Source organism: uncultured Shewanella sp., from assembly GCF_947501225.1.
In the GTDB taxonomy this organism is placed as follows: domain Bacteria; phylum Pseudomonadota; class Gammaproteobacteria; order Enterobacterales; family Shewanellaceae; genus Shewanella.
The window spans coordinates 57,672-115,342 of sequence record NZ_CANMUW010000012.1; the positions used below are offsets into that span (position 1 = coordinate 57,672).

The following is a 57,671-nucleotide window of genomic DNA, read 5'->3' on the forward strand; positions in this document are numbered from 1 at the left end:
GCCTTAGAAAACAGGTAACCTAAGGCTAAGGTCAGCACTATGGTTAACATCAAGGCGGTGATGGCGGCATTAACAAACCTGTCTATCAGAGTCGCAAGTTGGTCGGTTCGCGTGGCGATCAAAACCGGCCCATAGCGGGTCATGACCAGGCCTCCCGTCAGTATATGTAACTTATCCGGGCCACCGGTCAATATCGGAAATTCACGGGTTTGAGGCAGCATAGGCATATCGTCGGGCATCATACTGAGTGCACCAACCAGGTCGAATGAATTGCGCCATACAACCAGAGCGGTTTTGGGATCGGCGGTCTTAATCTGCCTGCCGAAGCTTCTTCGATCTAATGTCAGTGCCATCTGCTGATAACGGGCCTTTTCGGCCGCAAGATGCTGATCTGTCTGTAGCTCCTGCTCATTTATCAGTTGTCGGTACATGCCAAAGAGCAAGGTACCTATGATTAAGGTAACGAGAGCCGAGAAGATGATCGTAATGCGCCAGGCACTACTCTGATATGGCTTAATTCCCTTGGCGGAGGCGATAACCTGCACCTCTAACGGTTTCAATCAACTCACCGAAGCCTAACTCTTCAAACTTACGTCTTAGCTTAGCGATATGAACGTCAATCACATTGGTACGGGGATCGAAGTGATAATCCCAAACGGCTTCAAATAGCAGAGTGCGGCTGATAACCTGGTTCGGGTGCTCCATCAGATACTTTAACAGCTGAAACTCTTTAGGTTGCAACATCAGCTCGGTGCCGTCTAAGGTGACTTTGCGGGTGAGCAGTTCCATCACCAGATTTCCCACGGCCAACTCGGTATCGGCAGGTTGAGAAAAACCTCTCTGCATCAATTTTTCAGCGCGTACGAGCAGCTCAGAGAAGGCAAAGGGCTTAGTCATATAATCATCACCACCCGCTCGCAAGCCTTTCACCCGCTCATCTACATGGCTGAGAGCCGAAAGGATCAATACCGGCGTCTGACTGCCTGTGGCTCTGAGAGCGGCCAGCAGCTTTAATCCATCGAGTTGCGGCAACATACGGTCTAAAATAATCAGATCATATTTCATGCTCGTCGCAAGAAGCAGCCCCTGATGCCCATCACTCGCGGTTTCAATGTTATGCCCCTGCTCTATAAAACCTTTAACCACATATTCGATGGTGGTTGCATCATCTTCTACAAGTAAAATCTTCATACAGATAACCTAGTTCCATTTAAGCATTGGTAGGGGGCGCTCAGTTTTTATATCAAACGCTAACTTGCTCTTACCATCTTCATCTATGAGTTTTAGCTCCAGATAACTGATATTAAGGTCATGATCTAACTGGGCTTCCACAATATGAGCCTGACTGTCTGACATAGCCTGTTTAACCAGATTACTGAAGGTTAACGACTTGTCTTCCATCATACTCACCGCCTTGAGTTCATCCTTGTCATCGGTTTCAAGTGACTCCACCTGCTGGTGGATCAGGCGACCATCTTTCGCTCTGAACTCAAACTCGGTGATAGTCTCGGCATTGGTGTCTATGACACTAACCTCATAGATTAACTCCCCCTTCTCTACATCAATCTCAAACTCGCTTATGACACCGGGGTACGCTTTCTCGACTTGTAGCATGATCATTTGCGGAGAGATGTTTTGTTCATCCGATAGCAGCTGTAATACCGAGGTCTCAGCCAGACAAGCGGCAGAAAAACCGGTACTTGAAAAAAGAACTAAACCAACCAGCCAACGAGCCATCGCTCCTCCGTTTTAATTTATACGCGGTCAATCTTATATCAATAAAGAAAAAACCGTTACCATTCAGATAACTCAACTGTTACCTTGCAGCATCCGGTCATACACAGTCTCGATGGTTTCAGGACCAAAGGCAACAGTTGATGAACCGCTTAATTTATGATGTCGATACTGTCGATCTCTATCTCAATCCCCTGCCATTCATCATCGACTTCACCCCGGAGCGTGACAGTGGTGTCACCGGAAACTTCGATATCCCGCCAGAGTGCATCATCGATCTCGACCTCCACATCGCCGGTCGCATCCCTGAAAAGGTACTTTTCATCGCCTAAGCTTTTCACCAGGTGCCCGGTCAGCTCTACCGGCGTATCATCTTTCGCTTCCCCGGCTTGTGCCGCCGTTTTGGCATGCGGGTTAACACCGGGACCATTATAGGCAGCAAACGCAGGCAGAGTTAATACACAAGATAAAATGATAGAGCCGGTTAATTTTTTAGACATTGTACTTTCTCCTTCTGGGTTAAAGCTAATTCTAAGCCGCTAACGGTAAAGGAGAGATGGAAACCAGATTAACGTTTGATCATAAATGGGGTTCCAGGATATGAATGAGCTCAGATTTGAGCGCCACCGTCGTGTCGACCCCTTGTGCCAGCTCCAGCTTCACCGCCAGGTGCAGTGGTACTTCGGCGTTTATCTGATGACGAACCCCTTTCACACTCGCAACAATTCTGACAGTTTCCCCCATAGTCAGCATCGAATCTATGGTGATATCTAACTTATTAAAGCTCCGGCATAGTCTGCCCTGCTTAATCGAGTTAAATCTGATGCCGTGATTCGGAATCACCCAACGAACCTTAGTTCCGATATCTAAGCTATCGAAATAGGTACTTGCGATAAGGTGATCACCAAACTTGAGCCAGGTGATCTGCCGCTCCTCCTCCTGAGCAATCACATGAGCATCGAAGAGGTTACGTAGCCCCATCTGCTTAGCAACCGCCTCATTGCGGGGACGAGCCAGCACCTCATGGGGCACTCCCTGCTGCAACATCTTACCCTGACTGATTAAAATCATGTTATCGGCAAGCAGTAGTGCCTCATTTAGGTCGTGGGTCACCATAACGACCGGAATAGAGAGTTGCTCTTTCAGCCTGGCCAACTCGAGATAGAGACGTTCACGGGTCTCCCTGTCCACGGCAGAAAAAGGCTCATCCAACAAGAGTACCGATGGCTCCCTGGCAAGTGCTCTTGCCAGGGCAACTCTCTGCCGCTGTCCTCCAGACAGGTTGGCGGGTAATCGATCCGGCAGGCCATGAAGGTTGACCCTTTCCAACCACTCTTCTGCACGGGCTACCCGTTCCTGTTTTGGAATATGATCTAATGCGGCGACCACATTTTCCAGCGCGGTCAGGTTAGGAAACAGGCCAAAGTGCTGTGGCACATAGCCCAGATGGCGCTGCTGAGGGCTCAGGTTAACCTTGGCATCACCTTTAAACCAGGACTTATCTCCGCAACGGATCTCACCGGACTCAGGCTGATTTAAGCCGGCAATCATTCGAAGCAGGGTCGATTTCCCGCCACCGGAAGGTCCGACAACTGCCATGACCTCACCGGCCTTACAGGTAAACTCGGCGTCGAGCCTGATATGCCTCTGCTGCTTGATACGACAAAAAAGATCACCGACGTCTTGAGACATGCGCCGCTCCCATACGTCTGGATAAACTGGTGGTAAATGCCAACACAGTGACCGCAAAAATGAGTAACACCAATGACATCTGTCCGGCACTGGCAAAGTCAAATGCCTGTACACTGTCATAGATGGAGATGGCAATGGTCTTAGTCTCACCGGCGATATTCCCGCCCATCATCAGAACGACACCGAACTCGCCTAATACATGTGAGAAACAGAGCACTAGAGCGGTCAATACACCGGGCCATACCATAGGCAGCTCTATCTTGAAGAGCACCTTCATTCGGCTCATTCCGCAACATGCCGCTGCGTCACGAACCTCTTCGGGTACCGCTTCGAAGGCGCGCTGTATCGGTTGGACCGCAAAAGGTATGTTGACTAAGACAGAGGCAACCACTAAACCCGAGAAGTGAAACACCAGTTGGTGCCCCAACAGCTCCTCCAACATCTGTCCGAGCCAGGATTGACTACCCAGCCCCACCAGCAGGTAGTATCCGATCACCGTAGGGGGCAACACTAACGGCACCATGATCAAAGCTTCGACCCAGGACTTGCCGGTAAAGTGATGATATGCCAGATAGCGGCTAAGCATGATGGCGAAGGGGATCAAGATAAGTACTGTGATACTACTGAGCTTAATCGATAACCAGAGCGCTTCCCAATCCATCTGTTATTTACCCGGCTCAGTTAAAACCCGGGGATCCGGCAGGCCAAATCCAAACTCGATAAATATCTGCCGGGCGCTGTCGGTTTGAAGGTAAGCGTAGAAAGCCTTAGCCGTAGCACCGGCTTTATCGGTCAGCACCATACGCTGATGCAGAGGGGCATGGAGTTCGGCGGGAAGTGCCTGATAGTGCCCCATCCTTTGAAATTGCGGGGCCATGGCTAAGGAGAGCGCGACAATGCCACCTTGCGTCGAGCCACTGACGGCAAACTGAGCCGCCTGTGAGACATTCTCACCATAGATGAGCTTGGGCTCTATCGATTCCCACAGTCCCATCCCCTGCAGCAGCTCCCTTGCCCGCTCACCATACGGCGCATGTTCGGGGTTAGCTATGGCGAAGCGTTGCAGTTTACCCGCGCTCAACATCGACTTAAGACCGTTGAGATCCGAGTCCAACTCGAGTGGAGAGCTTTTCGGAGCCGCAATGGCTAATCGGCCGACCGCATAGAGCACCCCATCATCGATGGCGGCTCCCGAGCTGGCTAACTGATGAATATATTTCTCATCGGCCGACATAAACAGCTGAAAGGGAGCACCATGTTTAATCTGCGCCACAAAATTGCCCGAGGATCCATAAGAGATCCTTACCCTTTCACCCGTCTCTTCGGTGAAGCGTTTGGCGATTTCATCGAGAGCAAACTTGATGTTAGATGCCGCAGCAATCGCCGGTACATCGCTCGCAGCCTGCGCATTCAGGCTTGAAAACAAAACTAAAACGCTGATACAAAGCGCAAACAGCCCTTTAAACTTCCTCATTATTCCCTTCCCGAATATGCTAAGCCCGACCTCTTACTTATCCCACATCTTAGCCGCCTGCTCATCGGCATCTTTAGCTTCGACCCAGTTCTTACCACTCTCGCCGGCTTCTAACTTCCAGAAGGGAGCCTTGGTCTTAAGAAAATCTATCAGGAACTCACAGGCAGCAAATGCGGCTTTACGGTGAGCACTGGTCACGCCGATAAATACAATCTGCTCACCCAGGGCCATAGTACCGACACGATGAATGATGGTCACATTATTCAACGGCCAACGCTCGCGAGCTTCAACGGCAATCTGGTTTAAGACCGCTTCGGTCATGCCCGGGTAGTGCTCCAGCGTCAGGTCGGTGACCACACTGCCATCATTAAAGTCCCTGACCTTACCAACAAAGGTGACTACGGCTCCATCGCCGTTATCATCGGCAATCAGGGCGTACTCTTGGGGCACACTAAAATCTTCGGTCTGTACCAGAACCTTATTCATAGTCGCAGACATGCTCACCCTCCGGTAACAGGCGGGAAGAAAGCCACTTCGTCACCATCTTGTATCGGAGTATCCCAGCTGCTGATGGTTTGATTTACGGCCACAAGCAGTTTGTCAGAGGCTAACACCCGCCCCCACTTCTCATCTTTAGCGGCCAGTGACGCGCGAAGAGTCTCGGCAGAGCTGAGCTCATCAGTCGCTTCAACCTGAAGAGCGCTTTCACCCAATAACTCTCTAACCTGTGCAAAAAATAATACGTTTATCATAACTAATCTCTATACCTTAAAATGACCAGACTTACCGCCACGCTTCTCTAACAGACGAGTCTGTGAGATCACCATATCTTTCTGAACTGCTTTACACATATCGTAGATGGTCAAGGCCGCTACCGAAGCTGCTGTTAGCGCCTCCATCTCGACCCCCGTCTTACCCGACAGCTTACATAAGCTGGTGATACGCACCCGGTTAAACTCAGGCTGAGCCTCCAGTTCGACCTCAACCTTAGTCAACATCAAAGGGTGGCATAATGGAATAAGATCCGAGGTCTTCTTTGCCGCCTGAATACCAGCGATACGAGCCGTTGCAAACACATCACCCTTGTGATGACTGCCGCTCATTATCATCTCCAGCGTATCCGCAGCCATTTCGATAAAGGCTTCGGCTCTGGCTTCTCTCTCGGTTACCGCTTTTTCGGTCACATCAACCATGTGGGCATTGCCATCGGCGTTGATATGAGTAAATTCATTCGACATCTGTTCTGACCTTTTACATTAACGCAATTCAAATAGAAAACTCACCCGGTATTACTGCTTAGCAATACTGAGGCTACGACTTAACCAGATATTTTTTTCACATGCATCACAAAGTTACAGGGTCTATGTGTTGCATCCAACTGTTCTTTAATGATTTTTGTCCACCCGGTGCGACACGCCCCGGTTGAGCCTGGCAGGCAAAAGATAGCAGTTTGGTTAGCAAAGCCACCCAGCGCCCTCGACTGTACGGTCGATGTGCCTAATTCGGTATAGGTGACATGACGAAATAACTCACCAAACCCCTCTATCTCTCTGTCGAAAAGAGGCTTTACCGCTTCCGGTGTGTTATCACGCTCGGTAAAACCCGTTCCACCGGTTGTGATAATAACCTGCACCTCATCGGATGCTATCCATTGAGATAACACCGAGCGTATCTTGTACTTATCATCTTTAATCAACTTACGCTCGACAAGCTTATGACCGGCTTCGAGCAGATTATCTTCCAGAAACTGTCCGGAAGTATCCTGGCTTAAGTCACGAGAATCAGACAAGGTGAGTACAGCTATGTTTAATGGTACAAATTGGGTATTGATGCAGTGTCCCATAAATAGTTCTCTTAAACTGTAGTTGATAGTAACCCGATGTTTAACCACGAAATTATAATCGTAACCGGCATAATAAATTTGATGCGGGTCATGCAATGATTAACTATAACCAGCTGTGCAACATAGGGTCATATAATAGGCAGGCAAATATCTGGATATAAGCCTGCCTCTCTTATCGACTAACCGCCGATAGACGCTAAATGTTGAGTCACACCTGTTATGCCATCGTGGAGGAAGTGAGTCTCTTTCTTCTGTATGAGCTGTCCATGGAGGCGCTCTACGAGTTCAACCCTTTGACTCTCATGTTGAAGCAGGTCTCTGAGATCGACACCATTTTCAGTAAAGAGGCAGAGATGAAGTTTTCCGTTTGCAGAAACCCGTAAGCGGTTACAGCTGGCACAGAAGTTTTTCTCATAGGGCATGATCAGGCCGATGCGGCCCTTGTGATCCTCATGACTGAAATTCTGAGCCGGGCCATCATCGACAGCAGGCTGGTCATAGGTCCACCCCTGCTCTATGAGTTGCGATTTGATATCGGCACCGGCCAGATGGTGCGCCTGAAAGTAGTCATGTCCCAGACCCGTTTCCATCAACTCTATGAAACGCAGATCTATCGGTGTGTGCTTTATCCAGTGCAGAAAACGGGGCAGATCTTTATCATTCAAGCCTTTGAGCAGTACGGCATTGATCTTCACCCGCTCGAAACCCGCCTCGAGTGCAGCATCAATCCCACGCATCACCTCATCGAACTTATTTTCACCAGTGATCTGATAAAACATCTTAGGATCGAGACTGTCGACCGAGACATTGATCCGTCTCAACCCGGCGTCATACCACTCTTTAGCATGCTTCTCTAAACGATAGCCATTGGTTGTCGTTGCAATGGTCTTAATCTTATCGTTGTCGGCAACAGCCCGAATGATATCGGTAAAGTCTTTTCGAAGGGTAGGTTCGCCACCTGTGATACGGATCTTCTGAGTACCGACCTGAGAAAAGGCGGCGATCAAATTCTCTATTTCGCTTAACGCCAGAAATTTAGAGCGTCCGTCTGGACGATAACCGTCAGGAAGGCAGTATGTGCATTTGAAATTACAAACGTCAGTAACAGACATCCGTAAATAGTGAAATCTTCGACCAAATTTGTCTTGTAGTTGAGACATGATCACCTTTCCAAGTAAGGGGAGGTGAGAGCATTTCTGTTCACACCCCGGTGGCGTTATTGCCACGGCTTAGCGTCCATATCTGTTGACGTAGGACAAAAAGCTCGGAGAACCGTCAGGGGCTAATTATAGTCCTATTTAAAATTCAATCCATAGCGGAAATGCTGCAATCCTTGTTCGAGATCAATCAGGCGTTAACATTTTGTGACACCCCTCACATACATAATTAGTATCAAACAGGCAGGAATCACTGTTTAAACTCTGTGCCATTGTTCATTTTTGCGGTATGGTGGAGATAATGATTAAAACACCCGTTTAACGGGGAGAAGTGACCGACTAGAGGTGAAGTGATGGAACGCGAATCGATGGAGTTCGATGTCGTCATCGTTGGAGCCGGCCCTGCGGGACTGGCTACAGCGTGTCGACTAATGCAGGTATCGAAAGACAGTGGCCAGGAACTAACTGTCTGTGTAGTAGAAAAAGGCTCGGAGGTTGGAGCCCATATACTCTCCGGAGCGGTTTTTGAACCTAAGGTGCTGGATGAACTGTTCCCTGACTGGCATGAAAAGGGAGCACCACTTCACACCGCGGTAAAGTCAGATGAACTTCATATGTTGAGCTCTGCCACTGACTCGCGTGCCATGCCCGACTCACTCCTGCCCAAGACAATGCATAATGAGGGGAACTACATTATCAGCGTAGGCAACCTGGCTCGCTGGCTCGCCGAACGCGCCGAAGAACTTGGCGTCGAAATATTTCCGGGCTTCCCCGCAAGTGAACTGCTCTTCAATGAAGATGACAGTGTAAAGGGGATCTTGATTGGTGATATGGGTATCGGGGCCGACGGAAAAGCTAAAGATAGCTTTGAACCCGGCATGGAGCTTCACGCTAAATATACTGTCTTCAGTGAGGGTTGCCGTGGCCACTTAGGCAAACAACTCATAGAGAAATATCACTTAGATAACGGTAAGACGCCCCAGCACTATGGCTTGGGTTTCAAAGAGATCTGGAAGGTCCCAAGTGAACAACATCAGCAGGGTAAGGTGGTTCATACCGGCGGCTGGCCATTAACCGATGGCGCCTCAGGTGGCGGTTATCTCTATCATCTTGAAGATAATCAGATCGCAGTGGGCCTTATCGTCGATCTTAATTATCAAAACCCGCACCTGAGTCCTTTCGACGAGTTCCAGCGTTATAAGACCCACCCGGTCATCTCGCAATACTTAACCGGGGGCGAACGCCTGAGCTACGGTGCACGGGCGATCACCAAGGGGGGCTTAAACTCACTGCCCAAGATGAGCTTCCCCGGTGGTCTGATTATTGGTTGTAATGCCGGTACCCTCAATTTTGCCAAGATCAAAGGTACACATACGGCCATGAAGAGCGGAATGCTGGCAGCTGAAACTATCGCACAGGCACATCTTGCCGGGGTCGAAGGCGGTAAAGACCTTGACTGTTTCAATGACAGATTTACGGAGAGTTGGTTACAGGATGAATTATATAGGTCTCGTAACTTCGGGCCGGCGATGCACAAGTTCGGTACCTACCTGGGTGGCGCCTTCAACTATATTGATCAGAACTGGTTCGGTGGCAAGTTCCCTATCACCCTGAGGGACGAGAAGCCCGATCACGCTCAGATGGCAGATGTAAACAGCTATAGTAAAATCGATTATCCCAAACCCGACGGTAAGCTGAGCTTCGATAAACTCTCCTCTGTATACCTTTCGAACACCTTCCACGAAGAGGACCAGCTATGTCACCTTCGACTCAAGGATGCGCGTATCCCTATCGATGTAAATCTGGTGAAGTTTGATGAACCCGCTCAGCGCTATTGTCCTGCCGGGGTTTATGAAGTTATCGAAGAGGAAGGTGAAAGCAAATTCATGATCAATGCTCAGAACTGCATTCACTGTAAAACATGCGATATAAAAGATCCCAGCCAAAATATCACCTGGGTGACTCCCGAAGGCGGCGGTGGACCAAACTACCCCAACATGTAGTTTATAAAGCAAAATACGCGCTCCCTTGAGCGCGTATTTTTTTAACATGTATAAAAATCAGCCATTGCATTCGAGTCAAAAAATAATCATAATCCACTTCTCTAATAAAAGCGTTACAAAACAAGCAAGCGCTAATTTTTCTTTCAGAAAAAAAGTCAACTATCCTACTAAACTAATAGCTGAGGCATTCAATAAGAGTGTTCACTATTATCTGTCTCTTTACCCAAACGCAGGCTCCATCACTTTGGTAACCGAACTCCAGTCGGTTCAAGAATAAGCGGATTGCAAACTATGAACTTTAATATGCTCACAATTAAACAGAAGATATTACTTACGGTGACGCTCGCCGTGCTGTTATCTACCATTCTTGTAGGAGTCCTTAGCCAACGCAGTGCAAAGGACGTTGTCGAGCAGCGGATGCTGAATTCAGAGATGCCAAGCATGTTGCAGCAGATCCGCAACAAGGTCGAACTGGATATTTCAACCTTAATGAATGCCGCCGAGCAGCTTGCAAACAGCCGCATGCTCATTCAATGGCTGGAGGATGGCCGCCCGGTCGAGAGTGAGGAGCTGGTCACCAATCAGCTTAAAGATATCACAGGGCAGTACCATTTAGCCCAAGCCTCGTTCGCCGACAGGGAGACCGCCGCCTATTACACCCAGAATGGTTTCTTACGTGAGCTCACTCCATCTCAGGACGGCTGGTTTTTCGATTATAAAAACAGCGGCACAGAGCGCATGCTCAATGTCTTTACCGAGGCCAATGGCGATGTGAAGCTGTTTATCAACTATCAGCAGCCTAATGGCCGAGGATTAGTCGGCTTGGCAAAGTCTCTCGATGATATGGTAAGACTGCTCGCCTCCTTTAAGATTGAACAGACCGGCTTCGTTTATCTCGTCGATGCAAAGGGGCAGGTAAAATTACACCAGGATACGGCTCAAATTGGTAATGCCGACCTCAACAGCCTCTACCAAGGTAACACCAATAGCCTGCTCAATCGAAGTGACTTCAGCCTTTTAAAAACCGAGATCGATGGAGAGGCGATGCTGGTTGCCAGTAGCTATATCCCCTCGATGGACTGGTACCTTATCGCACAGGTCCCTGAGGGAGAGATGTTTGCCCTGCTCGAAGAGTCTGCATATCAGATCTTAATATGGACCATACTCATTGCTGTGGGCTTCATTGTCTTGGCCACCTTTGTTGCCGGTTCCGTCAGTCGTCCCATCTCAGTCGTAGCCTCCATGCTACAGGACATAGGTGAAGGTGAAGGCGATCTGCGCCAGCGTTTGCCCGTCGAAGGTAACGACGAGCTGACTCAACTGGCGAAAGGGTTCAACAGCTTCATCAGTAAAATTCAGGGTTCTATCATCGAAGTCACTGAAACCAGTGAACAGTTGAGCCTGTCGGCTAAAGATGTCGCCAGCCAGGCTGAGCAGACCCTCTCCGATAGCCAGCTACAGAAAGACCAGACCATGATGGTAGTTACCGCGATCAATGAGATGGGAGCAACCGTTAACGAAATCGCCGGTAACGCAGCTCAGGCAGCGGATACGGCAAGAAGTGCCGACACCGAGTCCAACACCGGGCAGGGTGTCGTTACACGCGCCCGCGATACCATCAACCAACTGTCCAGCGATGTGGAGCAGGTCGGTGAGGTCATCGAGTCTCTGGCGACTCATACTAAATCGATCGGGGGAATTTTAGATGTTATCCGCGCCGTATCAGAGCAAACCAACCTACTCGCACTGAATGCCGCCATTGAGGCCGCGCGAGCCGGTGAAGCGGGACGTGGATTCGCCGTCGTCGCCGATGAGGTGCGCAACCTTGCCTCGCGTACGGCCGAATCGACCGATGAAGTACAGATAATGATAGATAAGCTACAGTCTGAGGCCGGCAGAGCCGTCGATGCCATGACTCAGAGCCGCTCCCGCTCTATCGAAGGTGTCACTGCTGTCGATGAGGCGAGTCAGTCACTATCAGGGATCAGTGAGCGGATAGGCCATATCACAGATATGAATATCCAGGTGGCAGCTGCAACCGAAGAGCAGTCAACCGTGGTCGAAGATATCAACCGTAACGTCACCGAGATCAGCGAGATCACCCAGAGAACGGCCAACACCTCCCAGGCTGCGGCTCAGGCGAGTCAGTCACTTAATCAGCTCGCCAACCGCCTTGACACCTTAGTGGCCGGATTTAAGGTATAATACCAATCAGTATAAAGATGTGATCGCTCAGCGAGAGTTTAGCGTTTCTGAGGCAAGGCAACGAGTAAAGAGCATAGTATTCTAGGTTTAAGCTCGTTAACACAGCATCAGATGCGCTAAAACTTGCCTTTTAGGAGCTTTTTGGGCTGCCTACTTCTTCGTTGAATAACTTCAAAAGGGAGCACCATTACATCAGTTATCCGCCTCGAATTAGTTTGCCCAAAATAGCTCTGAGTAGATCACTTTCTTATGCTGATTGGTATAACGGCGGAAAGAGCAAAGATGACGCGATGCTAGAAGATGGCCTTCGCCCTAATCGACACTCACGTTATTCTTGCTCTATAAAAACCATAGACTAGTTTGCTAACTTTCCGGGGGCAACCCCCGGCCCCCCCGAACAGAAGGAGGCCTGTTCCTGAAGCTAGTTCCCCTGCGGACCGAACAGGCGCATCTGCCAGCCCTCAATTTTTAGAGTTTCCAACCTTCTTTGTAAGCTATCTACCCAGGAGGTGGCAAGGCCCTCACAGGAAGCCAACCTGTCATAGGCTCGCGCATCAAACTCGGGAGAAAAATAGATAGCCATCGCCTCCCTGACACTGATATCGGTTCTGCGTTCGAGCAGTGAGACGCCATCATGATGCGATATATGTCCGGGCTTAAGTACACGATAGAACCAGCCACACAGGCCGCTGGTTTGCATCGCATAAGCAAACTCCCTATGGCCAAACTGATGATTTAACTTGAAGCAGGGCGACCTGGGTTGAGTCACCTGTAACTCAACATCACCGATGGCTATGACGTCACCGATATTAACCCGGTTCTCATCTAAACCTACGCTGCTGATGTTCTCTCCCATGGCCGGAGCATCTTTAAACTGACTCATCATATCCCAGCGACGGTACTGTCCATAATGCTCCCTGGGAAAATGGTGCAACACACGATCCACTCCACCGTGATGACGGGTATCGGCCTGAGCATCACCTGATACACAGTCTAACCCGACATCTAACCCGGTAACGGCCCTCTTCTGATCTATACCTGTGGGAATACCTGATTCTAGACGGGTTTCACTGCCCAGATACAGTCCGGATAATCGGTTTACGAGTACACCTTTCGACATCTAACTCTCCATTATTAAATCGTCTCACCCAAGCCCAACTCCTAACATAACACGGACATATCCATACAAAGTGAGTCTGTTTCCTGTTTAAGCAAATAAAGATAATGCCACCAACGTAAATAACTCACTTACTCAAGGCCAGACTATGAACTTTATTTGCCGCATGGCGACCTGCACACTCGTAATTTTATCCGTTTCCGGCTGCGCTACCTCCTACGATACACAAAAGTCATTCTGGAGTTTTGGCAAAGGCTTCGATATCACCCAGATCGCCGAAGATAGCTGGCAGATTGGGTTTGTCGGCAACGCGCAAACCGATCGTGCACTCGCCAGGAAGTATATGCTGCGAAAGGCAGCAGAATTAGCAGATGGAGCCAACTACCCGTACTTTGTACTCAGCGGTGAACAAAACAACAAAGACACAGTCGCCAGTAGTGGAATCGGCTTCAAGCGCGATGACTGGCTGTATAGCCTGGGGAATATTGAAAATGAAACCTCTGTGATTGTCGAAGTAACCGGGTTACACGATAAAACGGAAAGAGGTTCCAGGGTTTACGATACACGTTACATCCTGAATAAGATTAAATTCGATAGCTGATAGCTGTCGGGCACTTTGTTTTGGTACAGAACGCCCATTTTACTGACAATAATTCTGTCGGATATCGACGAGGAGTGCTAAATTTGCCAAAGATATCGCAGCAACAACCGGAAGAGATGAACAAGATTACCGCCGTACTCGTTGAAGACGATGAGAAGATCAGCGAGTTGCTCTCATGCTACTTAGAGAAACAACAAATTCGGGTTACCTGTGTCAACGACGGTGCCGATGCCGTCGCCACCATCCTGGATAAACAACCGGATATTGTCATTCTCGATCTCATGCTGCCGAATGTGGATGGATTCACTATCTGTCGTCAAATTCAACCACAATACAATGGCAAACTCCTCTTTCTTACCGCCAGTGAAGACGATATGGATCAGGTCGCTGCACTGGAGATGGGGGCCGATGACTTTGTGGTGAAGCCTGTGCAGCCCAGGGTATTGCTGGCAAGACTGCGCATGCTGCTCAGACGCAATACAGACACCCCCAGACCAGAATCCAAAGAGCTCACTTTTGGTGAACTCTATCTGGATAACCAGCGTAAACAATGCTCTCTGGCCCAACAAGATGTCAAACTCACCAGCAGTGAGTTTGACCTGCTTTGGTTGCTGGCAACCCATGCCGACGAGGTGTTATCCCGTGACTTCTTAGTCAAGACGATTCGCGGCATCGAATACGATGGCATAGATCGCACCATAGACAATAAGATAGTGGTACTTCGCAAGAAACTCGGCGATAACCCGGCGCTGCCAAGAAAAATTATCACGGTACGGGCCAAAGGCTACCTGTTTGTACCGGACCGCTGGTAAGTAAAAAAACTCACTGGAAAACTGATGAAGCGACTGTTTCTACTCTCTTATGGAACCATCTTAGTCACCTTTTTTATCGCCATGATCGCGATGGATCAATTTGAGCTTTTCTCTACCGATAAGCTTGAAGACATTGCGTTTGGTAATGAGATATCGGCAACAGCTGGCCTGCTGACTGAGATAGCCGAGAATCAGGGGCAAGCTCAAGCCGAACGTTCATTTAAAATGTTCGCAGATAAGATGCACTTAACTTTAGATATCTATGAATCAAGCAGTTCAGAGATCAGTGATGAGATTAAGGCCAGCCTCTCAGAAAGAGATTTTTTTATCGAAGATAGCGAAGAGGATATTGCCTATCTGCGCTTTGGTGATAAACAAAAGATCTATCTGATTGCTGACGATATGAGCTCTCCATTTATGCAGCAGATACGTAATAAGGAGTGGCTGATTCTGGTCGAGATCTGTACCGCACTCGCTATCATCACCTTTATCGTACTCTTCTTGTTAGCCCGGAGGTTACGTCGATTGGAAAAAACCTATATCGCCTTCGCCGATGGCGACTTTACAGCGAGGGCATCGACAAAGATGTTCCATAACGTGGGTAAGCTAAATAACACTTTCAATATTATGGCCGACCGAATTTCACAACTGATCAGCAGCAACCGAAACCTGACCAACGCGGTTGCGCACGAGTTCAGGACTCCCATTTTTCGCATTCAATGTAATCTGGATATGCTGGATGATTCTAAGGTGCGGCCCGATCAGATGCCTCACCTTGAAGGTATTCAATCGGACCTCAATGAGCTCAACAGCATGGTCGAAGAGCTGCTGCGCTTCTCTAAGCTGGAGCGTCTTGATACCAGCCTGGTACTGGAACCTACCGATATAGGGAGCCTGCTCGAGAAGCAGCTAAACCATCTTCAATTTGAAACAGAGATAAGACTCACACTGGATATCCGGGATAACTGCATCGCCCCCGTGTCGATCAGAGCACTGCAACGTGCACTGGGAAATGTCATACGCAATGGCTATAAGTACGCCGACTCTGAGGTTAGGATATCGCTGCAGCCAAGTCCGGAGGAGCTACATATTGCCATCGAAAATGATGGCCCGCCTATCCCGGTTAAGGAGAGGGAAACCATCTTTGACCCCTTCGTTCGCCTGGACAAGTCCAGAGACAGGCAGAGTGGCGGGCACGGGCTGGGGCTGGCGATCACCAAGCAGATCATAAAACAGCATAAGGGCAGCATCTACATCACCGATAGTAAGATGGGCGGAGCCTGTTTTAATATTAAGCTGCCGTTATAGCCAACTTAACATAGGTGAAATCCAGCTTTTAACAGCTATGCCTGCATAGCTGCAACGACAAGGGTATACAGAGCCATACATCTTGGTTCTGGCTCAGCTTTCATATCCTCAGCATAATGAGATCTCACTGCAGGAGGCAATATGAAATCCACTCTTCTTACCACTATGCTGCTCATCGCTTCGCTCAGCAACAAGGAGGCACAGGCACCGCAAATTGCCCTGCAGATGGTTGCGCCCGATGGCACAGCTAACAACCTCGAAGAGTATCGTCGCCACCGACAGGCCTTACTCCTTCACTTCAAGGGCCATAGCTATCCCATTCAACTTGTCGCGACTACCGATAGTTCACTCATTGTCAGCTATGAAGAGGGGGTCGCGGTTATAGGATTCAACCTTGCCAAGGGGCAGCCGATGAGCCGGTTAACCATCTATGAAGGGCAATTTGATAGCAGAATATTGGCCTCTGAAAAATTTGAGCTGAAAGCAATAGAGGCCGCCGAGAAAATATATGCCTCATCCGATATTTCCATCGCTCAAGATCAGGCTAATCTGGTCTATATCGGTAAATTAAGGCAGGAGCCTGACTCAAAAGCCATCCCGGCCAGAGTGGCTATCAACGAAACGCTGATGAGAACAGCCCTTCCCCGGTTTCATATGGAAATCGATTAGATGCCTATTGTCATAAAATGGGTCAGACTAAACCCAATCAGTTGGAAAGCACCACCCGATCCCGCCCCTGCTCTTTTGCCTGATAAAGCGCGACATCCGCACGATTTATCAGTTCGTTAGGCCTCTCGCTGTGGTTGTACTCCGCCACGCCTAAGCTTACAGTCACACAGATCTCATGCTCATTGACCCTGATCTTTCGCGTGGCAATCTTGCCTCTTATCCGCTCAGCAACATCAACGGCGTGACTTAATTCGAGGTTTGGCAGCAGTAGCAAAAACTCCTCCCCTCCCCAGCGGCAAACGGCATCTTTCTCTCTTAACTGGTTTTTCAATATGCTGCTCACCGTTTTAATCACTAAATCACCAACATTATGTCCATAGGTGTCATTCACATCTTTAAACAGATCGATATCGAGTAAAATTATCGAAATGGGAGCCTCGTTGTCACCGGCCTCGGCCATCGCCTTTGAAAAATACTCTTCAAATACCTGACGATTGGCGACGCCGGTCAGCTTGTCAGTGGAAGCCATAAACTCCAGCTTTCTCTGGTATCTCCCCAACGTTAGATTAGCAATCAGTAAGATACCAATGGTCACGATGAAGCTGATAGACAAGTTTGCCCAAAAGGTGGTCAATAACCTCTGCTCACTATCGACCTCCTCCTGCTCTACCATTAGGTACCACTTGAACTCAGGAACTAAACGGCTGTTGAGGTAGACCATTTTTCCATTTCGCATATAGGAGAGTGATGCACTGGGACTGGTCAAAATTCGCGTCGCAAGCTTATCCAGACCCGGTGTATCCTGTATTGTCTCATCACCGGAAAACTCTGCACCATACAGCGTGACATGGCCCTCACGATCGATAAAATAGACGCGCCTGTTGTACCTTTCCTGATAGCGTTCGATCAACTTTTTTACCCGCTCGACGGCTAACCCCACTCCGGTTATGCCAATAAACCTGCCCTCGAAATCGAAGACCTTATAGTTCACATAGACTACGGTTCGATTAAGGTTACTCGTATCTGGATCGATATTGATTTCATAAAGCTCAGACTTAGGCAACGAGCGTACCCGAAAATACCAGGCATCTTCGGGATCGATATCTTTTATCTGTTTTAGTATTCCCGATGAGTGATAGTAGTTTCTGGATTTTTCAGAGACAAAAAAGCTGGTCACGGTATCGTATTTATCCTGGATCTCCCTGAGGTAGTGGATCAACTTCTCGGGATCCTGTTCATCATTAATTGTCCAGTCACGCACGAAGGTATCTTGCGCCATCAACGAAGAGATAAAGATGGGTTGCAACAGATCCTGCTGGATCTCCGAGTAGATGTTGTCGCTGGTCAGGGGGAGGGTATTTTCTTCAATCTGCTCACTTAAGGAGTTGCGTGCCACCTGATAACTGATCCCGCTGGTCGCAATAAAGGCACCAAAGAGCAGAATGGAGAGGAGCCAGACAAATTTTCTCTTATCATTCCAAATTGTCTTACCCATTATTATTCTCGCTTACCTTTCACATGGCATCTCGGCCGCAAAAGCTATATAGAAAATCTGTTGCATCGAGTTTAAGCATAGTCGTAAATAATTAATGGCATGGAAAAAACAGACTAATCAGGTAAAAAAATGCCCCGTAGAGAAACGGGGCAAGCAGATGAAAAACAGCTAAAAACTATGAAAGAACAGCACCAGGAGAACCCATGCCCCAGAGAATAGAGGCCGGATGTCACAGCCGAATGACAAAAAAATGATAGATTTATGACACGCTCTCAACCATTAAGGTATTTCTTCAGTGCACTTCCGGGAATAGAGCTAGGTGTCGCAACGGCAAACGCTGCCCAGGCCGCCCCCTCTTTCATAGAGTCGATAACGGACATACCGGATGTTAATCCGTGAATGAGACCGGAAGCATAAGCATCTCCGGCGCCGGTAGTATCGACGACCTCCGCATGCACCGCACTAACCCTTTGACAACCATTCTCACTGTACAGGTACGCACCATCTACGCCATCGGTGACAATAAAATATTTCAGAGACTCTCCGGCGATACTCAGACCATACTCCCAATCGGCAAGCTCGCTTCGTCCCTGCATATCGGTTTTAGATGCGATCAAAATATGACAGGGTCTTGGGCGTTCATCCTTAGCCAACTGCGCCAGAACCAGACAGTGATCCAACGCCGTTTTAGCCCAACTCACCGAGCCTTCTGCGGATGAGTTAAAATAAACTGCATCCCAATGCTCCCATACCGGGGGAGCCGGCAGCTCAAATATTGGTCTTCTGGGGCGGATGATGGTGCGCTCACCATCGGGAGTCATCACCAGTAACATCTCACAGGTACTCTCCTCATGCCGCTGAATAAGGTGACAATCAATCCCCTGAGTACTGGCTTCAGCCAGTAACCAATCACCAATCTTGTCACGACCAACCTGGCTCACCAGTGCAACTCTGTGTTTAGCCCAGACCAGACCCAGCCCGGTATTGGCACCACCTCCACCTAACCTCTGTCCCCCATCTTGATAGTGAAATCGGCCCCCCATCTGCAGAGGTTTATCAAGCTGAAGGATTCGGTCACAATTCAAGTTAGCAACCAGAAGGATATTCGCCATAAAGGTTCCGGAAAATTAATAACATCTGATGATGGTAAAGGAATACAGACGAGACGCATATTCCAAAATGGTAGAAAAGCGGGTCAGCACCAATGTTTACTACATATGACCCTCTGTCACCTTCCACTTAGGGCGCAGAAGCAAGGGCAAGCTAACCGGGCAATGCAAACGCCTTGTAACACTCAAGGCATAAGAATATACATGCCTTCACTGGCCGGACGGCTAAGCTTGAAACCAAACTTAGTATATAGCTCAGGTACATCAGCCATCAGGGTAATATATGCTCCGGTGGGGGCCTCCCTCTCCAGATAACCCATGATCGACTGCATGATCTTACGCCCTAAGCCCCGGCCCTGATATGCGGGATCGACGGCGACATCGACAATCTCAAAATTTAAGGCTCCATCGCCAACGACACGACCCATTCCTACTACCTGCCGCTCAAGCAGAAGCTGAACACCAAACAAACTACGCGGTAATCCCTCTCTTGCGGCCTCTATGGGACGTGGCGTTAACCCTGAGATCAACCTCAACCGGGTAAAGTCTTCCGCAGAAACCACCTGCTCAATGATCCTCACGTTAACGCCACTCATCAGGAGTCTTGCCCCTTCCACTCGGAAGCCAGGATGGCGTACTGAAATTCGCTGCCCCAGGCGCCTTTGAAGAAGACATTCTCAATGAAATGTGCTTCCCGTCGAAGCCCCACCCGTTCGAGCAACAACCAGGAAGGTACATTCTCGCAATCTGTAGTTGCAATCACCCTGTGAGGTTTCAACTCGCTGAAGAGGTATGTCAATAACCCCAACACAGCCTCCGATGCATAGCCCTGTCCCTGAAAGTCCGGGGCAAAGGTAAAACCGATCTCAATCTGCCGGCCATCGATGAAATGTACCGCAAGATCTCCCAACATCTGCTGAGAACCCTGCTCCGCTTTAGTCACGATGGCCAATTGAAACCAGTGACCCACAGTTGCAAAGGGGACCTTGTTCATCTCTTCATAAAGCGCCAGCGCATCCCGATAACAGTATTCACTCCAACTCTGGTAACGCGCCACCTCTGGCAGGGCACGATATGCGGCAAAAGCCTCAAGATCATCGGGTTCGAACTCTCTACAGATGATGCGTTCAGTCTGGAACAGTGGTTTCATTTTCAACTCCAAAATGTCATTCAGGAATGGGAATACTCAGCAGCCCGGCACAAGGATACAAAACAGAAAATATGGTTAGAGGCTCACCTGCTTAATGACCTATCCATGCTTCTCTCTAAGGATAGATACACAGCTCAAGCTCCCAAGCTACCTGAAAACAAAATATAAGCAACATGGCCCACGACCGAAAGCCGCGAAGTTAAAGAGATCAGCCAACGCTGATGTCACTGCCAACACTGACGAAAAAAGTCGATGAATGCCCTTACCTTAACGGGAAGGTAGGAGAGTTTCTGATAATAGCCCCACATAGCATAATGCCGACTTACGGCTTGCGCCATGATTGGAATCAGACGCCCACTGTCCAACTCTCTTTGAACTATCATCTGTGGAATATATGCAATACCGGCTCCCTGAAGGGCCGCCTCAACAATCACTTCAGTATTGTCGCTCACCAGAGCACCGGTGACCTCTACACTTTCACCACTGGCAAACTGCCATAGGTAAGGTTTACTCTCCTTGCCATAGCAGAGGCAGAGGTGTTGCTGCAACTGTGCAAGGGTATCGGGCATACCATGGTTAGCGATATATTCAGGGGAAGCAAACAGGCTGTTGTGATAACTGCACAGGGGGACGCCAACAAGGGTTCCCGAGTCGAAGCCCTCGATCTGCCTCGCCAGCGAGATATCGGCAGTGCGAAGCGGTAGCTCATCATAGTTAACCGATTGCAATATTAAGTTAATCTCTGGGTATTTAGCTTTAAACCCGGCCAGCATCGGAACCAGTACCCGGCTCAAAACAGGCGCCGGTGCGGCTATGGTGAGAGTGCCGGCGGGCGACGCCCCTAAGGTAACCGTCTCATCCAGCAGGGCCTGCCACTGGCTATTTATCTGTCGAACCTCCTGATAAAAATGCTCACCGGCTTCAGTAACGCTTAGGCTACGAGTCGACCGCTTAAGCAGTTGAACTCCCAGACTCGATTCCAGCTCGGCCAGGCGTTTACTCACAGCCGATGGGCTGACATCCATGGCTCTGGCCACCGACACCATAGAGCCCATCTCAACCACGCGTTTGAACATCTGCGCTTTCTCAAACGGCCCCATATTATTTCCTTTTAAGAAACTAACAATTCACTAAATGGTAGATTATCCATAAAACAATAACAATTAGACTCATTCCCAACACAATATCAATAGCACCGATAGATGAGGGCAATAAATGATGTACATAATTGAAACCGTAAGTTGGACGGCGAAGGCCGGTGTGAAACCATCCGAGATGGTAGATGCGGTAGAGCGGATGGTATCCGACTTAGAAAAAGTTCCGGGATTCAGGTATCAATCACTTTCATTGAAAGAGAGTACTGCAAAAAACCAGGAGGAGCCTGGCGCTCCCGATCAGTGGCTTCAACTCTATTACTGGGATAGTGTCGAGACGGCTCACAACTCCAACGCATTGATGGCGCCAACGACTTCGCTCAACCATCTTATCAGCCTGATAGAGCCGGATACCATAGCCATCGATGTGTTCACCCCGCAACAGCAATCGTCGCAACTCTCGCTGAGTTAACCATATACTCAATCAAGCAGAGTCTTGCCAGAGTCAGATACGCACACTCATAACAAAAAAGGTTGAAGTGAAACTTCAACCTTTCAGTTCAGATCCTTTTAATTCAGGAGGTGTAGTGCTACATGTCACAAGGCTTAAGTGGCTTACGCAACTGAGCGCGCACATTATCCATACCCGAGTAGAACTCTTTCATCATCAAAAGTCCCATCATCTTACCGTTATCTGTGACGATCAGATTATCGGGATCGGCCGGGTCATTCTTAATCGCGCCGATCACCTTCATCGAGGTCATCTCTTTAAACAGCGCCGTGTCTAAGTTTACGCCGAAGGTCTCGCGGAAATACTTACGGGAGAGACGACCGGAGAACATGCCCAGCAGGAAGCGATATTGCATCACATCTTTCTTGCTGTAGTTCTTCTGCTGCTCGACACCCATCTTTCCTGCGGCAATATTTTCCTGATACTTTCGCAGCGAAAAGTTATTCACATAGAGGGTGTCATCCAGGAAGCTGAATGAGCCGGAACCAACACCTAAGTACTCATCATAATCGATGACATACTCATCGAAGCCTTCGTTGTTCGCCTTACCGAATGCCCAGGCGGAAAGCTGGTTATACTGTCCATTCAGGCTATTGAGGATCTGTCGATACTGGCGTGCCATATCACCTTGAGGGGCAGCCAGTTTCCCCTTCACACTCTTACGGGTCTGGTGAGTGATCATCAAGGGATAGGTCGTGATCTGACGAGGGTCGAGTTTCGATGCCATATCCAGGTCATATTGAATCACCTCATCGGTTTGTCCGCGGAAACCAAAGATCAGATCCACGTTAATGATCGGAAACAACTCCTTCGCCGCCATAATCTTATCGAAGGTCTGCTGACCCGAACCAAACTTCTCGATACGGTCGGTCATGGCCAGAATATCATCGTTAAAGCTCTGAACGCCGATAGACATGCGGTCCACTAACCCTTCGAGCTGTTTAAATTCAGGGCTATCCAGATGTTGAGGATCCGATTCACAGGAGACCTCTTTAATGTTTGGAAACAGCGTCTTGGCATGCTCAATGGTACGGGCTAGCTCATCTTCAAGTACAGTTGTCGTGCCACCGCCTATATACATAGACTCGAAGTCATAACCCAGCGACTTAACCATATCCATCTCTTTTCTGAGCGAGATGAAATAGGCACGCGCCTTATCCTCTTTGAAGATAAAGCGATGAAAAGTACAGAATGAGCAGAGGGTATGACAGAAAGGAATATGGGCATAGAGCATATACTTCTTGCCTTCAACCGGTGCCGGCATCATGTCTGCAGACTGGGTATCCAGTCGTAGGTTCTTATCCACATAGAACTGCATCACCCGCTCCATAGAGCTCAGCATCCAGTTGGGCACAGTGATATCAGCCTCATAAGGTTTAATGATTTCACAACTGGCCGTTTGAATAATTGAAGACATAAAGATTCCTACCTGAGCCATCTGCGACAGCGTCAGAAAATTGAAGAAGAACGCTCTAAATTTACGAATGATATCCGGTAAACAAAAACACCACTTTGAGGCTTAAAAGTATCATTTGAGCAGTTTCCAAAACGTGAACTGGTTATAAGTTACTGCCACCTAACAAGGAAATCTACAGAATTTTGTTAAGCAAGTCATGTTTTAACGATCAATGAAACTGAGAGCTTGAAAACTATCCTGGCTTAAAATATTGGCGGCAAAAACAGCCCCTGTACGGGGAGGTGCTTCCCCTAGTGACAAGGGCTGCAAGCCTGTAGCTGATACAAAAACACCCCGTCAGTTACCCTGCGAGGTGTTTTACTTACTGCTCAGCTCATAGCTAAAGCCTACTCTTTATACTTAAGCGTTCCGTTTTCTTTGATCTCATCGAACCAAAGATTATGGTGCTGGCTTGCCCAGGTCTCATCACAGTATCCGGAGACCATACATTCCATACCACCTTCAGACATAACCGTTGCCATAAAGATATGGACGATTGAGAAAGCGGTAATGATGATGGCACTGACAGAGTGAAGCACAAGCGCAATCAGACTCAGTGTACGGCTAGGCTCGAACAAGTTCGGGAATAGCAGCAACATGCCAGACGCTGAGATAACCAGACCGAATATTGCGAAGGCCCAGAACCAGAGTTTTTCACCGGCGTTAGCAAAGCCGGCATCCGGGTGCTTGCCCTTGAATGGACCGAAGTTGATGTAACCACCAACCACCATCATCCATTTAAGGTCATACATCTTAGGTAACTGGTTTTTAGCCCAAAGCGTCGACATCAGTGCCCAACCCAACATGAATGGGATAGCCATGAAGTCATGCACCTGCTTAGCGCCATAGACAAAACCTGCCCACAAGCCTTCACCAATGTATGGCTGGAGGAAGAAACGTCCCGCAAGCAGTGTCAGACCGGTCAGAATCAATAACAGGCAAGGAATCGCACCTAACCAGTGAATCGATACATCAAATTTAGACCAGCGATAAACCAACTTGCCTGAGAAACCGCCGTGAAGTTTAGAGATACCATTCACTTTGATAAACAGGACGAAGATGATGATCATACCAAATAACGCAGCCGCTAATGCCGGCGCTAACAGATCGCTACGAAGCTCTAACACTCGCAGGTCATAGGTATTGATCGGTTGATTGTGGAACTCACCGTGAGAGGTAGTTACACCTGTAGCACCCGCTTTTAACTGAGACCAGATCTGGCCGTCTGTTGCGACAGGCTGCTCTGCTCCCTGTGAAGAGCCAGCTTGAGCCAGGCCGATAGCACTGAAGATCAGTACTAAGGCTAAGCCAATCTGTTTGAACCAATTGTTCATATTACATCCTTATCTTCCACACCATGTCTCCATGGTGTGGATTTATGGGCTGAATACAGACTAGGGATTAACCCCAGATTGCATTTTTAGAGCCACGGTATGCAACACGCTCACGGAAGATTGACGAGATAATCTCAGCATCACCCGCAAGTAACGACTTAGTCGCACACAGCTCAGCACACATTGGAAGCTTACCTTCAGCGATACGGTTTGAACCGTACTTCTGACGCTCTGCATCTGAATGGTTCTCTTCAGGACCACCGGCACAGAAAGTACACTTATCCATCTTGCCACGGCTGCCGAATGCGCCCTTCTTAGGGAACTGAGGCGCACCGAACGGGCATGCGTACAGGCAGTATCCACAACCGATACAGGTATCTTTGTTGTGTAGCGTTAAACCATCTTCAGTCTTGTAGAAACAGTTTGCCGGGCAAACGGCCTGACAAGGCGCATCGGTACAGTGCATACACGCCACTGAGATAGATGCTTCACCGGGTTGACCATCATTGATAGTCACCACGCGGCGACGCTGAATGCCCCATTCCAGAGCTGAGTCGTTTTCGTTCTTACAAGCGGTGACACAACCATTACACTCGATGCAGCGCTTGGTATCACACAAAAATTTCATTGTAGCCATAATGGCATTTCTCCTAGCTTATCTGCACTTACGCTTTTTCAATCTGACAAAGCGACGACTTGGTTTCCTGCATCTGAGTCACAGGGTCATAACCATAAGTCAATGCAGTGTTCGCTGACTCACCAATAACATAAGGCACCGTACCTTCCGGATAGTTTGGTGCAAGGCTTTCACCGTGCATCTCACCCGCGAAGTGATATGGCATCCAGGTAACACCTGGCTTAACACGAGGTGTTACCATCGCCTTAATCTTGATCCGGCCACCTTCGGCGCCTTCCAACCACACAGTGTCACCATCGCGAATAGCGCGATCGGCGGCATCGGCCGGGTTGATCTCAACAAACATCTCTTGTTGAAGCTCTGCAAGCCAAGGGTTAGAACGAGACTCTTCACCACCACCTTCATACTCAACCAGACGACCCGAGGTCAATGCCAGCGGATACTGAGCTGTCGTGTCTTTCTCCTGGATCGACTTGTACAGCGTCGGCAGACGGTGAACTTGCATGTCATCATAAGTTGGATACTTAGATACAAGATCACGGCGTGTCGTGTAAAGCGGCTCACGGTGAACCGGAACTTGATCCGGGAAGGTCCAAACGATACAACGCGCCTTAGCGTTACCATAAGGGATACAACCGTGCTTCATAGCGACACGCTGAATACCACCGGAAAGGTCGGTCTTCCAGTTCTTGCCATCGGCTTCGGCTTTCTCGGTTGCAGTCAGATCATCCCACCAGCCAAGTTGCTTAAGCATCTCAGAGGTGAATTCAGGGTAACCGTCCTGGATCTCAGCACCTTTAGAGAAGCTGCCTTCGGCAAGCAGGTTCTTACCTTTATACTCAACACCGTAACGGGCACGGAAGTTACCACCGCCCTCAAGCACATGCTTGTGTGTGTTATAAAGGATCTGAGTACCCGGGTGCTTCTGCTCCGGTGTCCCCCAACAAGGCCAAGGCAGACCGTAAGTATCACCCTTCGCAGGACCGCCTTCCGCTTCAAGCGTCTTGTTGCTGAAGGTACCCCAGTTTTGAGTGTGCAGTTTCAGACGCTCAGGGCTTTGACCCGACATACCGATGGTCCACATACCGCGGTTGATCTCGCGAGTAATGTCTTCGATTACCAGAATGTCATTGGCATCTTTAGCGATACGCTTAGTGTATTCGTCGGCGAAGCCAAGCTTCTGAGACAGACGGTACATGATCTCAAGGTCAGTCTTAGACTCGAACAGAGGCTCGATAACCTTTTCACGCCACTGTTGGCTACGACCCGAGTTAGATACTGAACCTTCAGTCTCGAACTGAGTTGCCGCAGGAAGCAGGTAAACGCCGTTTTGACGACGGTGCATTACACCCGCCATAGTTGGGAATGGATCCACAACAACCACAGTATCCATCTTGTCCAGTGCGTCACGAACTTCACGTTGACGAGTCTCGGTGTTCACCGATTGTCCCCAGAAGAACGCCATGCGAACACGATCTTTCTGCGCCAGCTTCTCAGGTGTTTCTAACACACCATCATGCCAGCGGGAACATGGAATACCAGGCGTGTTCATAGGAATGCGGCCAAGGTATGAGTTCTGGTCGAAACGACCCTTCACCCAATCAAAGTCAAGATCCCATACGTGAGACCAGTGCTTCCATGAACCGGTCTTAAGACCGTAGTAGCCAGGCAGTGTATCGAATAGCAGACCTAAATCGGTTGCACCCTGTACGTTATCGTGGCCACGGAAGATGTTAGTACCACCACCCTTAACACCCATGTTACCCAGCGCAAGCTGAAGGATACAGTAGGCACGAGTGTTAGCGTTACCAACGTGGTGCTGAGTACCACCCATACACCAAACTACGGTGCCGGGACGATTTTCAGCCATAAGCTTAGCCGCTTGATAGACTTGCTCTTCGCTTACGCCGGTAACATGCTCAACTTCTTTTGGTGGGAACTTCTTCACTTCTTCGCGAATAGTGTCCATCTCGAACACACGCTCTTTGATGAACGTCTTGTCTTCCCAACCATTTTCGAAGATATGCCAAAGCATACCGTAGATGAACGGAATATCGGTACCCGGACGCAGTGCACAGTGAAGATCAGAGTGAGCTGCAGTACGAGAGAAACGGGGATCGACAACGATAACCTTAGCGTTGTTCTTCTCTTTCGCCAACAAGATATGCTGCATAGCAACAGGATGCGCTTCGGCCGGGTTTGACCCGATGAAGAAGATTGCATTTGCATTCTGAATATCGTTGAAAGAGTTGGTTTGCGCACCGTAGCCCCAAGTGTTAGCAACACCGGCTACCGTGGTAGAGTGACAGATACGTGCTGAGTGGTCGACGTTGTTTGTGCCCCACATAGCCGCAAATTTACGATACATGTAGCAGCCTTCGTTCGAGAACTTAGCACTACCCATAAAGTAAAGTGAATCAGGACCTGACTCTTTACGGATATTCAGCATCTGGTCACCGACTTCGTTGAAAGCCTGCTCCCAGGAGAGTTTCTTCCACTTGCCATCGACAAGCTTCATTGGGTACTTAAGACGCTTCTCGCCGTGACCATGTTCACGCAGTGCAGCACCCTTAGCACAGTGTCCGCCGCTGTTGAACGGGTGATCGAATGCTGGCTCCTGGCCTGTCCAAACGCCATTTTGTACTTCGGCATATAGACCACAACCTACGGCACACGCACTACATACGGTACGCTTGATCTCGATTGGTGCATTGTGAGGAATATCTTTGGCTTCAGCACGACGCATCATGCCTGTACCCAAAAGTGAAGCTGCCGCAATACCACCGGTAGTGATACCTGCATGCTTCATAAACTGACGACGGCTGATCCCTAAAGATTTTTTCTCTACTTTAGGTGCCTCGTTGGATTTGCGAGTTAATTGCATCGCTCGAATTCTCCTAATTTAGCTACGCAAGCTATTGTAATAACTGCGGATATGGGCAGTTTCATGGTAGCCATCGGCACGCTTAGTGCTTACATTGCTTTCTGTTGCTTGAGCGGCACTTACACCAGTTGCAGCAAGGGCGACGCTCGCCGTACCACCAACCGTTAGCGCTTTCAGCAAAGATCTGCGATTCAGATCAGGCTGTTGCTTCTTCATTATGTCTCCGGGTATCAAGGGGAACTCCCCTGTTTGTTATATTTGGGTGCATTTGACTGAGATGGACAAAATAGACAAGCTCCCCCTGAAGTTAAGAAAAAGTAACAACCACTTAAGGACTCTTGTTTATGTTGAGCAACCAGCAAAACACGAGCGCAATATAGAACAAAAAGTGAAGAGAAAAACTTGATCTGACTCCGGTTAGATATATCAAAGAATCTAAAACCGACCTAAAGTGTTAACTCAATCATGCTTTGGAAATCCGTTCATTTTTTTTGCATAATCCTGCAATAAAATCCAGACTACACTTGTTGCAGACTTGTACGCCAAGATGTTAATAATTAATAGGAATAGCAATTACAAATGGTTTTCAACATCTGAATTTCGAGGGGAGAACCGTAACGAAATATGACTAAATATTTAACATAAAAACTGCAAATCTGAAGGTTAAATGGAGGGTTTTCAGGTACGAGGTGCGAAATGCGAGATGCGAGATGCGAGATGCGAGATGCGAGATGCGAGATGCGAGATGCGAGATGCGAGATGCGAGCTGATGATAAAAAAGAATAACAAGCAACAACAGCCTCTATAAAAGATATCGGCTAAGGCTTTGCGCTTTCTTACGGCTTATGACTAACAGCTTATGACTAGCTGCAGCTTGAAACATTCGCGGCTAAAGCCGCTCCTACACCAGCGAGCAGACACAACCCCCTTCCTTCTACTTCCATGTAGATCAGGGATAGCTCTCCTCGATAAGAGTATCTGACCTCCAGGGACGGAGGGAATGGCAAATATTGTAGGGAACAATATTGCCCATGGACTGTGGCATAAGTGTTCTGACTACCAAGGAGGGCGGAAATACCAATACATGTATGGAACATTTATGGCCGGACACAAATCCCTTCCTTCTACTTCCATGTAGATCAGGGATAAGTATATCCATATACAAAAACGCCCCGGCTTATTCGGCCGAGGCGCTTTTTACTTATGACTTACAGCTTAAGACTTATAGCTCGTAGCTCGAAACTAAAAACTAGTCTTTGTACTCTAAAGTACCGTTAGCCTTGATCTCGTCATACCAAAGGTTGTGGTGTTGCACCGCCCAGTTCTCATCACAGTAACCGGACTTCATACACTCCATACCGCCTTCACTCAATACTGTCGCCATCCAGATATGAACGATAGTAAATGCGATGATGATGATGGCACTGATCGCATGAATTAACAGGGCTGCAAATGATGCTTCACGAGGAAGATCTAAGCCGGGCAGAACTAACATCATGCCCGATACACTGATAAACAGACCGAACACGGTCAGTGTCCAGAACCACATCTTTTCACCCGCATTAGCGAAACCGCTATCGGGATGCTTACCCTTGAACGGGCCGAAGTTTATGTAACCACCAACAACCAGGAACCACTTAAGGTCATACATCTTAAATGTCTGCAGAGGCATCCATTTAACGACACATAAGATCCAGGATATGATAAACACAGGGCCCACATAATCATGGATAGCCTTACTACCATAGATCAGTCCGGCCCACACTCCTTCACCCACGTAAGGTTGCAGAATATGTTTACCCAGCATGATGTTGATACCGGTGAATATCAGCCCCAGACATGAGATAGCTAATACCCAGTGGATCCACAGATCGGCCTTAGACCAACGCAATACCATCTTGCCTGAGTACCCCTTACTTAACTTAGAGGGACCATTAACAAAATAGAAAACGATGAAAGCACCAAATACGCCTAATACCGCCAGGCCCATAGCAGGAGTGAGATATTTATTCTTTATCTCAGTTCCCTCAATGGCCGATACGTTTATCAGCACGCCACTTTCAACGCCCTGCTTGGTGGTATAGCCTGAGTCGCCGGATTGCACAGCGCGCCATAGGTCGGCATCGTTGGTATTAGCCATCTGCTGACTGGTCTGGTCATCTACGGCAAGCGCAGATGTACTCAAGCCTAAGCCCAAAGTTAAAACAAGAGGTAAAACCAGCAAAGCAAACAGGCCACGCAGTGATTTTAATAACATAGTCACTCCTTTATCGGACTAATAACAGGGCTGTGAACTGAGTTCACAGCCCTATCTGTCCTACGCGCCTGTCTTAGGGGTATAACCCCATATAGCATTTGGATTACCACGTGCAGCGATACGCTCACGATAGATGCTGGAAACGACATCCGCATCACCCGCTAACAGCGACTTAGTTGCACAAAGCTCTGCACACATAGGCAACTTACCTTCGGCCAGACGGTTTGCACCATACTTCTGACGCTCGGCATCTGAATGAGTCTCTTCCGGGCCACCGGCACAGAAAGTACACTTATCCATCTTGCCACGGCTACCAAACGCTCCCTTCTTAGGGAACTGAGGTGCGCCGAACGGGCAGGCGTATAGACAGTAACCACAACCGATACAGGTATCTTTGTTGTGTAGTGTTAGGCCGTCTTCTGTCTTGTAGAAACAGTTTGCCGGACAAACTGCCTGACAAGGTGCGTCGGTACAGTGCATACATGCCACTGAGATAGACGCTTCACCAGGCTCACCATCGTTAATTGTCACTACGCGGCGACGTTGAATACCCCACTCGAGAGCGGAATCGTTTTCGTTCTTACAAGCTGTGACGCAACCGTTACACTCGATGCAGCGTTTGGTGTCACACAAAAATTTCATGACTGCCATAATGGCTTATCTCCTCATCAAGTTCAGTTAGGCTTTAGTGATTTGGCAAAGCGATGCTTTAGTTTCTTGCATCTGCGTCACAACATCATAGCCATAGGTCAGTACTGTGTTAGCAGATTCGCCGATCACGTAAGGTACTGTGCCTTCCGGATAGTTCTTCTCTAAGCTCTTACCTTCGAATACACCCGCGAAGTGATAAGGCATGAAAGACTCACCGGCAATAACACGAGGTGTTACCATCGCCTGAACTTTAATCTTGGCGCCTTCCGGACTATGAACCCAAACTTCATCACCGTCACGCAGACCACGATCTGCAGCGTCAGCCGGGTTAATTTCGATGAACATCTCTTGTTGAAGTTCAGCAAGCCAAGGGTTAGAACGAGTTTCCTCACCACCACCTTCATATTCCACCAGACGACCAGAGGTCAGTGCAATTGGGAAGTCTTTGGCGAAGTCCTGATCCTGAATTGTCTTATACAGGTTAGGAAGACGTGCAACCATACGATCTTCGTAAGTTGGGTACTTAGAGACCAAATCACGACGAGGCGTATAGAGTGGCTCACGGTGTACCGGGATATCATCAGGGAAGTTCCAAACGATACAACGCGCTTTTGCGTTACCGTAAGGCATACAACCATGCTTGATAGCCACGCGCTGGATACCACCTGAGATATCGGTCTTCCAGTTCTTACCTTCTGCGTGCTTCTTCTCTTCAGCCGTCAGGTCATCCCACCAGCCAAGCTGCTTAAGCATGTCGGCGGTAAATTCAGGGTAACCGTCCTGAATTTCTGCACCTTTAGAGTAAGAACCTTCAGCAAGAATGTTATTACCATTATGCTCAACACCATAACGAGCACGGAAGTTACCACCACCGTTCTTAACTTCACGGCCTGTGCGGTACAGGATCTGTGAACCAGGGTGCTTCATCTCTGGTGTACCCCAACATGGCCAAGGCAGACCGTAAGTCTCGCCTTTTGCTGGTCCGCCAGGTGCTTCGAGAGATTTAATATCGAAGGTGCCCCAGTTTTCCTGATGCATCTTCAAACGCTCTGGGCTCTGACCTGTATAACCGATAGTCCACATACCGCGGTTATATTCACGAGTAATATCTTCGACCAATGGCTCATCGCCGTTAACCTTAATATGCTTACAGAACTCTTTCTCGATTCCCCACTTCTTAGCAAGCTTGTACATGATCACATGGTCAGGCTTAGACTCGAAAAGAGGTTCGATGACTTGTGAACGCCACTGCAGTGAACGGTTAGATGCAGAGATAGAACCGTAAGTTTCAAACTGAGTCGCAGCCGGAAGCAGATATACACCATCGGTACGATTGTGCATAACACCCGCCATAGTTGGATATGGATCGACAACAACAACTGTGTCCATCTTATCCAGTGCATCACGCACATCACGACCACGGGTTTCGGTGTTAACCGATTGCCCCCAGAAGAATGCCATGCGGATATTGTCTTTCTGAGCGATCTTAGACTTATCTTCCAGTACACCGTCATGCCAGCGAGAACATGGAATACCGGTAGAGTTCATTGGAACCTGGCCTAGATGTGTCTCTTGATCGAAGCGGTTCTTAACCCACTCGTAATCCAGATCCCAAACATTACACCAGTGCTTCCATGAACCAGTCTTAAGACCGTAGTAGCCAGGTAGCGTATCGAACAGCAGACCGAAATCGGTTGCACCCTGTACGTTATCGTGACCACGGAAGATGTTCGTTCCGCCACCAGGAACACCCATGTTACCCAGAGCAAGCTGAAGAATACAGTAGGCACGAGTGTTAGCGTTACCCACGTGATGCTGAGTACCACCCATACACCAAACTACGGTACCAGGCTTAGTCTCGGCCAATGTCTTCGCGACACGACGCATCTGAGCTTCAGGTACACCGGCAACAAGTTCAACTTCGGCAGGCGTCCACTTAGCAACTTCTTCACGGATACGTTCCATGCCGTATACACGCTGCTGGATAAAGGTCTTATCTTCCCAGCCGTTTTCAAAGATGTGCCAAAGCAGACCATAGATATATGGAATATCTGTACCAGGACGGATATGCACGTACTCGTCAGACTTAGCTGCAGTACGGGTGAAACGAGGATCGACAACGATGATTTTCGCACCGCGTTCTTTACCTTCAAGGATATGCTGCATGGCAACCGGGTGAGCTTCACATGGGTTAGACCCAATGAACATCATCGCCTTAGAGTTACGAATATCGTTGAAAGAGTTAGTTTGCGCACCATAACCCCAAGTGTTTGCAACACCGGCTACAGTGGTAGAGTGACAAATACGCGCTGAGTGATCGACATTGTTCGTGCCCCACATAGCCGCGAATTTACGGTACATATACGCTTGTTCATTAGAGAACTTAGCACTACCCATGAAGAATATTGAATCCGGACCAGACTCCTTACGGATATCCAATGCCTTTCCACCAACTTCTTCAATGGCTTGATCCCAGGAGATCTTCTTCCACTTTCCGCCTTCCAGCTTCATTGGATACTTAAGACGCTTCTCACCATGGCCATGCTCACGTAGTGAGGCACCTTTTGCACAGTGACCACCGGCGTTGAATGGGTGATCGAATGCAGGCTCTTGACCTGTCCAGACACCATTTTGTACTTCGGCGTAGATACCACAACCTACTGAACAGTGAGAACAGATGGTACGCTTGATTTCAGTTGGTGCATCATGGGGCACTTCTTTTGCTTCAGCTTTACGCATCATTCCAGCGCCAAGCATAGACGCCGCAGCGATACCACCAGTTGCAAGACCTGCAGACTGAAGGAACTGACGACGGTTTAGACCCAGGGCTGGCTTCTTAGCGACTTCTGCCTGGTCTGTTTTGTGGTCTGCTTTGCGAGTTAGTCGCATCACACACTCTCCTTATCTTATTGATTAGAAATGTCTATGAACTCAAATATGCCGATAATATCGGCTTATCGTTTCGCTCTTAAACTACTTGGTACGTAATGACGCGTAATAACTACGAATATGGTCAGTCTCTCGATAACCATCGCCTTTAGCTGTTGTTGGCTCAACGCTTGGTGATGCCGCAAGAGCCTGTCCACTGACAGTTGCAACTGCACCAGCCGCACTGCCGACTGCCAATGCTTTTAGCAATTGACGACGACCCATGTCGGAAGCTTGCTTCTTCATAGTGTCTCCTAAGTTTTCGCTTAGTTTTTGTTAAAATGTGGGCCAACGTCTCGATGACCCGGTTTCTTTTGAGGGCGAGCCCTCTGTTTTTTCTACGCCAACTTTCATATTCAACATCAATCGCTATCAAGCTGGCGTACTTAATCAACCTACGCCCAAGGCTAACCGACTCCTTAAGAAGCCAGCTCGCTGGTCGTTGGTTCAATTTTTTCAGCCGCAACTTTTTCGGCTTCAGAGCCGGGACAGTTCACCGGAATGTCCAGTTGCAGTTGTTCAAATTCGTTGGCTTCAACCTCGAAGAAGGCCTTAGCCAGTTGCGCGACGGTCCCGTAGAATGCGGCACTCGGTGTTTTAGCCAGCTGAGTACAGAAGCGGTCGATCCAGCTGCCGATGTGACGCTGATAGAAGGCCAACTGGCGATAACCCGGCGCTTCCAGAATCAAGACGCCCATCACTTCACATAGCGCAGCAACATGATCTTCAGGCTCTTTGACATCCTCTTCGCGCTCGAAACCCAGCTGTTGTAGGTCTTGACGCAACAAGGCTAATGGCTTGTCCATCAATGACCCTGTCATGAACCAGCTGCCGTAAGGCATGATCTCGCCACTGCCGACACCGTAGAAGATATTGAAGTACTCATCTTCAAGCTGTTCACTGGTAAACTGTTCGGCGGCTAACTTCAGCGATAACCAGGCTTTAGTCATCTCGCTGTCATCTTCCGCATCGACTTCAAGGCTGGCCAAAAATTGCAATAACTCAGCACTTGGCTGACTGCGCAGTAGTGCTGCTAAAAGCTGATAGATGTCGGCTCTTAACTGATCGTTTTCTGATATTTCTCTTACTAATTCGGTCATAGCTAAACTCTTATCGCAGTTGCTTTTCAGGATCTTGAAGGATGTCTTCAAACATATCTTTTACCCGGCAGTCGCTACACATCTTTAATCGCTCTGTGTTTGCACTGAAGGCACTATGGCCTCCGACTGCTTCCAGCATCCGTTGCACCATGGATTGGGTGGCGAAAGGGGTACCACAACGAATGCAATCGAATGGGGCCTCCTCTTTCAGGGTTTGACGCTGCTGACGCTGCGCTTTGTCAAAATTCATCTGCGGCGTCAGGCTGATCACCTTCTCGGGACAGGCCGACTCACACAGACCACATTGCACACAATCTTGTTCGACAAAATGCAACGCAGGCTTATCACCACCATCGGTTAGTGCCTGAGTCGGGCAGGTTGAAACACAAGAGAGGCACAGCGTACATTTGTCGCTGTTGATGCTGACTTTACCGTAAGGGATATTGCTTTGGCTCAAGCAAGTATCCACCGAGGCGGCCTGCTCGTTGAGATGGTCGATAGCCGCGTACAGGGTGTTACGCTTTGTCGTAGCCGTAAACTCACCGGGAACGATCATCGGCCAGTTGGAGCTGGTCTCCAGCTGCGCAGTAAGATCGCCTATAGTCGACTCATCGATAATTGAGATGCGCTGTGGTTGACCCATCTCATCCAGAATATCGTTTGCCAGTTTATGTTCGCCCTGTAGCATCTGAGTCAGAGTCGGTGCCGTCGCTTCGGTGTTCAGTACCAGGATCTGACGAGCTCCCCATGCGAGTGCTGACATCCAGTGATCCATGCTGGCCACGGTGATCTCTTCCAGAGCAACAGGAATGATGTCGCCGGGCAGCTCTTCACCGACAAGTGTGGCGCCGTTTGCTTCATCATGGAAAAGGATAACCGGCGCCGTTTGCGCCTGTTCGCGAAAACGCGTCACCAACTTGTGCAGATAGGAGTGCAAGGCTTGCGGCGTTGGCAGATCATAACTGATGGCACCCGTTGGGCAGGCATTGGTACAACTACCGGCACCATGACAAAGATAAGGGTCTATCTCGATCATCTTATCTATGCTCTGAATCGCATCGGCTGGACAGAAGTTCAGGCAGCGGTTACAACCATCGATACCATTACGGTGATGGGCACAGAGTTCGCTGTTGACCTTAACGTAACGGGGTTTATCAAACTCACCTATCAGATCGGGAAGCTGAGCGATGGCATCGGCTAACTTGGCCTCGTCCTGACCGACAAAGAAGTAACCCGGTGGTAGCATCTCAAGGTTGATGCAGGGAGACTGACTCAGATCCAGAATAAGATCGAAATGGGCCTTACGTATTGCGACCATGCTAAGTTCAACGGCGTTGGTTTCAGAAGCTGTGTCTGAACCTGCGTCGACCTTAACCTGAAACTGGCCAAGGAAACCTTTAATTTCAATGAGTTTATTATAAAAGCTCTCAACATGTTCTGCAGAGCTCATCACCTTTTCCAGATGTGCTTCATCCTGGCTGGTGATTGACTCATTGGCTAAGATGGCAAGCTTGCCCATATCAGACAACTTGTCCGCCGCTAAGCGGGCCAGATCTTCCGGCCCAATGATCAGCACATTTCCCTCAGTGGTATAACTCACCGTTGGCGGGATCAGATTCTGAAGAACCTGAGTATTGGCCAACACCTGCTGTCGAACTGCCTTGAGTTCAACCTGGGTATCATTATTCAAATTTTTGCTCACGTTGCGTTCCTGAACAGTTTTGGCTGTTGCTGTCAGCTAGGCTGCTATCGGTTTCTCCTGATTGCTCAGGGAGACCTTTATCTGCGCTATTATTGACTCTGCGCTAGCGTTACCTATTTCATCTGCTGGCATCACATGTCTGCTGTTATCCGCAGACTATATGGCCATAAGTACAGCAATTCACATACCAAATTTATGGATATTAAACTTCTCTAAAATCACGTTAAGAAACCGTAACCTTGGGTTCGCCTTCTTTTTGTGGTTCATTTTGGGCCAAGTCATCACTCTCGACGTCCAAAATGTCCCCGCTCAATTCTTCAGCAGGTTGAGCCGCAATCTCCCCGGTATTTCCGCTATCGGTTTCGTTTGTTACGGCCAGGGATTCATCAAGCTCCTCCTCCGTATCTTTAGTGATATGGCGGAAAACTTTCTTGGCGAGCTCGGCGGAGTGCTCCGGTGTCAGCTTAGGTTGGTTGCTGTAATCGAGGGCGTATTCGAGCAGGCCATCGATCTCATTGTATTGAGGCTGTTTCCAGAGTGCTCTCAGGGCTGCGGCCTTGGCGGTAGGATCAACATTATCAGCCATAAAGCTGGCGAAGCTGCCTCCCACCTCAATCTTCTCTGGATCCGGCAGGTCTTCTGCGGATAGCAGCTTATCTTCCGCCGGTGACGCTGATGATGTCTCAACCGCATCACTTTCAGATAAAGGATCCTGAATTGGTGCTTCTGCTTGCTCCAGCGCGGCTTGCTCTGCAGCCTGCTGTGCTTTCTCTTCCGCCTCTTTCTCATCGGCCACCTGTTGGCGGCGAAGATTCCAGCGGGAAAATAATCCGGTAGGTTTATCGCTCATCAGTTTCTCTGCCCAAAGTTGTTATTGCTGCTTGGACCCTCATTCTTGCGGCGATTTACATGCTTACGACGGTGAGCACAGATCTCTACCTCCCCATGGCGGGTGATAAAAGCTTCGATCCAACATGCAACTGCGCCTGGCATAGGTAGATTAAGTACCGGCGTATCGCCTTCGAGACAACCTGCTGCGACATTCTGATCGGCGGATATAGCGGCGGGAACCCAGGTGCCATCCTCCAACTCATCGCAGACGATGTACAACATGGCGTTGTCCATATCCAGGTTTAAACGGTAACTCGCGCGTTCATCTTTATGCAGCTCGAGCATGATGAGTGTGGACCCTTCGGGTGCCTGATGCGTCGCGGGTAGTATCTGATCCAGCTCCCAGGTCACTGAGGTCCAGCGCCCGACTTGTTTCTCTACCTTCTTAAGAGAAACGTGCATAGGCCATTGGCTTTCGGTATGTTGCATTCGGTCTCCGTCTTGCCTGCAGAGGCATGTCGAGATGACAGGCCAGCTAAGTAACTTATCCCTGTTGAAGCAATTTACATGCCAGCCTAAAGGTTGTGATAACTTGAGCTGGATCATAAATTACCGCCTAAGATTAGGACAATTTGTCCTATATGCAATTCAGGCTAGGACATAAAAGGGCGCTTTGTAGGCAGAAAATGCGAGAGATCACGCATTGGGGCGCGGAATACAAACCTGGGTACAATTATTGCTATGCTCTAGCCATCGAATGTTCAAAATGAGTTTCAAGCCTTGAGCCAGCACAAACCCAGCTTAATCAAAACCGATACCGATGTGCCGCTAACCATCGCAGTGAATGCCATAGATGAGAATGGAGAGCGCGTCGAGAAGCATATCGCGTGTGAGCGTCCGATGACGGTCTACCTTAACTGGCGTCCTATCGTGACCCTGATGACCTTAGGTGCCCGCGCCGAATCGCTCTCGCTGGGATATCTGAAGAACCAAGGCTTCATCTCCGACCTTAAGCAGCTAGAGTCTGTGATTGTCGACTGGGACGTCAACTCGGCAGCCATCATCACATCGGAAACCACCGCCGATATTGAGGAGAAGCTTTCCGAGAAGACCGTCACTACCGGCTGTGGTCAGGGCACGGTTTACGGCGGTTTCATGGATGGGCTCGACGATATCGCTCTGCCAAAACCCGAACTCAAACAGAGCATGATCTATAGCCTGCTGAAAAACATCAGCGCCTATAATGAAACCTACAAGAATGCCGGTGCGGTGCATGGTTGCGGACTGTGTCAGGACGACAAGATAGTCGACTTCGTCGAAGACGTGGGTCGTCATAACGCGGTAGACACACTCGCCGGTGAGATGTGGTTAAAGCAGGACACAGGCAACAACAAACTCTTTTACACCACGGGTCGCCTGACCTCTGAGATGGTGATTAAAGTGGCCAAGATGGGTATTCCCGTTGTGTTATCACGCAGCGGTGCGACTCAGATGGGTCTTGAGCTCGCCCAGAAGCTGGGTATCACCATGATAGCCCGCGCTAAGGGCCGACACTTCCTCATCTACAACGGGGCCGAAAATGTCGAATTCGATGCCATGCCACCTAAGCGCCCGGCTAAAATCGGTTAACAGAAGCAAGCTGGCAGCACCCGGCTTGAGCACGATATATTTTTTTATAGGAACTCTGCCGCAGAGTTCTTGGTTAAGGAACAGTAATGACAGAACCAAGTGAACTCGTCTACATGAGCGCCAAACAGGTCGCTGAGTATCTAGATCTTAATGAAAAGAAGGTCTATGCCATGGCGAATGACAGAGTCTTACCCGCCACCAAAATCACTGGTAAATGGCTGTTTCCCAAGATTCTTATCGATCGCTGGATCATGGACTCATGCCACAGCGGCATGCTCTCCGACCGTATGCATATCACGGGCAGCGACGATCCCCTGCTCTCCATGCTGGTCTCCCGCCTGATGACCCAGATAGGTAAGAGCGACCTGATCAGCTACAGCTCCACCGGCTCGAGAATGGGACTGGACCTTCTCTCCCGCGGCTACGCCGATGTCTGCACGCTTCATTGGGGCAGTGTCGACGAGCGTAATATTCGCCATCCGGCGCTGCTTAAGGGCTATGCCAACCACCAACAGTGGGTCATGGTACACGGCTATACCCGTAAACAGGGGCTGATGGTACGCAGCGATATGTTGCAGCAGTGTCAGGAGGAGGAGAAGATAGTCTCCCTGCCCTGGCGCTGGGTCGACAGACAGGCCGGCGCTGGCAGCCAGCAACATCTGGAGCACTGGCTGATGAAGCAGGGCGCCGCCCTCACCCACCTGAACGCCAACGTCACCGCCTACAGCGAACGCGAACTCGCCGCCTATATCGCCCGTGGCGATGCCGATATCGGCTTCGGCTGCCAATCGGTTGCCATGGAGAGCGGCCTGAGCTTTATCCCGCTGATCACAGAGTCATTCGACTTCGTCATGCCACAGGGGATCTACTTCCGCCGCCAGCTACAGCACCTGTTCGATATGCTTGCCAGCACCCAGACACGCCAGCTGGCCGCCACTTTAGGTGGATATGATTTGACTGATTGTGGGCAGCTACTTTGGAATCCTAGTTAGGATGATTGTCGGTTAACAATTGTTGAAGTAACTTTTTGATTTGGCCTGATTAGGTATCTAATCGGGTCATTTTGAACATGGACCCGCAATGTTATCTATCACCAGCCATGGGCTTAAGTGCAAACACTTCTTCAGCACGCTGTAAATATATCCCTATACGCTCCGCGAAAACATCCATGTTTTCGAGGGCCTCAGCAGTGTTTGCACCTGATTATCACTCTCTTCGATTTAGCATGATTAGGTGCATCGTAGGTCCAATTCTAGCACTTGTTATATTGCGCTAGGTCCTACAATTATATCAGGACCATGACTATCCCAATCAGGCCAATTATCTTGTAAATGAGAATGTTCAAATGAAGCCCCATCTGATTCCAGCTCATCAGCCATTTTATTGATAAAGGAGGCTATTTCTCTAAGACACTTTGGACTTGCAGTGATTGTAACTTCTGACATTTCAATTAAGTCCGAATCATCTTCTGTCTTTTCATATCCGTAAATCTTCACAACTCTCTCCTACCAATTTAAAGGGCTACGACCGCTATATTTCCTTTATTCCAGAAGTAACTTTTGATTTGGCCTGATTAGGTATCTAACCAGGTCATTTTGAACATTGACCTGCAATGTTATCTATCACCTGCCGTGGGCTTAAGTGCAGATACTTCTGTGACACGGCACAAGTATATCCCTATAGCCTCGACGGCGGCATCCATGCCGCCAACGGTCACAGCCGCATCTACACCGGGTTATCAACCTCTTCGATTTGGCGTTGTTCTGTACTGGAAAGACATAAGTAATTAAAGAGCTACGACCCCTTTATTCCATTTAGTGCTTCATAAAGATATTCCACACCCACCCTAATAGATTAGGGATCACTTTAGGAAATAAGAATGCTAACAATGAAAACACTGACACCAAAATCAAAAAGCCTTTTCCGCCAACGGTAAAATCTAGCTGCAAAGCTAACAGGTTTTGACTAATTTTAAGACTCAGAAATAAACTGGTAGGTACAGAAAAGAAAAGAGAAGCAAAAACACTGATTAATCTATCGGAAAGTGGAGCCTGATCTTGTTTGGAGCGCCTCATCCTTGAATACCTCTAACAGCTGCACAGTGTGCATGTTCACAGTATCTACATGAACTTAAGGTAGTTAGCGTTTTTTTACAAGGCTTAGACTTCCCTAACAGATATCAGAATACTCGACATACCCAGTAATCCACCAGATACGACGATTCCCCACTGGAAGGCGAATAATCTCCAGAGGTGATTGTGGTTATAAGCGAGAGGTATGGATACCGAACTGGCAATTAAACAGGGACGTTGTTGATGAGGCCGTTCTTTGGCATCCATACCACCACGGCATTTGTGAATCCATTCACATCAGGCGAGCAGTCCTCCTTGCCCTACTCTTTGCAATTAAGTGTGGAATGGAATTCCACGACGCCTACTCTTTTAACGTGAGTAAGCGAAGCTTGATTAGGGGTTTACTCGGCTGACAAGCTGAAGAGTGATGCAATCACTCATCTCCAGTTGTTAGACGAAGTCTAATTATCAAGGTCAGGCGTAGCCCGATAAAAAAACCGTTAAAAGGCTAAGAGCGATACTTAGCCCAAAGCTCCCTTTGCTTTGGCGTCAAAAAACTCCAGGCCAAAACCCGGGTAAGCTTGTTGCCCTGCGCCATATCTATGGTCTTCACCGTTACCGCCCCCGCCTTTTCCAGTGCACTGTAACAGGGCTGCAGGTTCTCTTTCTTCGATACCAGGCTGGTGAACCATAAACATTGAGTGGCAAAATCTCTGCTCTCGCGGATCATGTTAGCGAGAAACTGCTTCTCGCCGCCTTCGCACCAGAGTTCGGCCTTCTGACCGCCGAAGTTCAGCTCGGCCCCCTGCTTATCACCGCCAACAGCGGGAGCAGGCTCATGGCCCTTCGCCGCACGGTTTGCCGCCAGGTTCTTCACCTTGCGAAGGGTGCCCTCACTGGCCTCCTCAAGTGACCCGTGAAATGGCGGGTTACAGAGGGTGATATCGAATCTGTCATCAGGGCCGATAATGCCGTGAAACACCTTTTGCTGATCGGTTTGCAGCCGTGTCTGTAACTTGCCCTGCAGAGAAGGGTTAGCCTCGACAATCCGGTTAACGTTCTCTATCGACAGGGGATCCACATCACTGGCGACAAACCGCCAGCCATAGGCTTGAATGCCGAGTATCGGGTAGATGCCATTGGCGCCGGTTCCAATATCCAGCGCGTTAATTTTCAATCTTTTCTGTGACTTAGGCTTTACAGTTGCAGTCTGTGGGACATTTTGTCCCGCCTCAACTCCGGCCAACAGATCGGCAATATAGTGAAGGTAGTCGACCCGTCCCGGGATAGGGGGGCAGAGAAAGCCTGTGGGTATATCCCAATACTCGATCCCGTAGTGAAGTTGTAACAGGGCCAGGTTCAGCGCCTTAACGGCCAGAGGGTCGGCGAAGTCTATCGAAAGATTACCATAGGGGTTAGGCCTGACATAGGGCTTTAACGCCGGGCTCGCCTCGATCAACTTATCAAAGTCGTAACCATCCCTGTGCAGGTTTCGCTCATGGAGACCTTTCTTTACGGTCGTCGTTTCGGACTTGGCTCTTGTCTGGGGATTATTTTCGAACTTAGCCTGCCGCTTGCCTGCCGGTTTGTTACGTCTGCTCTGTTTCCGGTTGTTCTGTTTTGGCGTGAGCTTTTTTTGCGTGAGCTTGGTCATATGCGATCTTATGCCATCAGCCGAGACACTAATGGCAGTAGTAGAGGAGGGAAATAAAACTAATCGTACAGGTACTTGGTAAAGAGTAGGTTAACGATAATGGCCTTGCCGGTTTCCTGCTCGATGAGGCGATTGACAGTGTCATAGCACTCACGTCTTATCTCCTCCCTTCCGGTCAGTGATTTAACCTTATCTGCGGTCTGACTCCCCATGATCTCCAGTATGGCGGCGCGCAGCAGGGGATCATGATGCTCCAGGGCGATCAGATCTTCGGGATCTTTGACCATCAACTCGATACCGATACGGACAAACCCCAGCTTCTTACCGGTAGAGATATAGTTGGTAATGAGATCGGGTTCGAAGCCATAATAGGCAAAGTTATCTACAATCTCTTCATCTTCGGCGTAAGCACCAAAGCTGAAAATTGTCGCGACTAAAATAAGCAGTAGCGATGCAAATTTTTGAATTTTCAAGAATGACTCCTACTCTTATGTAACAAATGCCTGCTAATCTTTCTGGCTATCATTTTCCAGCGTGCTAGACTGCACCAGTTTGCCGGCCAGTATTGTACCGAGAATTAAATGAGTGTGACTAGGTTAAGCTTCCCCTATGGTGAATCAATTCAGTGGTTTTCACCAGAAAAAATCATCGATCTCCCCAAATCACCCTTAACCGATTGGTTACTCTCACCTGAGAGTTTAACTCAAAAATTGCGCGCTTACTGTGATGAATTTGAAGTAAAGGTACTTGGCGAGGGAACATTAGTCCCGTTCGATAACGAATTTCCGGATCAGAATAAGGTTTGGGTCCGCGAAGTCCTGCTCTGCCTCGATGGAACCCCCTGGATTTTCGCCCGCACCTTAATTCCGGGAAGCCTGCTTGATAAGAAAAAAAGCGAGCTGTTAAACCTGGGGACCCGTCCGTTGGGTGAGCTGCTCTATACCAACAATGAGTTTACTCCGGGTAAGATAGAGATAGGGCACTTCACCCCCTGTCAGAAATTGGCAGGTCTTACCGAGTCACTACACCAGCCTCTGACCCGGGAGCTGTGGGGGCGTCGGCGCTACTTCTCATATCAGGGTGAGCAGCTTATCGTAGGAGAAACTTTCCTTCCCGCAGCACGTCAGGCGATCGAAAGACTTACATAGTGTTCCGGATAGCCAAATTAACGATACAACGAATATTGAAAACGCCCGAGAGGGCGTTTTCTGCTTTTATCGGTAACTCTAACCGCTAAGCGAAGCGCCTTCTGAAGGCTAACATCGAAACCAGTGCCAGACTCAACCAGCCAAGGCTTCCGCCACCTGAGTCCGAGCCTGTCGATGGGGTCACAGGCGGAGCCACTGTTGCGGTCACAGTGATCACGCTGGAGAAGGTGCTCACATTACCGGCCTCGTCTGTCACCGTAAGCGAAATTGTATAGCTGCCTCCTGCGGCGTAGGTATGGCTTGGCGACATCTCGTTACTTGTCTGCCCATCACCGAAACTCCACAGATAACTGAGAGCGCCTACCCCCGCACTCGAGGTATTATTCAGCGTGACGCGGAGAGCATCGGTCGTATAACTGAAACCCGCGGCAGGAGGCACCTGCACATTAATCAGTAATGTGTCGCTGGCCGTTGCGCCTGCGCTATCGGTAACGACCAGAGAGACTGTATAGTCGTTCGACTCACTATAGGTGTAGCTGGGGTTGGCCGCCGTGCTGCTTGTCCCTGTGACACCAAAGTCCCAGGCATAGCTGTAGCCCCCCTCACCTCCGCTCACCGCAGAACTAAAGCTTACACTGCCCGCCGCCTGTTGAGCGGAAATGGTGACACTGAGTGCTTCAGGCTCAGGAGATACACCCTCGGCATATTTCAACCGTACGGTGGCTGTACTCGAGTCGTTGCTCTGGGCTACGACCTCCATGGTCAACCCCAGCTCAGGCAGGATAATGCCAGCCTGAGGCTTTGTCGGTGCGCTGTAATCTAAGCTGTCATCGAACAAGGACACGGATGTCAGGTGCTCATCACCAAAGTAGCTCGACTGATTAAACATGCTGAATGCAGCGTCACGGATCTGAACATCGCTGCCGTGATTCCCGATAAGGTTCTGATCGGCATCGACAACACCGATTAACCCCACACCCGGGTGTTCACTGGAGTTGTTATCTGAATAGCTGAAGTTCTCCAGCCAGAGCAGGACGCCGGGATCATAGGAGTGACTGAGTAATCCCACATCCACACCGTTATGACTGCGTAGCTGAATGATATAACGACGCTTTTCACCCGGGCGCTCGTCGTCGATTCTGGAGAAACCGGCTAAATTCATGGTGGCAGGTGTTTCGGCATCATCAAGATAAACCTGTGAGCCTGCCGCGGTGATAACCAGGTTATCGATAGCGATACCATAATCTCCAACCGCCTGATCGGTACGGTAGATGATACTTATCTGGGTATTGGCACGACCGGCATAGGCACTGAGATCATACTCGAGCTCGACCCAATTATCGGCTCCCTCGGCACCCGCAATATCCGCAGAACTGCCCGTTATGATGTTTCTGGCCCCATTTATGGTATTGCTCGCCTTGGTGTGATTGCCGGCGATGACCACGCCATCGACCATAACCTGAGCGTAGTCATAATCGACCTCAATGTTCCAGTGCGCCTTCATCTTCAATGTAAGGGGGCTGATGCTGGGAAGATCGAGTTCGAATGAGGCGGCATTATTGATAAGATGTCCCTGACCCGAGTAGTACTGATAACTTCCTCCATAGGGCTGCTTAAACGGAATATCAGCAGCAGGCAGCGGGATCGATATCTGATTTATCTGAGTATGATTCACCGCCTCATTCAGCTGAACATCCACACCATCGGCGGGAATATTTTCCAGTAATATCTCCTGCTCCGTTATCCACCTTCCCTTATACCTATCCTGCAGATAGGAGCGGGCATAGGGGCTAAAACCAGTAGGTTCGGTTCCTGCGGGCAAGCCGGTCCAGCTACCTCCCGACATCACCGACCAGGAACCCACCGGGGAACCGTCGCCGGTATTGGTGGTGTCATATTCATCGGGAAGACCCAGATCATGACCAAACTCATGCACAACCACACCAGCTGCTGCGTCTATGGGCTGCACGGTATAGCCGAATACTTTCTTACCGGTTCCCGGAATGGTGTAACCAGGGTTCCCACCCGTATAGACGAAGAAGCGGTGAGACCAGATAGCATCGGCACCGAGTACGCCTCCCCCGGCTTCTTCGCCGACACTGGAGTGAAACAGCATCACATGATCGATATCGCCGTCGGGCTCATCGAAATTGCCATCGCCGTCTATATCGAAGGGATCTTCGACGTCATAACTGGCCAACTCGGCGGCTGACATGCCCGCCACAGCTTTGGTCACCGCCTCCTTGACCAGCTCAGGTACCGCCCTGTCGTCCCCGTTGTTATCGGCATCGTTACCGCCATAGAATGAGGCATTATTTTCCGCCGTCACCCAACCTTTGACGTCTCCGGTAAAAAAGAAACTGCCACCGGAAACCGACTGATAATATTGATACCCGGTCATTAGGTTTTGCCCCCGGGGACCGGTAAAGCCTGAAGTCGAAAACATCAGATCCCGATAGTGAGAGGTCGGATAATCGGGATAAAACATCGGGGTGTCGCTGGCTGTGAGTCGATTGTCATCGAAGGGAAGATCGGGAAAATCGATCAATACTCCCAGCACCTTAACTGTCTTGGTAATATCGGCATCGGCAAAGGCTACAACGCTTCTCTGCAGCTGATTTTTCTCCGCCTTCAGATTAGCGTTTGCTCTCAGCCTTAACTTTTCAAACTGCGCTTCAATCAGCCCCCCCTTACTCTGAAAACTTGTGGCACGGCGGGTAAAGGCATCGACGGCGGCGCGCTTTTCGCTCTCGGAGGCTTCATCCGACACCTCACCCCGCTTGATCAACCAGTACAGGATCTGCTCCCTGTTGATGACTCCGGCATCTGCAAGTGTCCCGGAGAGGTTATTGGTAACCGAAACTCCCTCTTGAGCGGCCACAGGAAGCGCTAGGACACCATTGATTGCAACAAGCAGGGATAACCCGAGCATAGAAAGCAGATTAATACCAATTTTTCTCTTCATCTGAACACCTATCTTCACAATCTTATCTTCGGGCAACTTCCGAAGGCCTGCTGTCGTTTATTGATATATTCGGCAACGATCCTGTTTGTCTCATCAAGGCTCATCTCCTCTTTTAGCAGCCCCCTTTCCAACAAACTTTGTTTAAGTTTAGTCCTATCCTTGATGGGTGGCATGCTGCCACAGGTGGATATCTGTTTCAGGTTGTTATGAGGCGACCCGGAAAGCGTCGCCTCAGAGCCAGAACCAAGATCGCCGGCTCCAGAAGAGCAAGCCGTAAGCAGGCCTGACAGGAGGATTGCTGAAATGAGAGCGATACACAAAGATAGGAGGAGTTTCATGGCACACCTAATAACATAAACTCACAAAACAGTAACAGCCCGGAAGAGTGTTTTACAGTGAATTGTCGATATTTATCCCGCCTTTACCTTATTTTGCATTTAAAAAAGCCAAAATTGTTAGTTTTATCACCTATACCGCACGGCAAACCGCTGTTCCGGAAATACAAAACTGACACTCTCACCTCACGGTCGACTCAACCATGATTCATATATCAGCAACAACACAGATGCCGATCAGCTGAAGTTAGTGCAGCGTAGCCCCTCACCGGTAAGCGGATCATAATTCTCCCTGATTGGCGATTGCTGCAGGATCCCCTCCCCCTGTTCAACCACTCGTGTAGCAAGGGGAGAGAAGAAATTGTAAGTTTTAAGAGCGGAGAAAGGTGCGAGCAGGTGATAAAAAGAGAAAGAGTAGCAAGCAACACAAATACCACAGCTTTCCATCCATGGGCTGTGGCATAAGTGTTCCAGACACAAAAAAGCCTCAGTGAAGGATATCGGCTGAGGCTTTGTTCTTACTTACGGCTTATGACTTACAGCTTACAACTATCTGTTTATTATACATTCGCGGCTATAGCCGCTCCTACAGTCTAGCTCATGGCTCATCTTACTGAACGACCTGGCCTATGTGGGACATATAATCGGCAATGCCATCCAGGAACATCTGCACCGAGATCATCACCAGAACCATACCCATCAAACGCTCGACCGCGGTAAGGCCCTTTTCTCCGAGCACTTTAGTGAATAACTTATAGAAGAGCAGAATGACGGCGCTCGCCGCCCACGCTGCCAGCAGGGCCATGGTCCAGTCCAACATACGGGAGCTGTCGGTGTGGGCCAACAGAATCAACGCGGCCAATACCGAAGGCCCCGCCATCAATGGGATAGCCATGGGCACGATAAAGGGCTCCTCACCCGCTGCCAGGCCTACGACACCACCGGGCTGGGGAAAGATCATCCTGATAGCGATAAGGAACAAAATAATCCCCCCGGCAATACTCACCGACTCAGACTTTAAGTTGAGGAAATTCAGAATAGCTTCACCGGCAAACAGGAACAACAGCATGATGACCAGTGCAAATATCAGCTCTCTGATAAGCACCCGGCGACGTTTCTTAGGCTCAATATGGCGCAATATCGAGGCGAAAATGGGTAAGTTACCCAGGGGATCCATGATAAGAAACAGCATAACTGCGGCGGAGAAGGTATCCATAAACGTGCTTAGTGACAGGCCAATATATCCCTATATTCTATAACCTTTTACAAACACTTCCATAGACAAATTACACCAGCAAGCTCACAACTCGCGAAAACAGCTGACATCACCGTCTTTGACAGCTCAATATCCCCGCTTAAACTGATGTTTTTATGTTCTGTGTGTAAATTCTACTTATTCGTCACAAGACTGGTATACTATGTGTCGTTTTTCCAAGGCCTCCTCTTAAGAAATCATGCTCTATCTTTTAGCCAGTTGTATCGCACTATTGTTAGGTCCTATTTTCTATCGCTTCTTCACGGCAGAAAACGGACTCCATAAAGGCCTGGATGGATTTATATTCGTCTCCTTAGGCGGCTTAGTGCTGGTTCATATTTTACCCGAGCTCCTGGAACATGGCGGCTTTCTTGCCATCATCTTTGTCATCATCGGCCTCTGGGGACCCACGGCCAGTGAACGACTCTTCCATCGATACTCAGAAGTCACTCATAATCTGACGCTTATTCTCGGGATCGGCGGTCTGCTGCTGCATACCATCACTGACGGCGGTGCCATGGTGCTTGCCCAACAAGATGAGAATTCGATTCTGCTGGCACTGGGGGTCATCCTTCATCGGCTTCCTGTGGGTCTGGCTATCTGGTGGCTGCTCAAGCCACAGGTTGGAGCGCGCTGGGCTATGGTCGTGCTGGCTTGCATGATGCTGCTCACAGGTGTTGGCTACTTTGCCGGCGAGCAACTGCTCGCTCACCTGAGCCTGGATAACACCGTATACCTGCAGGCCTTTGTCACAGGCTCTATTCTTCATGTTGTCCTGCACCAGCCACATGGCCAGAGCCATGAGGATAAGCAGGGAAGGTATGAATACCATGCCGGGATCGGCAGCCTGCTCGGCATAGGTTTACTGTTTCTGTTACTGATGATGGACTCAGGCGGACACGAACACCACCATCACGACCACAGCACCGAGCAGCTTGGAGAGTGGATGCTGACTCTGGCACCGGTACTGCTGCTCAGCTATACCTTTGCCGCCGTCAGGTTCAATTTCGGCTTATCTCCGCACAATAGGGAGCTGGGCCAGAGATGGTTACAGCGTTTAGCGGGGCCCGAAGCCCTGATTATCACTGCGCTCCTGCTCGGTCCCGTTATTGCCCTGTTCCAGTTGCTGGGTCTCACACTTCTCGGGGTGTTACTTACATGGGCCAAGGTCGAGCCCACAGATCCACATATATCCCTGCCTAAGTCCCCCTGGCGCTTCGGTTTCGCTCATCTTGTCGACAGGAGTGCGCCCTGGATACTGTTAAGCCTGGTTCTCGCTAACCTAATCGGCCACCCGGCGGTCCCTCTGGCTAATCCGGCAATCCAGGTTGCTGTGCTGCTGCTACTGTTTCTGCCGATGCGTTTCTGTAACTTAGGTGGAGCAGTATTGGCACTGTCGTTAGCTTATAGTGGTTGGAGTATGCCTGCGGTAATGCTGGCCCTGATCGCGGCGCCTATCTTTAACCTCGCGCAGTTAAAGCTGATGAACTGGAACCTCAGGGTGCTGGTTATCGCTCTGGTACTTAGCTGCTCACTGATAACAGCCATGATAGCGCCTCAATGGCACACCATGCTGACCCTTGCCGATCCGATAAATACACTATCGCTGATCATTCTGGCCATACTGTTCGCCGCCAGCTTATTACGCTTAGGCCCGAGAAAGTTTATGGCAAGGATCGTGCTGCTCAAACCAAAAGCTCATGACCACTCCCACGGGCATCATCACAAGCACGACCATTAAAGGCTAGTAAGATAGTTTTAAGTCGTAAGTTTTAAGTTGTAAGTTCAAGACGGAGCAGAGACAGCTGGGAGTTCCTGCTCTTACTTACAGGTTTTCCCATGGAAAATTCGCGGCTAAAGCCGCTCCTACAGTTGATAGCCTCAAGCTTTTACGGTATTGCTCCTACTTACAGCTTATAACTTACAGCTAGCGGCCCAAAGTTTTCTAATAGCTTTTAAACGACATAGAGACTAAGTTGTAACCATACTCCTCTATCGTCGAAATCTATGTGCATTCTCTTTATTGCTCTGAATCAACATCCTGAATATCCGCTGATAGTCTGTGCGAACAGAGATGAGTTTCATCATCGCCCTACCGAGCCTGCACACCTGTGGCAACCCGACAACGAGCTGCTAGCTGGAAAAGATCTTGAAGCGGGCGGAACCTGGCTGGGCATTAACAAGGCGGGGGCCTTTTCTGCCTTGACCAACCTGCGTGATCCTATGAGACAGAAGAGTAATATGAGAAGCCGTGGCGAACTGGTGATTAAGGCGCTACAGCAAAAGCCTCTCACCATGAGCTGGCTCAGGGAACACAGCGACAACTATAACCCTTTCAACCTGATATTCGGCCATGGCGATGAGCTTTACTGTTTTAACAGCGCCGTAAATGAGTTCACCCGTTTAACCTCAGGGTTTCACTCGATCAGCAACGGCGCACTGGACGATATCTGGCCCAAGATGGCAAGGGGAACTCTGGCTCTGGAAAAACTGATCACCGAATCGACTCAACCCGATATTGATGAGCTGATCACTATCATGAGGGACGAGACCCGGGCCGACGACCTGGAGCTGCCTCAAACCGGTATAGGTGTCGAGTGGGAACGCCTGCTCTCTTCGATATTTATTCGCCATGAAGAGTACGGTACCCGCTCCACCAGCATCATACTACAGGATAAGCGGGGCAAGAGCCGTTTCGCAGAGGTCAGGTATGACGGCAAAGGCAGAAACCTAGGCCGCCAAGTGTTCACAGTAGAACCTACTCAGCCTTAAAGGAGAGGCTGAACGCCCCCCTGATTTCACCAGCCTGATAACCTAAGGCCAGATCATCGGGGTAATGCACCTTTATCTTCTCCAGCAGGGGGCGAGGGAGGTTACTGCCATGGCACTTAAGGCACAGAGGCGCCGTGACCTGCGCCTTCATGAAACGGTACTCTCCATCGATTAGCTCGCCACGTTCTAACGCTTTAGCCGGTTTTCCTGAAGCAAGCTGCGACTCAAACTCCTCCAGCACACTTCGCTCCCAAGCATCGGCAACAGCACCGGCATTACGGTTTTTCAGGCTTACTCTGCGAATACTCCAACCGGATTTCCCGGAGAGCTCCCGTGCGATTTGAGGTGCCTTAACGGCACACACATCGATTGCATTTTCAGGCCCTCCCAGCTTCATCGCCTGTATAAGCTGAGGCTTCAGGGTGGCACCAAACTGTTTGACTAAACTCATCGCATCCCGATGCAGCTCCTGAGAGGCATTCACCGTAAAGGCAGAGATCAAAAGTATTATCGCGAGGGGGGCCGGGCTGAGACGATTCATTGAACACCATTCCATTAGTTTTTTCTAATTACTGCGTGATATTAGATAAAACTAATGGTTAGTGCAAGCCTTGCTTGTTACATTGCAGGTTAATTTGAAGTGTGGTCGTGGGTGATCACCCAGCGGTCATCAATTTTCTCCACTAACAGAGTAAACACTCCATTGGGCTGATCCTTGACCCGGGTAAGCTGCCAGCGTCCAACCACGATTGCCGCATAGTTACTTAGCATCTTGGTCTCTTTGATGGTGAACTTCAGGGTGCCCAGAGCCGCCTTGTCCGGGTAGTTTTTTTTGTACGCCGCTAGCGTCTCCTCCCAGCCGTAGCGAAACTTCTTCCCGGAGACGAAACGCATCTTATCGCTACGCCAGTAGCCCTGCATATAGGCGTCGAGATCACCACGATTCCACGCATCTTCCTGCATCGACAATATCTGAGCGATATCGTCAGTTGGGACGGCTGCAACGCTAAACGCAAGTAGCATCAACAAGGCTGAAAATCCCTTTTTAAACATGCTTTTCTCCAAAAGTGCGCAATTGGGTGTACTATCGATTATATACCCAAACCTCCTCGAAATGCAGGATTCGGTATGTCGACAAGTGCCTTAGGTATATACTATCTCAAATAACGAATTCACGCCTCGCCATTGTGAAATCACAATCGATATAATGAGGCCGACTCCATTTTATATGGCATTGAGTTTTTTTATATGTTTCAACAGTTTTGTAAATTAGTTTTGAAGTTAACCGGTTGGCGTATTTCCGGGAACCTTCCCGCTGACAGTCAATTTATCGCTATCGTTGGTCCGCACACAAGCAACTGGGATTTTATCATCGGAGTACTGGCTCGGGGCGCATTGGGCGCAAAGGTTAACTTCCTGGGTAAGCATCAGCTGTTTAAACCACCTTGGGGCTGGTTTTTTAAGGCAATAGGCGGCAGGCCGGTCGACCGCACCAGAAGCAACAACCTGGTCGATGCTGTGGTACAGATCTTCGAATCAGATCCCAGCTTCAGTCTGGCGCTGGCGCCTGAGGGAACCAGGAGCCCGGTAAAACGCTGGAAAACCGGTTTCTACCATATCGCGAGCAAGGCCAGGGTGCCGATAATTACCGTAGGGCTGGATTTTGGTAACAAGAGAGTGATCATCCCACAGGGTGTCCTGACCAGCGAAGATATGCAGCAGGATATGGATCAGATCATCGCCTTCTATCGCTCAATCAGGGGCCGACACCCTAAGGTCATACCCGATTTCCAACCCTGAACCCGCTGAATTTTCAACTGTCTGAGATTGCCTAATAAACCTCTGACCGCTATAGTGCGGTCACCACCCACAATTTTATACAATCTATGATATTCGATACCTGGCTGCTCTATCTATTCGCGGTGCTTCTCATTGCCGTAGCTCCCGGCACCATGGCCGTATTGTCGATGAGCCATGGGATCCATTATGGTAAGAGTCGCAGTTTAGCCACCGCGCTGGGCAGTGTGACCTCGGCCCTTATCTTGATGGCCGCATCCGCCGCAGGCCTGGGTGCCCTGTTAAGCGCAACCGAATATGGGTTTACGATATTAAAATACTGTGGCGCCGCCTACCTGGTATTTCTGGGAATAAAGCTCCTGCTCACCAAGGCCAGTGCCCAGGGTCTGGACCTGCAACACATCAAGGGGAAAGGTAGTCCCAGGCAGATGTTTAAACAGGCTTTTTTAGTCGGGATCAGCAATCCCAAGGATCTGCTGTTCTTCGGTGCCCTGTTTCCGCAGTTTATCGACGTTACGGCCCCACAGGGTCCACAGCTGGCGACCCTGGCTATCACCTGGGCGGTGGTCGATTTCAGCTTCGTGATGATCTATGCCAGCATGGCGAATGTGCTGGCACCGACACTCAAAACCAGTAATAAGCTGCACTGGTTCGATCGAACCAGCGGGGGCGTATTTATCACCCTAGCGGCCATATTGGTAACGAAGGAGAGTTAAAAAAGCGGTAAGCGGTAAGTTTAAATCAAAGCCTGGATAGCTCTTACTTACCACTTAAAACTTACAGCTTATGACTTGCTGTTTCTTGAAAGATTCGCGGCTAAAGCCGCTCCTACATTGAGTTTTTCAAACTCCTGATATCAGAGCCCGTCGGCCCCTGGAAAGCTCGCAGGCCGAACTCGGGCAATATGGCAAAGATATGATCGAAGATATCGCCCTGAATCCCTTCATAGAAAGCCCAGCGGGTATCATTGGTGAAGATATAGACCTCTATAGGTACCCCTTCTGCTGTCGGCGCTAACTGACGCACCAACAGGGTCATATCTTTATGGATCTTGTCGTGGTTGCTCACAAACTCCTTCAAATAGGCCCTGAAAGTCCCAATATTGGTCAGGTGCCGGCTGTTTACCGGCATATCGGCATCATCCACCTGACGGTTAAAGTCGGCTAACTCTTCACTTTTAGCCGCAAAGTAAGGTTTGAGCAGGTTGATCTTACCCAGCCTGACCTTGTCATCTTCGGTCAAAAAGCCTATCGAATGGATATCGATGGAGACGGAACGTTTAATGCGCCGTCCTCCGGATTCTGACATGCCACGCCAGTTTTTAAATGCATCAGAGACCAGGGCATAGGCGGGGATCATGGTGATGGTCTTATCCCAGTTACGCACCTTCACCGTCGTCAAAGAGACCTCTTCTACCGCACCGTCGGCGCCGTACTTGTCCATCTGGATCCAGTCACCTGTGCTCACCATGCGATTCGCCGCCAGCTGAATTCCGGCGACAAAGCCTAAGATGGTGTCTCTGAAGACCAACATCACCAAACCGGTGGCGACACCCAGACCGCTGAGGAAGTAGACCGGAGACTGATCGGCTATCACGGAGATGGAGATGATGACCGCAACAAAGAAGAGGAACAGCTTAAACAGCTGCACGAAACTCTTTATCGGAAGTCTCCGGCTGACCAGGTTTACATCGGCAATCTCATTGAAGGCGTCCAGCGCACTGAATACCGCACGGATGAGTATGACTACGATGCAGACACTCACCAGGCGATCGATCAGGGAGCTCAGCAGGTGGTGCTCGGTAAGTGCAATAGGCAGAAGAAGGTCAAGTACCAGGGCCGGAACTATATAGGAAAACTTCTCCAACACATTGTGTGACATGAAGATATCGTCCCAGTTAACCTTAGAGCGCTGGATAACGATATTCATGGTACGTACGACACCTCTCCTGACAATCAGATAGGCGATCATAGCCAGCAACATGCTGGCAAAGACCAGCACCGAGGTGGAAACCCCATCAGAAGGCGTGCTGTTGACCCCCCAATCCGACAACCACTGAGAGATCTGTAACCTTAATTCTTGATCCACAATAACCTTTCCTTAGAGACAGGGGCCAGGATACCTGTTTGTTAAATCATCGCTGGCAAGCCGAAACAATAACGTACAATAAATGATACAGTAAAGTTACAAGCATCTATTTTAAAAGAAATTTTAGCACTCATAATTGACTAGGGCTAAAAGTTTAACAACAATCCAGCTTTAAAGTCGAAACCGGATATTACTGATGAAAAAATATATACTCGCCTCGGGCCTTATTCTCACCAGTTTATCGGCGACGGCTAACCAGGCAGCGTCAGAGACCGCTCCCACATATAAACCTAAGATGAGCATCAGTCTGGACTATATTCCGGCAACAAATAAGATGTATGGCGTCACCTTAGCCCCCTACCATTACGACAAAGATTACGCCAACTGGGGTTACTATATCGGTTATGCGGCCAGCCAGAAAGATGATATGGATGTTCCGGAGCCCGGTGAAGGTTACACCAAAGATACCATGTGGCGCTTTGGACTCAGCTATAGTCTGAGCAGCAGCTTCAGCATCTATGGTGGTGCTGCTTCATATAATCATGAGTCTCACTACACCAATAATATCGTCCCCTTCATTATCGACGGTGAGCCGGTGTGGGAGGAGGAGTCTGACACCTCCTGGGGAGCTGAAATTGGCCTGAGATATATGATGGACTCAGGCTTGATGATCGGTGCCGGGTACAACTCAGCCTCAGAATCTGCGGTGATCAGCATCGGCTATGCCATGTAATAAGTACGCTCCTATGGCCGGTCGACAATGATCGACAAATAGCGTCTCCCTATATGAAATCTTCCCGCCTTTTGTATATGCTAGTGCCATCTCCTTAATAAGGTTCAATCTCATGCATAAACTACTGCGGGTATACGCCTCACTGGCTCTACTGATATTTACGGTTCCTGTCATGGCCGAAGAGGTCGCCAGAGTCACCCTTGAAAATGGCGCCACGGTCCGGCTAAACGATGACTTCACCTGGGAATATGTCATCCTTGACACTCAACAGCCCGTTACCACACAAGCCCAGGCAACCGAGACGCCAGCCGTTGCGGCTCAAAGCGCTTCACAGGTAACCCCGGCAACAAGCACGCCAACGGCCACCTTGAGTGCCAGCGCGATGCAGCACGCCGCGCTGATGAACAAAACCGCAAAAGCCGGAGTAAAAGTCAGCCTGCTGAAGAGTGAGTGGGATGCTAACGACAGGCTCGGTCTGACATTTGACCTTGCCAGTACCAGTTCTGAAAATTATGTCCTGATAGAACTCGATATCACCCTGTTCGATGACAGTGGTAAGCAGCTGAAAACAGAGACGGTCAAGGTGTGGAAGGCGATCTTCAGGATGGCCAACACCTACCTGCGTCAGGGTGAGCAGCGTCAGAGCAAGACCTTCTGGATAGAGGGCATAGACAAATCTCAATGGACCAAAGAGCTGATGAGTATCAAGATTGGCGAGATGGATTCACGCATGTGATCCTGCAAGGGGGCAAAATTCCCCCTCGAACCTATCTACCCGGGGTCGAAGGCTATCGAATAGCCTCCGGCCTTTTTTCATTAACGGCATCAGAGCTCATCATGGTGTCGGGCATCTTCACTGCCACCATATGCCCCCTGGCACAGACCTTTCCCTTGGCACTGAGTGTGATATCCACGACCACTTTTCGCGCCTTAACCTCACGGATCACTCCACGCAGCTCAAGCTCTACCCCCATGGGCGTAGGCGCCAGATAATCGATATTCAGTGCGGCTGTAACAAACCGCTCCTGTGGGAGAGAGCCCAGCTCCCGCCCCTGCTCTCTATAGGCTGCGGCCGATGCTGTTCCCGTCCCGTGACAATCAATTAACGACGCAATCAGTCCACCGTAGACAAACCCGGGCATAGCGGTATGAAACGACTGCGGCATGAAGACAGCCCGGGTTTCATCACCATCCCAGTAACTCTTCAACTGATGACCATGGGGGTTATTCCTGCCACAGCCATAGCAGTGGCTCAACTCCTGCGGATAGCAGTCCTGAAAGGCCTGATGGCTCATATTCTACTCCGTTAGTTGGCTCCATCTCATCAAGCTAAGCTAATGCAATCACCTGACCGGTACAACACAGACAAAAGCCTTAAGACCTATGGAGTATCAGGGTTAAAGCTTTACCTGCAGACAATAAAAAAGGGCCCAGAGGCCCTTTCGACTTTTACTTTCAGCTTATCCTTC

The 57,671-nt window shown here is 49.3% G+C and carries 58 protein-coding genes and 1 riboswitch (1 of these 59 only partly in view); of the genes, 17 read left to right on the forward strand and 41 right to left on the reverse strand.

All coding sequences use genetic code 11. The features are described from left to right. The 12 genes from Q1B47_RS16000 to moaA all read right to left on the reverse strand — a co-directional run. Positions 1-431 carry the 5' end (the start) of a HAMP domain-containing sensor histidine kinase gene (locus tag Q1B47_RS16000; protein ID WP_299795847.1) on the reverse strand. Its footprint begins 793 nt before the window's first position, so the window shows 431 of its 1,224 coding nt (coding positions 1-431); it begins with the start codon at positions 429-431; its stop codon lies beyond the left edge, outside the window. An 82-nt stretch (positions 432-513) separates the two neighbouring features. Further along, positions 514-1,191: a response regulator transcription factor gene (locus tag Q1B47_RS16005; RefSeq protein ID WP_299795650.1), complete on the reverse strand. Its 678-nt coding sequence runs from the start codon at positions 1,189-1,191 to the stop codon at positions 514-516. A 9-nt stretch (positions 1,192-1,200) separates the two neighbouring features. Further along, complete coding sequence (locus tag Q1B47_RS16010) at positions 1,201-1,737, reverse strand: PepSY domain-containing protein (protein WP_299795652.1); 537 nt, start codon at positions 1,735-1,737, stop codon at positions 1,201-1,203. Positions 1,738-1,886: 149 nt separating this feature from the next. Continuing rightward, positions 1,887-2,234: a NirD/YgiW/YdeI family stress tolerance protein gene (locus Q1B47_RS16015; protein WP_299795653.1), complete on the reverse strand. Its 348-nt coding sequence runs from the start codon at positions 2,232-2,234 to the stop codon at positions 1,887-1,889. A 79-nt stretch (positions 2,235-2,313) separates the two neighbouring features. Then, on the reverse strand, positions 2,314-3,426 hold the full coding sequence (locus Q1B47_RS16020; protein WP_299795655.1) for an ABC transporter ATP-binding protein: 1,113 nt from the start codon (positions 3,424-3,426) through the stop codon (positions 2,314-2,316). After that, complete coding sequence (gene modB / locus Q1B47_RS16025; RefSeq protein WP_299795657.1) at positions 3,407-4,087, reverse strand: molybdate ABC transporter permease subunit; 681 nt, start codon at positions 4,085-4,087, stop codon at positions 3,407-3,409. Before modB ends, Q1B47_RS16020 begins: the two co-directional genes overlap by 20 nt. Before the next feature lie 3 nt (positions 4,088-4,090). Continuing rightward, complete coding sequence (gene modA, locus Q1B47_RS16030; protein ID WP_299795659.1) at positions 4,091-4,900, reverse strand: molybdate ABC transporter substrate-binding protein; 810 nt, start codon at positions 4,898-4,900, stop codon at positions 4,091-4,093. Positions 4,901-4,933: 33 nt separating this feature from the next. Further along, positions 4,934-5,398 (reverse strand): molybdopterin synthase catalytic subunit MoaE, encoded by a 465-nt coding sequence (moaE, locus tag Q1B47_RS16035; protein ID WP_299795661.1) that lies wholly within the window; start codon positions 5,396-5,398, stop codon positions 4,934-4,936. Between the two features lie 2 nt (positions 5,399-5,400). Next, a complete protein-coding gene (gene moaD, locus Q1B47_RS16040; RefSeq protein ID WP_299795663.1) occupies positions 5,401-5,652 on the reverse strand; it encodes a molybdopterin synthase sulfur carrier subunit in 252 nt (83 codons plus the stop codon). Between the two features lie 9 nt (positions 5,653-5,661). Continuing rightward, positions 5,662-6,138 (reverse strand): cyclic pyranopterin monophosphate synthase MoaC, encoded by a 477-nt coding sequence (gene moaC / locus Q1B47_RS16045; RefSeq protein ID WP_299795665.1) that lies wholly within the window; start codon positions 6,136-6,138, stop codon positions 5,662-5,664. 80 nt (positions 6,139-6,218) lie between these two features. Beyond that, a complete protein-coding gene (moaB, locus tag Q1B47_RS16050; RefSeq protein ID WP_299795668.1) occupies positions 6,219-6,743 on the reverse strand; it encodes a molybdenum cofactor biosynthesis protein B in 525 nt (174 codons plus the stop codon). A 179-nt stretch (positions 6,744-6,922) separates the two neighbouring features. Continuing rightward, on the reverse strand, positions 6,923-7,903 hold the full coding sequence (gene moaA / locus Q1B47_RS16055) for a GTP 3',8-cyclase MoaA (RefSeq protein ID WP_299795670.1): 981 nt from the start codon (positions 7,901-7,903) through the stop codon (positions 6,923-6,925). Continuing rightward, positions 7,891-8,025: riboswitch (molybdenum cofactor riboswitch) on the reverse strand. It overlaps the preceding gene by 13 nt. 228 nt (positions 8,026-8,253) lie before the next feature. Between moaA and Q1B47_RS16060 the strand changes: the two genes are divergently transcribed. Both Q1B47_RS16060 and Q1B47_RS16065 read left to right on the forward strand, forming a co-directional pair. Continuing rightward, a complete protein-coding gene (locus Q1B47_RS16060) occupies positions 8,254-9,903 on the forward strand; it encodes an electron transfer flavoprotein-ubiquinone oxidoreductase (RefSeq protein WP_299795672.1) in 1,650 nt (549 codons plus the stop codon). A gap of 291 nt (positions 9,904-10,194) precedes the next feature. Then, positions 10,195-12,108, forward strand: coding sequence for a methyl-accepting chemotaxis protein (locus Q1B47_RS16065; protein ID WP_299795674.1), 1,914 nt, complete (start codon positions 10,195-10,197; stop codon positions 12,106-12,108). Between the two features lie 421 nt (positions 12,109-12,529). Here the strand turns inward: Q1B47_RS16065 and Q1B47_RS16070 are convergent, their stop codons facing one another. Further along, positions 12,530-13,228, reverse strand: a complete 699-nt coding sequence (locus Q1B47_RS16070) for an MOSC domain-containing protein (protein WP_299795676.1) — start codon at positions 13,226-13,228, stop codon at positions 12,530-12,532. 145 nt (positions 13,229-13,373) lie between these two features. Here Q1B47_RS16070 and Q1B47_RS16075 point away from each other — a divergent pair, with 145 nt between their 5' ends. The 4 genes from Q1B47_RS16075 to Q1B47_RS16090 all read left to right on the forward strand — a co-directional run bounded on the left by Q1B47_RS16075 (position 13,374) and on the right by Q1B47_RS16090 (position 16,615). Further along, complete coding sequence (locus Q1B47_RS16075) at positions 13,374-13,826, forward strand: hypothetical protein (protein WP_299795678.1); 453 nt, start codon at positions 13,374-13,376, stop codon at positions 13,824-13,826. A 116-nt stretch (positions 13,827-13,942) separates the two neighbouring features. Beyond that, a complete protein-coding gene (locus Q1B47_RS16080) occupies positions 13,943-14,638 on the forward strand; it encodes a response regulator (RefSeq protein WP_366873742.1) in 696 nt (231 codons plus the stop codon). Between the two features lie 24 nt (positions 14,639-14,662). Beyond that, positions 14,663-15,946 (forward strand): ATP-binding protein, encoded by a 1,284-nt coding sequence (locus Q1B47_RS16085; protein ID WP_299795682.1) that lies wholly within the window; start codon positions 14,663-14,665, stop codon positions 15,944-15,946. A gap of 141 nt (positions 15,947-16,087) precedes the next feature. Then, complete coding sequence (locus tag Q1B47_RS16090; protein WP_299795684.1) at positions 16,088-16,615, forward strand: hypothetical protein; 528 nt, start codon at positions 16,088-16,090, stop codon at positions 16,613-16,615. A gap of 37 nt (positions 16,616-16,652) precedes the next feature. Here Q1B47_RS16090 and Q1B47_RS16095 read toward each other — a convergent pair whose 3' ends face one another. The 5 genes from Q1B47_RS16095 to Q1B47_RS16115 form a co-directional block, all read right to left on the reverse strand. Further along, positions 16,653-18,110: a sensor domain-containing diguanylate cyclase gene (locus Q1B47_RS16095; RefSeq protein ID WP_299795686.1), complete on the reverse strand. Its 1,458-nt coding sequence runs from the start codon at positions 18,108-18,110 to the stop codon at positions 16,653-16,655. A 272-nt stretch (positions 18,111-18,382) separates the two neighbouring features. Beyond that, complete coding sequence (locus Q1B47_RS16100; RefSeq protein ID WP_299795688.1) at positions 18,383-19,222, reverse strand: PfkB family carbohydrate kinase; 840 nt, start codon at positions 19,220-19,222, stop codon at positions 18,383-18,385. A gap of 182 nt (positions 19,223-19,404) precedes the next feature. Then, on the reverse strand, positions 19,405-19,815 hold the full coding sequence (locus tag Q1B47_RS16105; protein ID WP_299795690.1) for a GNAT family N-acetyltransferase: 411 nt from the start codon (positions 19,813-19,815) through the stop codon (positions 19,405-19,407). Beyond that, positions 19,815-20,369: a GNAT family protein gene (locus Q1B47_RS16110; RefSeq protein ID WP_299795692.1), complete on the reverse strand. Its 555-nt coding sequence runs from the start codon at positions 20,367-20,369 to the stop codon at positions 19,815-19,817. Before Q1B47_RS16110 ends, Q1B47_RS16105 begins: the two co-directional genes overlap by 1 nt. 224 nt (positions 20,370-20,593) lie before the next feature. Beyond that, a complete protein-coding gene (locus Q1B47_RS16115; RefSeq protein ID WP_299795694.1) occupies positions 20,594-21,469 on the reverse strand; it encodes a LysR family transcriptional regulator in 876 nt (291 codons plus the stop codon). Positions 21,470-21,584: 115 nt separating this feature from the next. On the opposite strand from Q1B47_RS16115, the gene Q1B47_RS16120 reads away from it, so the two are divergent. Next, positions 21,585-21,935: a hypothetical protein gene (locus Q1B47_RS16120; RefSeq protein WP_299795696.1), complete on the forward strand. Its 351-nt coding sequence runs from the start codon at positions 21,585-21,587 to the stop codon at positions 21,933-21,935. A 118-nt stretch (positions 21,936-22,053) separates the two neighbouring features. On the opposite strand, the gene Q1B47_RS16125 is transcribed toward Q1B47_RS16120, so the two are convergent. The 13 genes from Q1B47_RS16125 to Q1B47_RS16185 form a co-directional block, all read right to left on the reverse strand. Beyond that, positions 22,054-23,391: a coproporphyrinogen III oxidase family protein gene (locus Q1B47_RS16125; RefSeq protein WP_299795698.1), complete on the reverse strand. Its 1,338-nt coding sequence runs from the start codon at positions 23,389-23,391 to the stop codon at positions 22,054-22,056. A gap of 386 nt (positions 23,392-23,777) precedes the next feature. Next, positions 23,778-24,764 carry a formate dehydrogenase subunit gamma gene (locus Q1B47_RS16130; RefSeq protein WP_299795700.1) on the reverse strand — a complete coding sequence of 329 codons (987 nt, stop codon included), beginning with the start codon at positions 24,762-24,764 and terminating at the stop codon, positions 23,778-23,780. Between the two features lie 67 nt (positions 24,765-24,831). Next, positions 24,832-25,401 (reverse strand): formate dehydrogenase FDH3 subunit beta, encoded by a 570-nt coding sequence (gene fdh3B / locus Q1B47_RS16135; protein WP_299795702.1) that lies wholly within the window; start codon positions 25,399-25,401, stop codon positions 24,832-24,834. Between the two features lie 28 nt (positions 25,402-25,429). Then, positions 25,430-28,285, reverse strand: a complete 2,856-nt coding sequence (locus Q1B47_RS16140) for a formate dehydrogenase subunit alpha (protein ID WP_299795704.1) — start codon at positions 28,283-28,285, stop codon at positions 25,430-25,432. Between the two features lie 18 nt (positions 28,286-28,303). After that, positions 28,304-28,501: a formate dehydrogenase gene (locus Q1B47_RS16145; RefSeq protein ID WP_299795706.1), complete on the reverse strand. Its 198-nt coding sequence runs from the start codon at positions 28,499-28,501 to the stop codon at positions 28,304-28,306. A gap of 1,033 nt (positions 28,502-29,534) precedes the next feature. Continuing rightward, positions 29,535-30,542, reverse strand: a complete 1,008-nt coding sequence (locus Q1B47_RS16150) for a formate dehydrogenase subunit gamma (protein WP_299795708.1) — start codon at positions 30,540-30,542, stop codon at positions 29,535-29,537. Between the two features lie 60 nt (positions 30,543-30,602). After that, a complete protein-coding gene (gene fdh3B / locus Q1B47_RS16155) occupies positions 30,603-31,193 on the reverse strand; it encodes a formate dehydrogenase FDH3 subunit beta (protein ID WP_299795710.1) in 591 nt (196 codons plus the stop codon). 27 nt (positions 31,194-31,220) lie between these two features. Then, complete coding sequence (locus Q1B47_RS16160; RefSeq protein WP_299795712.1) at positions 31,221-34,082, reverse strand: formate dehydrogenase subunit alpha; 2,862 nt, start codon at positions 34,080-34,082, stop codon at positions 31,221-31,223. 84 nt (positions 34,083-34,166) lie between these two features. After that, entirely contained in the window at positions 34,167-34,367 is a 201-nt protein-coding gene (locus tag Q1B47_RS16165) for a twin-arginine translocation signal domain-containing protein (protein WP_299795714.1), read from the reverse strand. Positions 34,368-34,540: 173 nt separating this feature from the next. Beyond that, positions 34,541-35,221, reverse strand: a complete 681-nt coding sequence (locus Q1B47_RS16170) for a molecular chaperone TorD family protein (RefSeq protein ID WP_299795716.1) — start codon at positions 35,219-35,221, stop codon at positions 34,541-34,543. A gap of 10 nt (positions 35,222-35,231) precedes the next feature. Continuing rightward, positions 35,232-36,911, reverse strand: coding sequence for a 4Fe-4S binding protein (locus tag Q1B47_RS16175; RefSeq protein WP_299795850.1), 1,680 nt, complete (start codon positions 36,909-36,911; stop codon positions 35,232-35,234). Between the two features lie 235 nt (positions 36,912-37,146). Continuing rightward, positions 37,147-37,773: a DUF3306 domain-containing protein gene (locus Q1B47_RS16180; RefSeq protein WP_299795718.1), complete on the reverse strand. Its 627-nt coding sequence runs from the start codon at positions 37,771-37,773 to the stop codon at positions 37,147-37,149. Beyond that, positions 37,773-38,243: a DUF3305 domain-containing protein gene (locus tag Q1B47_RS16185; protein ID WP_299795720.1), complete on the reverse strand. Its 471-nt coding sequence runs from the start codon at positions 38,241-38,243 to the stop codon at positions 37,773-37,775. The genes Q1B47_RS16180 and Q1B47_RS16185 overlap by 1 nt, the downstream gene beginning before the upstream one ends. A 291-nt stretch (positions 38,244-38,534) precedes the next feature. On the opposite strand from Q1B47_RS16185, the gene Q1B47_RS16190 reads away from it, so the two are divergent. Both Q1B47_RS16190 and Q1B47_RS16195 read left to right on the forward strand, forming a co-directional pair. Beyond that, positions 38,535-39,383: a formate dehydrogenase accessory sulfurtransferase FdhD gene (locus Q1B47_RS16190; protein WP_299795722.1), complete on the forward strand. Its 849-nt coding sequence runs from the start codon at positions 38,535-38,537 to the stop codon at positions 39,381-39,383. An 86-nt stretch (positions 39,384-39,469) separates the two neighbouring features. Beyond that, entirely contained in the window at positions 39,470-40,375 is a 906-nt protein-coding gene (locus Q1B47_RS16195; RefSeq protein ID WP_299795723.1) for a helix-turn-helix transcriptional regulator, read from the forward strand. Between the two features lie 270 nt (positions 40,376-40,645). On the opposite strand, the gene Q1B47_RS16200 is transcribed toward Q1B47_RS16195, so the two are convergent. Continuing rightward, positions 40,646-40,879 carry a hypothetical protein gene (locus Q1B47_RS16200; RefSeq protein ID WP_299795725.1) on the reverse strand — a complete coding sequence of 78 codons (234 nt, stop codon included), beginning with the start codon at positions 40,877-40,879 and terminating at the stop codon, positions 40,646-40,648. Between the two features lie 116 nt (positions 40,880-40,995). Between Q1B47_RS16200 and Q1B47_RS16205 the strand changes: the two genes are divergently transcribed. Then, on the forward strand, positions 40,996-41,169 hold the full coding sequence (locus Q1B47_RS16205; RefSeq protein ID WP_299795727.1) for a hypothetical protein: 174 nt from the start codon (positions 40,996-40,998) through the stop codon (positions 41,167-41,169). Between the two features lie 794 nt (positions 41,170-41,963). Here the strand turns inward: Q1B47_RS16205 and rlmF are convergent. Beyond that, complete coding sequence (rlmF, locus tag Q1B47_RS16210; RefSeq protein ID WP_299795729.1) at positions 41,964-43,109, reverse strand: 23S rRNA (adenine(1618)-N(6))-methyltransferase RlmF; 1,146 nt, start codon at positions 43,107-43,109, stop codon at positions 41,964-41,966. 59 nt (positions 43,110-43,168) lie between these two features. Continuing rightward, entirely contained in the window at positions 43,169-43,576 is a 408-nt protein-coding gene (locus tag Q1B47_RS16215; RefSeq protein ID WP_299795853.1) for a flagellar basal body-associated protein FliL, read from the reverse strand. Between the two features lie 114 nt (positions 43,577-43,690). Here Q1B47_RS16215 and Q1B47_RS16220 point away from each other — a divergent pair, with 114 nt between their 5' ends. Beyond that, entirely contained in the window at positions 43,691-44,257 is a 567-nt protein-coding gene (locus Q1B47_RS16220) for a chorismate lyase (protein WP_299795731.1), read from the forward strand. Between the two features lie 85 nt (positions 44,258-44,342). Here the strand turns inward: Q1B47_RS16220 and Q1B47_RS16225 are convergent, their stop codons facing one another. The 3 genes from Q1B47_RS16225 to Q1B47_RS16235 form a co-directional block, all read right to left on the reverse strand. Beyond that, positions 44,343-47,222 carry an immune inhibitor A domain-containing protein gene (locus Q1B47_RS16225; RefSeq protein WP_299795733.1) on the reverse strand — a complete coding sequence of 960 codons (2,880 nt, stop codon included), beginning with the start codon at positions 47,220-47,222 and terminating at the stop codon, positions 44,343-44,345. 14 nt (positions 47,223-47,236) lie between these two features. After that, positions 47,237-47,560, reverse strand: a complete 324-nt coding sequence (locus tag Q1B47_RS16230; protein WP_299795735.1) for a hypothetical protein — start codon at positions 47,558-47,560, stop codon at positions 47,237-47,239. A 607-nt stretch (positions 47,561-48,167) separates the two neighbouring features. Next, positions 48,168-48,773 carry a YhgN family NAAT transporter gene (locus Q1B47_RS16235; RefSeq protein WP_299795737.1) on the reverse strand — a complete coding sequence of 202 codons (606 nt, stop codon included), beginning with the start codon at positions 48,771-48,773 and terminating at the stop codon, positions 48,168-48,170. A 238-nt stretch (positions 48,774-49,011) separates the two neighbouring features. Here Q1B47_RS16235 and Q1B47_RS16240 point away from each other — a divergent pair, with 238 nt between their 5' ends. Together Q1B47_RS16240 and Q1B47_RS16245 are read left to right on the forward strand one after the other, a co-directional pair. Next, the gene (locus Q1B47_RS16240; protein WP_299795739.1) at positions 49,012-50,553 is read left to right on the forward strand and encodes a metal transporter; all 1,542 of its coding nucleotides are present in this window, start codon (positions 49,012-49,014) and stop codon (positions 50,551-50,553) included. A 266-nt stretch (positions 50,554-50,819) separates the two neighbouring features. Then, positions 50,820-51,584: an NRDE family protein gene (locus Q1B47_RS16245; RefSeq protein ID WP_299795741.1), complete on the forward strand. Its 765-nt coding sequence runs from the start codon at positions 50,820-50,822 to the stop codon at positions 51,582-51,584. Here Q1B47_RS16245 and Q1B47_RS16250 read toward each other — a convergent pair. Together Q1B47_RS16250 and Q1B47_RS16255 are read right to left on the reverse strand one after the other, a co-directional pair. Next, positions 51,571-52,125, reverse strand: a complete 555-nt coding sequence (locus Q1B47_RS16250) for a DUF3365 domain-containing protein (protein WP_299795743.1) — start codon at positions 52,123-52,125, stop codon at positions 51,571-51,573. The two genes, Q1B47_RS16245 and Q1B47_RS16250, sit on opposite strands and share 14 nt — an antisense overlap. Before the next feature lie 89 nt (positions 52,126-52,214). After that, positions 52,215-52,637, reverse strand: a complete 423-nt coding sequence (locus tag Q1B47_RS16255) for a DUF4440 domain-containing protein (RefSeq protein WP_299795745.1) — start codon at positions 52,635-52,637, stop codon at positions 52,215-52,217. Positions 52,638-52,832: 195 nt separating this feature from the next. Between Q1B47_RS16255 and Q1B47_RS16260 the strand changes: the two genes are divergently transcribed. Next, complete coding sequence (locus Q1B47_RS16260) at positions 52,833-53,384, forward strand: lysophospholipid acyltransferase family protein (RefSeq protein WP_299795747.1); 552 nt, start codon at positions 52,833-52,835, stop codon at positions 53,382-53,384. An 86-nt stretch (positions 53,385-53,470) separates the two neighbouring features. Further along, positions 53,471-54,097, forward strand: a complete 627-nt coding sequence (locus Q1B47_RS16265; RefSeq protein WP_299795749.1) for a LysE family transporter — start codon at positions 53,471-53,473, stop codon at positions 54,095-54,097. Positions 54,098-54,209: 112 nt separating this feature from the next. Here the strand turns inward: Q1B47_RS16265 and Q1B47_RS16270 are convergent, their stop codons facing one another. Next, positions 54,210-55,469: a mechanosensitive ion channel domain-containing protein gene (locus tag Q1B47_RS16270; RefSeq protein ID WP_299795751.1), complete on the reverse strand. Its 1,260-nt coding sequence runs from the start codon at positions 55,467-55,469 to the stop codon at positions 54,210-54,212. 196 nt (positions 55,470-55,665) lie between these two features. Between Q1B47_RS16270 and Q1B47_RS16275 the strand changes: the two genes are divergently transcribed. Together Q1B47_RS16275 and Q1B47_RS16280 are read left to right on the forward strand one after the other, a co-directional pair. Continuing rightward, positions 55,666-56,202 (forward strand): outer membrane beta-barrel protein, encoded by a 537-nt coding sequence (locus tag Q1B47_RS16275; RefSeq protein WP_299795753.1) that lies wholly within the window; start codon positions 55,666-55,668, stop codon positions 56,200-56,202. A gap of 112 nt (positions 56,203-56,314) precedes the next feature. Beyond that, complete coding sequence (locus Q1B47_RS16280) at positions 56,315-56,938, forward strand: DUF3157 family protein (RefSeq protein WP_299795755.1); 624 nt, start codon at positions 56,315-56,317, stop codon at positions 56,936-56,938. A gap of 52 nt (positions 56,939-56,990) precedes the next feature. Here the strand turns inward: Q1B47_RS16280 and Q1B47_RS16285 are convergent, their stop codons facing one another. Beyond that, positions 56,991-57,497 (reverse strand): PaaI family thioesterase, encoded by a 507-nt coding sequence (locus Q1B47_RS16285; RefSeq protein WP_299795757.1) that lies wholly within the window; start codon positions 57,495-57,497, stop codon positions 56,991-56,993. Positions 57,498-57,671: the final 174 nt, after the last annotated feature.

Bases quoted from the DNA above. Each gene is read 5' to 3' on its own strand.
- Q1B47_RS16005 (WP_299795650.1), bottom strand. From the start codon at position 1,191: ATGAAGATTTTACTTGTAGAAGATGATGCAACCACCATCGAATATGTG.
- Q1B47_RS16010 (WP_299795652.1), bottom strand. From the start codon at position 1,737: ATGGCTCGTTGGCTGGTTGGTTTAGTTCTTTTTTCAAGTACCGGTTTT.
- Q1B47_RS16015 (WP_299795653.1), bottom strand. From the start codon at position 2,234: ATGTCTAAAAAATTAACCGGCTCTATCATTTTATCTTGTGTATTAACT.
- Q1B47_RS16020 (WP_299795655.1), bottom strand. From the start codon at position 3,426: ATGTCTCAAGACGTCGGTGATCTTTTTTGTCGTATCAAGCAGCAGAGG.
- modB (WP_299795657.1), bottom strand. From the start codon at position 4,087: ATGGATTGGGAAGCGCTCTGGTTATCGATTAAGCTCAGTAGTATCACA.
- modA (WP_299795659.1), bottom strand. From the start codon at position 4,900: ATGAGGAAGTTTAAAGGGCTGTTTGCGCTTTGTATCAGCGTTTTAGTT.
- moaE (WP_299795661.1), bottom strand. From the start codon at position 5,398: ATGTCTGCGACTATGAATAAGGTTCTGGTACAGACCGAAGATTTTAGT.
- moaD (WP_299795663.1), bottom strand. From the start codon at position 5,652: ATGATAAACGTATTATTTTTTGCACAGGTTAGAGAGTTATTGGGTGAA.
- moaC (WP_299795665.1), bottom strand. From the start codon at position 6,138: ATGTCGAATGAATTTACTCATATCAACGCCGATGGCAATGCCCACATG.
- moaB (WP_299795668.1), bottom strand. From the start codon at position 6,743: ATGGGACACTGCATCAATACCCAATTTGTACCATTAAACATAGCTGTA.
- moaA (WP_299795670.1), bottom strand. From the start codon at position 7,903: ATGTCTCAACTACAAGACAAATTTGGTCGAAGATTTCACTATTTACGG.
- Q1B47_RS16060 (WP_299795672.1), top strand. From the start codon at position 8,254: ATGGAACGCGAATCGATGGAGTTCGATGTCGTCATCGTTGGAGCCGGC.
- Q1B47_RS16065 (WP_299795674.1), top strand. From the start codon at position 10,195: ATGAACTTTAATATGCTCACAATTAAACAGAAGATATTACTTACGGTG.
- Q1B47_RS16070 (WP_299795676.1), bottom strand. From the start codon at position 13,228: ATGTCGAAAGGTGTACTCGTAAACCGATTATCCGGACTGTATCTGGGC.
- Q1B47_RS16075 (WP_299795678.1), top strand. From the start codon at position 13,374: ATGAACTTTATTTGCCGCATGGCGACCTGCACACTCGTAATTTTATCC.
- Q1B47_RS16080 (WP_366873742.1), top strand. From the start codon at position 13,943: ATGAACAAGATTACCGCCGTACTCGTTGAAGACGATGAGAAGATCAGC.
- Q1B47_RS16085 (WP_299795682.1), top strand. From the start codon at position 14,663: ATGAAGCGACTGTTTCTACTCTCTTATGGAACCATCTTAGTCACCTTT.
- Q1B47_RS16090 (WP_299795684.1), top strand. From the start codon at position 16,088: ATGAAATCCACTCTTCTTACCACTATGCTGCTCATCGCTTCGCTCAGC.
- Q1B47_RS16095 (WP_299795686.1), bottom strand. From the start codon at position 18,110: ATGGGTAAGACAATTTGGAATGATAAGAGAAAATTTGTCTGGCTCCTC.
- Q1B47_RS16100 (WP_299795688.1), bottom strand. From the start codon at position 19,222: ATGGCGAATATCCTTCTGGTTGCTAACTTGAATTGTGACCGAATCCTT.
- Q1B47_RS16105 (WP_299795690.1), bottom strand. From the start codon at position 19,815: ATGAGTGGCGTTAACGTGAGGATCATTGAGCAGGTGGTTTCTGCGGAA.
- Q1B47_RS16110 (WP_299795692.1), bottom strand. From the start codon at position 20,369: ATGAAACCACTGTTCCAGACTGAACGCATCATCTGTAGAGAGTTCGAA.
- Q1B47_RS16115 (WP_299795694.1), bottom strand. From the start codon at position 21,469: ATGGGGCCGTTTGAGAAAGCGCAGATGTTCAAACGCGTGGTTGAGATG.
- Q1B47_RS16120 (WP_299795696.1), top strand. From the start codon at position 21,585: ATGATGTACATAATTGAAACCGTAAGTTGGACGGCGAAGGCCGGTGTG.
- Q1B47_RS16125 (WP_299795698.1), bottom strand. From the start codon at position 23,391: ATGTCTTCAATTATTCAAACGGCCAGTTGTGAAATCATTAAACCTTAT.
- Q1B47_RS16130 (WP_299795700.1), bottom strand. From the start codon at position 24,764: ATGAACAATTGGTTCAAACAGATTGGCTTAGCCTTAGTACTGATCTTC.
- fdh3B (WP_299795702.1), bottom strand. From the start codon at position 25,401: ATGGCTACAATGAAATTTTTGTGTGATACCAAGCGCTGCATCGAGTGT.
- Q1B47_RS16140 (WP_299795704.1), bottom strand. From the start codon at position 28,285: ATGCAATTAACTCGCAAATCCAACGAGGCACCTAAAGTAGAGAAAAAA.
- Q1B47_RS16145 (WP_299795706.1), bottom strand. From the start codon at position 28,501: ATGAAGAAGCAACAGCCTGATCTGAATCGCAGATCTTTGCTGAAAGCG.
- Q1B47_RS16150 (WP_299795708.1), bottom strand. From the start codon at position 30,542: ATGTTATTAAAATCACTGCGTGGCCTGTTTGCTTTGCTGGTTTTACCT.
- fdh3B (WP_299795710.1), bottom strand. From the start codon at position 31,193: ATGGCAGTCATGAAATTTTTGTGTGACACCAAACGCTGCATCGAGTGT.
- Q1B47_RS16160 (WP_299795712.1), bottom strand. From the start codon at position 34,082: ATGCGACTAACTCGCAAAGCAGACCACAAAACAGACCAGGCAGAAGTC.
- Q1B47_RS16165 (WP_299795714.1), bottom strand. From the start codon at position 34,367: ATGAAGAAGCAAGCTTCCGACATGGGTCGTCGTCAATTGCTAAAAGCA.
- Q1B47_RS16170 (WP_299795716.1), bottom strand. From the start codon at position 35,221: ATGACCGAATTAGTAAGAGAAATATCAGAAAACGATCAGTTAAGAGCC.
- Q1B47_RS16180 (WP_299795718.1), bottom strand. From the start codon at position 37,773: ATGAGCGATAAACCTACCGGATTATTTTCCCGCTGGAATCTTCGCCGC.
- Q1B47_RS16185 (WP_299795720.1), bottom strand. From the start codon at position 38,243: ATGCAACATACCGAAAGCCAATGGCCTATGCACGTTTCTCTTAAGAAG.
- Q1B47_RS16195 (WP_299795723.1), top strand. From the start codon at position 39,470: ATGACAGAACCAAGTGAACTCGTCTACATGAGCGCCAAACAGGTCGCT.
- Q1B47_RS16205 (WP_299795727.1), top strand. From the start codon at position 40,996: ATGTTATCTATCACCTGCCGTGGGCTTAAGTGCAGATACTTCTGTGAC.
- rlmF (WP_299795729.1), bottom strand. From the start codon at position 43,109: ATGACCAAGCTCACGCAAAAAAAGCTCACGCCAAAACAGAACAACCGG.
- Q1B47_RS16220 (WP_299795731.1), top strand. From the start codon at position 43,691: ATGAGTGTGACTAGGTTAAGCTTCCCCTATGGTGAATCAATTCAGTGG.
- Q1B47_RS16225 (WP_299795733.1), bottom strand. From the start codon at position 47,222: ATGAAGAGAAAAATTGGTATTAATCTGCTTTCTATGCTCGGGTTATCC.
- Q1B47_RS16230 (WP_299795735.1), bottom strand. From the start codon at position 47,560: ATGAAACTCCTCCTATCTTTGTGTATCGCTCTCATTTCAGCAATCCTC.
- Q1B47_RS16235 (WP_299795737.1), bottom strand. From the start codon at position 48,773: ATGGATACCTTCTCCGCCGCAGTTATGCTGTTTCTTATCATGGATCCC.
- Q1B47_RS16240 (WP_299795739.1), top strand. From the start codon at position 49,012: ATGCTCTATCTTTTAGCCAGTTGTATCGCACTATTGTTAGGTCCTATT.
- Q1B47_RS16245 (WP_299795741.1), top strand. From the start codon at position 50,820: ATGTGCATTCTCTTTATTGCTCTGAATCAACATCCTGAATATCCGCTG.
- Q1B47_RS16250 (WP_299795743.1), bottom strand. From the start codon at position 52,125: ATGAATCGTCTCAGCCCGGCCCCCCTCGCGATAATACTTTTGATCTCT.
- Q1B47_RS16255 (WP_299795745.1), bottom strand. From the start codon at position 52,637: ATGTTTAAAAAGGGATTTTCAGCCTTGTTGATGCTACTTGCGTTTAGC.
- Q1B47_RS16260 (WP_299795747.1), top strand. From the start codon at position 52,833: ATGTTTCAACAGTTTTGTAAATTAGTTTTGAAGTTAACCGGTTGGCGT.
- Q1B47_RS16265 (WP_299795749.1), top strand. From the start codon at position 53,471: ATGATATTCGATACCTGGCTGCTCTATCTATTCGCGGTGCTTCTCATT.
- Q1B47_RS16275 (WP_299795753.1), top strand. From the start codon at position 55,666: ATGAAAAAATATATACTCGCCTCGGGCCTTATTCTCACCAGTTTATCG.
- Q1B47_RS16280 (WP_299795755.1), top strand. From the start codon at position 56,315: ATGCATAAACTACTGCGGGTATACGCCTCACTGGCTCTACTGATATTT.
- Q1B47_RS16285 (WP_299795757.1), bottom strand. From the start codon at position 57,497: ATGAGCCATCAGGCCTTTCAGGACTGCTATCCGCAGGAGTTGAGCCAC.